Source organism: Bacillus sp. UNC438CL73TsuS30 (genome assembly GCF_000482325.1).
Classification (GTDB): Bacteria; Bacillota; Bacilli; order Bacillales; family Cytobacillaceae; genus Neobacillus.
The window spans coordinates 1-57,671 of the sequence record NZ_KI535300.1 but is presented as its reverse complement, the minus strand read 5'-3'; the positions used below and the strand labels follow the sequence as shown (position 1 = coordinate 57,671).

At 38.1% G+C, this 57,671-nt stretch carries 60 protein-coding genes and 1 riboswitch (1 of these 61 running past the window's edge); of the genes, 19 read left to right on the top strand and 41 right to left on the bottom strand.

What is annotated here, in order from left to right:
- From M028_RS0128070 to M028_RS33220, 10 genes are all read right to left on the bottom strand, one after another.
- Positions 1-1,098, bottom strand: partial view of a sugar transferase gene (locus M028_RS0128070; RefSeq protein ID WP_051591296.1) — the 5' portion only. The gene continues 300 nt to the left of window position 1, outside the view; 1,098 of the gene's 1,398 nt are visible here — the first part of the coding sequence; its start codon is at positions 1,096-1,098; its stop codon lies beyond the left edge, outside the window.
- Between the two features lie 158 nt (positions 1,099-1,256).
- Positions 1,257-2,984 carry a glucosamine inositolphosphorylceramide transferase family protein gene (locus M028_RS0128065; protein WP_026576793.1) on the bottom strand — a complete coding sequence of 576 codons (1,728 nt, stop codon included), beginning with the start codon at positions 2,982-2,984 and terminating at the stop codon, positions 1,257-1,259.
- Positions 2,985-3,064: 80 nt separating this feature from the next.
- Positions 3,065-4,117 (bottom strand): glycosyltransferase family 4 protein, encoded by a 1,053-nt coding sequence (locus tag M028_RS0128060; RefSeq protein WP_026576792.1) that lies wholly within the window; start codon positions 4,115-4,117, stop codon positions 3,065-3,067.
- Positions 4,095-4,913, bottom strand: coding sequence for an O-antigen ligase family protein (locus tag M028_RS33780; protein WP_269320968.1), 819 nt, complete (start codon positions 4,911-4,913; stop codon positions 4,095-4,097). Before M028_RS33780 ends, M028_RS0128060 begins: the two co-directional genes overlap by 23 nt.
- Before the next feature lie 467 nt (positions 4,914-5,380).
- Positions 5,381-6,838, bottom strand: coding sequence for an oligosaccharide flippase family protein (locus M028_RS0128050; RefSeq protein WP_026576791.1), 1,458 nt, complete (start codon positions 6,836-6,838; stop codon positions 5,381-5,383).
- 49 nt (positions 6,839-6,887) lie between these two features.
- Entirely contained in the window at positions 6,888-7,526 is a 639-nt protein-coding gene (locus tag M028_RS31260) for a CpsD/CapB family tyrosine-protein kinase (RefSeq protein ID WP_231510918.1), read from the bottom strand.
- Entirely contained in the window at positions 7,513-8,271 is a 759-nt protein-coding gene (locus M028_RS0128040) for a YveK family protein (protein ID WP_026576790.1), read from the bottom strand. Before M028_RS0128040 ends, M028_RS31260 begins: the two co-directional genes overlap by 14 nt.
- A 79-nt stretch (positions 8,272-8,350) precedes the next feature.
- A complete protein-coding gene (locus M028_RS31255) occupies positions 8,351-9,349 on the bottom strand; it encodes a glycosyl hydrolase family 28-related protein (protein WP_051591293.1) in 999 nt (332 codons plus the stop codon).
- A 168-nt stretch (positions 9,350-9,517) separates the two neighbouring features.
- A complete protein-coding gene (locus M028_RS31250) occupies positions 9,518-9,871 on the bottom strand; it encodes a helix-turn-helix domain-containing protein (RefSeq protein ID WP_035424983.1) in 354 nt (117 codons plus the stop codon).
- A 144-nt stretch (positions 9,872-10,015) separates the two neighbouring features.
- Positions 10,016-10,174 carry a hypothetical protein gene (locus M028_RS33220; protein ID WP_155925871.1) on the bottom strand — a complete coding sequence of 53 codons (159 nt, stop codon included), beginning with the start codon at positions 10,172-10,174 and terminating at the stop codon, positions 10,016-10,018.
- A 194-nt stretch (positions 10,175-10,368) separates the two neighbouring features.
- A riboswitch (SAM riboswitch) is annotated at positions 10,369-10,487 on the top strand.
- Positions 10,488-10,571: 84 nt separating this feature from the next.
- Between M028_RS33220 and M028_RS0128020 the strand changes: the two genes are divergently transcribed.
- From M028_RS0128020 to M028_RS0127980, 8 genes are all read left to right on the top strand, one after another.
- The gene (locus M028_RS0128020) at positions 10,572-11,693 is read left to right on the top strand and encodes a methionine biosynthesis PLP-dependent protein (protein WP_026576789.1); all 1,122 of its coding nucleotides are present in this window, start codon (positions 10,572-10,574) and stop codon (positions 11,691-11,693) included.
- The gene (gene metC, locus M028_RS0128015; RefSeq protein WP_026576788.1) at positions 11,683-12,870 is read left to right on the top strand and encodes a cystathionine beta-lyase; all 1,188 of its coding nucleotides are present in this window, start codon (positions 11,683-11,685) and stop codon (positions 12,868-12,870) included. Before M028_RS0128020 ends, metC begins: the two co-directional genes overlap by 11 nt.
- 2 nt (positions 12,871-12,872) lie before the next feature.
- Positions 12,873-14,738, top strand: coding sequence for a bifunctional homocysteine S-methyltransferase/methylenetetrahydrofolate reductase (locus M028_RS0128010; protein ID WP_026576787.1), 1,866 nt, complete (start codon positions 12,873-12,875; stop codon positions 14,736-14,738).
- A complete protein-coding gene (gene metH, locus M028_RS0128005; RefSeq protein ID WP_026576786.1) occupies positions 14,716-18,168 on the top strand; it encodes a methionine synthase in 3,453 nt (1,150 codons plus the stop codon). The genes M028_RS0128010 and metH overlap by 23 nt, the downstream gene beginning before the upstream one ends.
- A gap of 160 nt (positions 18,169-18,328) precedes the next feature.
- On the top strand, positions 18,329-18,748 hold the full coding sequence (locus M028_RS0128000; protein ID WP_026576785.1) for a MarR family winged helix-turn-helix transcriptional regulator: 420 nt from the start codon (positions 18,329-18,331) through the stop codon (positions 18,746-18,748).
- Positions 18,749-18,755: 7 nt separating this feature from the next.
- Entirely contained in the window at positions 18,756-19,955 is a 1,200-nt protein-coding gene (locus M028_RS0127995) for an MFS transporter (protein WP_026576784.1), read from the top strand.
- A 381-nt stretch (positions 19,956-20,336) separates the two neighbouring features.
- Entirely contained in the window at positions 20,337-20,900 is a 564-nt protein-coding gene (locus tag M028_RS0127985) for an FAD-dependent oxidoreductase (RefSeq protein ID WP_026576783.1), read from the top strand.
- A gap of 19 nt (positions 20,901-20,919) precedes the next feature.
- Positions 20,920-21,303 carry a VOC family protein gene (locus M028_RS0127980; protein ID WP_026576782.1) on the top strand — a complete coding sequence of 128 codons (384 nt, stop codon included), beginning with the start codon at positions 20,920-20,922 and terminating at the stop codon, positions 21,301-21,303.
- Between the two features lie 17 nt (positions 21,304-21,320).
- On the opposite strand, the gene M028_RS0127975 is transcribed toward M028_RS0127980, so the two are convergent.
- Positions 21,321-21,806 carry a MarR family winged helix-turn-helix transcriptional regulator gene (locus tag M028_RS0127975; RefSeq protein WP_442852808.1) on the bottom strand — a complete coding sequence of 162 codons (486 nt, stop codon included), beginning with the start codon at positions 21,804-21,806 and terminating at the stop codon, positions 21,321-21,323.
- A 141-nt stretch (positions 21,807-21,947) separates the two neighbouring features.
- Between M028_RS0127975 and M028_RS0127970 the strand changes: the two genes are divergently transcribed.
- Both M028_RS0127970 and M028_RS0127965 read left to right on the top strand, forming a co-directional pair.
- The gene (locus tag M028_RS0127970; protein ID WP_026576780.1) at positions 21,948-23,468 is read left to right on the top strand and encodes an MDR family MFS transporter; all 1,521 of its coding nucleotides are present in this window, start codon (positions 21,948-21,950) and stop codon (positions 23,466-23,468) included.
- A gap of 130 nt (positions 23,469-23,598) precedes the next feature.
- Complete coding sequence (locus M028_RS0127965; RefSeq protein ID WP_035424980.1) at positions 23,599-23,841, top strand: hypothetical protein; 243 nt, start codon at positions 23,599-23,601, stop codon at positions 23,839-23,841.
- Between the two features lie 57 nt (positions 23,842-23,898).
- On the opposite strand, the gene M028_RS0127960 is transcribed toward M028_RS0127965, so the two are convergent.
- Positions 23,899-24,729 carry a pirin family protein gene (locus M028_RS0127960; RefSeq protein ID WP_026576778.1) on the bottom strand — a complete coding sequence of 277 codons (831 nt, stop codon included), beginning with the start codon at positions 24,727-24,729 and terminating at the stop codon, positions 23,899-23,901.
- Between the two features lie 298 nt (positions 24,730-25,027).
- On the opposite strand from M028_RS0127960, the gene M028_RS0127955 reads away from it, so the two are divergent.
- Positions 25,028-26,008, top strand: coding sequence for a nuclease-related domain-containing protein (locus M028_RS0127955; protein WP_026576777.1), 981 nt, complete (start codon positions 25,028-25,030; stop codon positions 26,006-26,008).
- A gap of 272 nt (positions 26,009-26,280) precedes the next feature.
- Here M028_RS0127955 and M028_RS0127950 read toward each other — a convergent pair whose 3' ends face one another.
- The 5 genes from M028_RS0127950 to M028_RS31240 all read right to left on the bottom strand — a co-directional run bounded on the left by M028_RS0127950 (position 26,281) and on the right by M028_RS31240 (position 29,992).
- Positions 26,281-26,676: a hypothetical protein gene (locus M028_RS0127950; RefSeq protein WP_026576776.1), complete on the bottom strand. Its 396-nt coding sequence runs from the start codon at positions 26,674-26,676 to the stop codon at positions 26,281-26,283.
- 66 nt (positions 26,677-26,742) lie between these two features.
- Entirely contained in the window at positions 26,743-27,132 is a 390-nt protein-coding gene (locus tag M028_RS0127945) for a hypothetical protein (RefSeq protein ID WP_026576775.1), read from the bottom strand.
- 122 nt (positions 27,133-27,254) lie between these two features.
- Positions 27,255-28,739, bottom strand: coding sequence for an aldehyde dehydrogenase family protein (locus M028_RS0127940; RefSeq protein WP_026576774.1), 1,485 nt, complete (start codon positions 28,737-28,739; stop codon positions 27,255-27,257).
- Between the two features lie 178 nt (positions 28,740-28,917).
- Positions 28,918-29,085, bottom strand: coding sequence for a hypothetical protein (locus M028_RS33485; RefSeq protein ID WP_197031488.1), 168 nt, complete (start codon positions 29,083-29,085; stop codon positions 28,918-28,920).
- Positions 29,086-29,137: 52 nt separating this feature from the next.
- Complete coding sequence (locus tag M028_RS31240; RefSeq protein ID WP_051591292.1) at positions 29,138-29,992, bottom strand: class I SAM-dependent methyltransferase; 855 nt, start codon at positions 29,990-29,992, stop codon at positions 29,138-29,140.
- A gap of 276 nt (positions 29,993-30,268) precedes the next feature.
- Here M028_RS31240 and M028_RS0127925 point away from each other — a divergent pair, with 276 nt between their 5' ends.
- Both M028_RS0127925 and M028_RS0127920 read left to right on the top strand, forming a co-directional pair.
- A complete protein-coding gene (locus M028_RS0127925) occupies positions 30,269-31,084 on the top strand; it encodes an ABC transporter permease subunit (protein ID WP_197031487.1) in 816 nt (271 codons plus the stop codon).
- On the top strand, positions 31,081-32,121 hold the full coding sequence (locus M028_RS0127920; RefSeq protein WP_026576772.1) for a hypothetical protein: 1,041 nt from the start codon (positions 31,081-31,083) through the stop codon (positions 32,119-32,121). The genes M028_RS0127925 and M028_RS0127920 overlap by 4 nt, the downstream gene beginning before the upstream one ends.
- A gap of 46 nt (positions 32,122-32,167) precedes the next feature.
- Here M028_RS0127920 and M028_RS0127915 read toward each other — a convergent pair whose 3' ends face one another.
- From M028_RS0127915 to M028_RS33215, 4 genes are all read right to left on the bottom strand, one after another.
- Positions 32,168-33,106, bottom strand: a complete 939-nt coding sequence (locus tag M028_RS0127915; RefSeq protein WP_026576771.1) for a magnesium transporter CorA family protein — start codon at positions 33,104-33,106, stop codon at positions 32,168-32,170.
- Positions 33,107-33,118: 12 nt separating this feature from the next.
- Positions 33,119-33,250 (bottom strand): hypothetical protein, encoded by a 132-nt coding sequence (locus tag M028_RS33955; RefSeq protein WP_269320967.1) that lies wholly within the window; start codon positions 33,248-33,250, stop codon positions 33,119-33,121.
- Between the two features lie 80 nt (positions 33,251-33,330).
- A complete protein-coding gene (locus tag M028_RS0127905) occupies positions 33,331-34,227 on the bottom strand; it encodes a cation diffusion facilitator family transporter (protein ID WP_026576770.1) in 897 nt (298 codons plus the stop codon).
- A 110-nt stretch (positions 34,228-34,337) separates the two neighbouring features.
- Positions 34,338-34,475 (bottom strand): hypothetical protein, encoded by a 138-nt coding sequence (locus tag M028_RS33215; protein ID WP_155925867.1) that lies wholly within the window; start codon positions 34,473-34,475, stop codon positions 34,338-34,340.
- An 88-nt stretch (positions 34,476-34,563) separates the two neighbouring features.
- On the opposite strand from M028_RS33215, the gene M028_RS32490 reads away from it, so the two are divergent.
- A complete protein-coding gene (locus tag M028_RS32490; protein ID WP_081810920.1) occupies positions 34,564-34,737 on the top strand; it encodes a YozQ family protein in 174 nt (57 codons plus the stop codon).
- A gap of 62 nt (positions 34,738-34,799) precedes the next feature.
- Here the strand turns inward: M028_RS32490 and M028_RS0127890 are convergent, their stop codons facing one another.
- On the bottom strand, positions 34,800-35,573 hold the full coding sequence (locus M028_RS0127890) for a TraR/DksA C4-type zinc finger protein (RefSeq protein WP_026576769.1): 774 nt from the start codon (positions 35,571-35,573) through the stop codon (positions 34,800-34,802).
- Positions 35,574-35,760: 187 nt separating this feature from the next.
- On the opposite strand from M028_RS0127890, the gene M028_RS33210 reads away from it, so the two are divergent.
- Entirely contained in the window at positions 35,761-35,922 is a 162-nt protein-coding gene (locus tag M028_RS33210; RefSeq protein WP_155925865.1) for a hypothetical protein, read from the top strand.
- Between the two features lie 80 nt (positions 35,923-36,002).
- Here the strand turns inward: M028_RS33210 and M028_RS0127880 are convergent, their stop codons facing one another.
- From M028_RS0127880 to M028_RS0127830, 11 genes are all read right to left on the bottom strand, one after another.
- Positions 36,003-37,580: a benzoate-CoA ligase family protein gene (locus tag M028_RS0127880; protein ID WP_051591291.1), complete on the bottom strand. Its 1,578-nt coding sequence runs from the start codon at positions 37,578-37,580 to the stop codon at positions 36,003-36,005.
- Between the two features lie 121 nt (positions 37,581-37,701).
- Complete coding sequence (locus M028_RS0127875) at positions 37,702-38,499, bottom strand: enoyl-CoA hydratase/isomerase family protein (RefSeq protein ID WP_026576767.1); 798 nt, start codon at positions 38,497-38,499, stop codon at positions 37,702-37,704.
- 37 nt (positions 38,500-38,536) lie between these two features.
- A complete protein-coding gene (locus M028_RS33480; protein ID WP_197031486.1) occupies positions 38,537-38,713 on the bottom strand; it encodes a PaaD-like zinc ribbon domain-containing protein in 177 nt (58 codons plus the stop codon).
- Positions 38,706-39,344 (bottom strand): Phenylacetic acid catabolic protein, encoded by a 639-nt coding sequence (locus tag M028_RS0127865; RefSeq protein WP_026576766.1) that lies wholly within the window; start codon positions 39,342-39,344, stop codon positions 38,706-38,708. Before M028_RS0127865 ends, M028_RS33480 begins: the two co-directional genes overlap by 8 nt.
- A 1-nt stretch (position 39,345) precedes the next feature.
- Positions 39,346-39,573 (bottom strand): hypothetical protein, encoded by a 228-nt coding sequence (locus tag M028_RS0127860; protein ID WP_035424972.1) that lies wholly within the window; start codon positions 39,571-39,573, stop codon positions 39,346-39,348.
- Positions 39,573-39,896, bottom strand: coding sequence for a metal-sulfur cluster assembly factor (locus tag M028_RS0127855; RefSeq protein ID WP_026576764.1), 324 nt, complete (start codon positions 39,894-39,896; stop codon positions 39,573-39,575). Before M028_RS0127855 ends, M028_RS0127860 begins: the two co-directional genes overlap by 1 nt.
- Complete coding sequence (locus M028_RS0127850) at positions 39,896-40,834, bottom strand: Phenylacetic acid catabolic protein (protein WP_026576763.1); 939 nt, start codon at positions 40,832-40,834, stop codon at positions 39,896-39,898. The genes M028_RS0127855 and M028_RS0127850 overlap by 1 nt, the downstream gene beginning before the upstream one ends.
- A 281-nt stretch (positions 40,835-41,115) precedes the next feature.
- A complete protein-coding gene (locus M028_RS0127845) occupies positions 41,116-42,111 on the bottom strand; it encodes an MBL fold metallo-hydrolase (RefSeq protein WP_035424969.1) in 996 nt (331 codons plus the stop codon).
- A 26-nt stretch (positions 42,112-42,137) separates the two neighbouring features.
- Positions 42,138-43,016, bottom strand: a complete 879-nt coding sequence (locus tag M028_RS0127840; protein ID WP_026576761.1) for a PaaX family transcriptional regulator — start codon at positions 43,014-43,016, stop codon at positions 42,138-42,140.
- 87 nt (positions 43,017-43,103) lie between these two features.
- Complete coding sequence (locus M028_RS0127835; protein ID WP_026576760.1) at positions 43,104-43,553, bottom strand: acyl-CoA thioesterase; 450 nt, start codon at positions 43,551-43,553, stop codon at positions 43,104-43,106.
- A 69-nt stretch (positions 43,554-43,622) separates the two neighbouring features.
- Positions 43,623-44,417: an enoyl-CoA hydratase/isomerase family protein gene (locus M028_RS0127830; protein WP_026576759.1), complete on the bottom strand. Its 795-nt coding sequence runs from the start codon at positions 44,415-44,417 to the stop codon at positions 43,623-43,625.
- 293 nt (positions 44,418-44,710) lie between these two features.
- Here M028_RS0127830 and M028_RS31235 point away from each other — a divergent pair, with 293 nt between their 5' ends.
- A complete protein-coding gene (locus tag M028_RS31235) occupies positions 44,711-45,715 on the top strand; it encodes an MBL fold metallo-hydrolase (protein ID WP_231510912.1) in 1,005 nt (334 codons plus the stop codon).
- A 24-nt stretch (positions 45,716-45,739) separates the two neighbouring features.
- Here M028_RS31235 and M028_RS0127820 read toward each other — a convergent pair whose 3' ends face one another.
- The 5 genes from M028_RS0127820 to M028_RS32485 form a co-directional block, all read right to left on the bottom strand.
- Positions 45,740-47,521, bottom strand: coding sequence for an adenine deaminase C-terminal domain-containing protein (locus tag M028_RS0127820; protein ID WP_026576758.1), 1,782 nt, complete (start codon positions 47,519-47,521; stop codon positions 45,740-45,742).
- Between the two features lie 131 nt (positions 47,522-47,652).
- Entirely contained in the window at positions 47,653-48,276 is a 624-nt protein-coding gene (locus M028_RS0127815) for a LysE family translocator (RefSeq protein WP_026576757.1), read from the bottom strand.
- Positions 48,277-48,388: 112 nt separating this feature from the next.
- Complete coding sequence (locus M028_RS0127810; RefSeq protein ID WP_026576756.1) at positions 48,389-49,426, bottom strand: glycosyltransferase family 2 protein; 1,038 nt, start codon at positions 49,424-49,426, stop codon at positions 48,389-48,391.
- The gene (locus tag M028_RS0127805) at positions 49,423-51,120 is read right to left on the bottom strand and encodes a DUF6044 family protein (RefSeq protein ID WP_026576755.1); all 1,698 of its coding nucleotides are present in this window, start codon (positions 51,118-51,120) and stop codon (positions 49,423-49,425) included. The genes M028_RS0127810 and M028_RS0127805 overlap by 4 nt, the downstream gene beginning before the upstream one ends.
- 131 nt (positions 51,121-51,251) lie before the next feature.
- A complete protein-coding gene (locus M028_RS32485) occupies positions 51,252-51,416 on the bottom strand; it encodes an aspartyl-phosphate phosphatase Spo0E family protein (protein WP_155925861.1) in 165 nt (54 codons plus the stop codon).
- Between the two features lie 201 nt (positions 51,417-51,617).
- On the opposite strand from M028_RS32485, the gene M028_RS0127795 reads away from it, so the two are divergent.
- The gene (locus tag M028_RS0127795; RefSeq protein WP_026576754.1) at positions 51,618-52,604 is read left to right on the top strand and encodes a potassium channel family protein; all 987 of its coding nucleotides are present in this window, start codon (positions 51,618-51,620) and stop codon (positions 52,602-52,604) included.
- Positions 52,605-52,607: 3 nt separating this feature from the next.
- On the opposite strand, the gene M028_RS0127790 is transcribed toward M028_RS0127795, so the two are convergent.
- From M028_RS0127790 to M028_RS0127780, 3 genes are all read right to left on the bottom strand, one after another.
- On the bottom strand, positions 52,608-53,006 hold the full coding sequence (locus M028_RS0127790; RefSeq protein ID WP_026576753.1) for a YugN-like family protein: 399 nt from the start codon (positions 53,004-53,006) through the stop codon (positions 52,608-52,610).
- Positions 53,007-53,104: 98 nt separating this feature from the next.
- Positions 53,105-54,454 (bottom strand): glucose-6-phosphate isomerase, encoded by a 1,350-nt coding sequence (locus M028_RS0127785; protein ID WP_026576752.1) that lies wholly within the window; start codon positions 54,452-54,454, stop codon positions 53,105-53,107.
- Positions 54,455-54,599: 145 nt separating this feature from the next.
- Positions 54,600-55,763, bottom strand: a complete 1,164-nt coding sequence (locus M028_RS0127780; protein ID WP_026576751.1) for an iron-containing alcohol dehydrogenase — start codon at positions 55,761-55,763, stop codon at positions 54,600-54,602.
- A 153-nt stretch (positions 55,764-55,916) separates the two neighbouring features.
- Here M028_RS0127780 and M028_RS0127775 point away from each other — a divergent pair, with 153 nt between their 5' ends.
- Positions 55,917-56,147: a DUF378 domain-containing protein gene (locus tag M028_RS0127775; RefSeq protein WP_026576750.1), complete on the top strand. Its 231-nt coding sequence runs from the start codon at positions 55,917-55,919 to the stop codon at positions 56,145-56,147.
- Positions 56,148-56,302: 155 nt separating this feature from the next.
- A protein-coding gene (locus M028_RS32480; RefSeq protein WP_231510763.1) for an IS3 family transposase occupies positions 56,303-57,633 on the top strand; the annotation gives its coding sequence in 2 pieces (ribosomal slippage) (positions 56,303-56,675 and positions 56,675-57,633; 1,332 coding nt in all).
- Positions 57,634-57,671: the final 38 nt, after the last annotated feature.

Genomic DNA, 57,671 nt, shown 5'->3' with positions numbered 1-57,671 from the left:
ACGTTCGGGTCTTGGTCCAACTAGACTCATCTCACCCTTTAGCACATTTAATAATTGTGGGAGTTCATCTAAACGAACTGCCCTAATTATTCCCCCAATTAATGTAATTCTCGGATCTTTATCTGTAGCTAATACTGGTCCTGTTCTTTTTTCTGCATCTTGAATCATACTTCTAAACTTATAAATCCAATAAGGTTTCCCATTTAGCCCTATACGCTCCTGTTTATAAAGAGCTGGTCCTTTTGAGGTAAGTGGGATTAATATAAATAAAATCAATAAAATCGGGGCAGCGATAAATAATACAATTGACGATACAACCACGTCAAAAACCCGTTTAGAAATCTTTTGAGTTACCTTTAAGAGTGGAGGTTTTATAGAAACCACAAGCATATCATCTATTTGCTGTGTATTAGCGCCCAGAAAAGACAATTCAAATAATTGTGGGACAACCAATAGTTCTTTTCCGTATTTGATACATAAGCGCGCAATTTCCTCTGCATCCCCCCTGCTTAAAGTGGGACTAAGCAGGAAAAGATCACACTTTTTTACGCATTCATGGATATACCCCTTTTTTGCTAAAGGGATAAATCCAACTATCTCAAACCACCCTTTATGATGATTTAGTATTTTACCGGCTAAATACAGGCCAGTATGTGAATCTTCGCCGATTATATAGACTTTCTTCTTACCGAATAATTTTTTGTTTATACACCAAATCCCTACTCGGGAACAATTTAATAGAATCGTTTGAATTAGAAATGCCGTAAGAATAAAACTTTGCTGGAAAGATAAATAAGGTGTCCATTTCGAAACGATCAATTCGAAACCAAGAAAGACAATCATCGATAATACAATAGAATAAACTAAATGTTGAATACTTTTTCTTCGCCAGTCTGCATATAGGTCGAAAAGATACAAAACTGAAATTGAGGAAGCCGATAGTACAATTAACCTAGAATAATCGATTTCATATTCAGTGTTCGGGATTGAAAATTGATTTAATATCCAATTTGCCAAGAAAAAACCTGCAAACACTAATGAAATATCAGCGATGGCAAGAATGATTTTTGTGTATCTTCTTCTATAGTCTTCATGCATTTTAATTCTCCTTTCTTTTAACCTCTTAGAGCTTTGGCTAATTAGATATTCTGCAAAACCTCTACAAATGTTATTTTTGTACTTTATAAAGAACAGATAAACAAAAAAATTATTGGTATTTAACTTACCTCTTCTTTAGATGTATTACCAGTTATGATTCAGTGCTGTTTCACTTGTTTTATTTGTTCTTGAATTTGTGATCTCAAAAGTCTTTTTTGTATACCTATTTCACCAGTCTTGAACTGGTCGGACTTCACTTTTTCTAAATTAACTGGTCGATATTTATAAAGTTTCCTAAAAAAATGGAAAAGGCTATAATCAAAACGCTTCCCATCTAAAATGGTAATTCCTCCTGCACTTGAAATGGTATGGACACCATCTGGATACAAGCTATTATTTTGAGGTTCTAGATAACAAACTGGCTCTTCTTCAAATTGGAAAATTGTTAATGTCTTAATTTTATTCAAGACAATTCTTCCTCCATACGTCTTTGAACAATCTTGTGCAGGGCGGAAAAGCTTACCTTCATGAATAAATGGTGTGCCTGCCGGCCTTGATGACCTTATATCAATCTTAACAGGATTTAATACATGGGGTTGCCATTCTCCAAACAAGTCATCAGCATAAAAAATATGTAATTCATTATTATGGCTTTGTACAGTTGAAAACGATTTAGTACAGAATAACCACCAATACTCACCATATTTCACGATTGTTGAATCTACTGCATGGAAGTCTTCTAATAAAGTTTTCACCTTTTTCCATTCATTATTTGATTTATTCAACTTATAAATGGATGCTTCCTTTGCCTCGGATGTTTCAGGAATACAGTATATATGTTTATTATGCTCTAGTATAAATGGATATGACATATGGCACGGGAATTTCATCACAGCCTGATTGAATGAAGCTGTATCCATTGCTGTTTTCTGTTTAACGTTAACACCGCTTATAAACCCTTTTACCACCCGATAATCCAATTCTTCCATTAAAATATGAAGTCCTTCTTCATCTTGATAAGCAAAAGGGTCAGCATAATATAAATCCTTCTTTTGAACTAACCAATTTATATTCAGATTTGAATCATTTAAAAACTCATGTATCGGTTTTGGAACAATACCAATATTCCAATATTCATACGAAAACAATTTTGAAAATATCTTTTGACCCTTATTTTTAAGAAGCTTAACAAAAAATTTTCCCATATTCTTAAAAGTTAGGTCCACAAAGTTAGAAGGGGAGGTTGGAACTTCACACTCCTTCATATAAGCAGTGTTATCATTTAATATATCCCGACAGACCAGTGCCGGCCAATTGGAAATAACTGAAGTAATGTGTTCCCTATTTTCCCTATATGAATCTTTAATAGTAGAAAAGCAACCTTTTTTCAAAATAATATGCTTATTTTGGTTTGATAGTTTGTGCAAGGCTGCAAAGGTAACGGGTTCATTATTTTCTAAACACCATATATAGTGAGGCAGGTCTGAACCATGTTGAAACACCCATACACCAAATCGGGGTAATGTTAATATGTCACCACTTACATTAATTGAACTAATATTTAATATAAAATCTAAATCATATCCATAAATTTTTTCTAAGTCCTCTTTGGAAAGATGATCTTCTCCAGTCTTTATCCTTACCAAATCACATCCTATAATTTTGATGTTATTTACCAGGCTTGTTAAACTAGTTGTTTTTGCAGGATTGAAATACCTTAAAGTTTTTTTCTCATCTTCTTTTTGAAGCTGCTTGTTTTTCACTAGTATCATTAAGCTTGCTTCTACATCATCCATTTCAAGCATTTTTTTCAAACAATTTAATTGCCATCCATATACGTTAATACTGTCACAAATAACACCGAAACGAAGTCTCTTTTTTTCCATCACCTTAACACTCCTAGGCTATTAACTTATCAAATTCGTTCTCAGAAAAAGGGCAGCCTGTATGAAAAAATGTCAAACCATCAGCTGCAGTTCAAGTACTCTTTTAACGTATTACCTACCATTTGTTCAAGCGAAAATTCAGTTTGGACTTTTCTTCTGGCATTTTCGATAAATTGTTTCCTAATTTCTTCGTTTGACTCAATTACCAAGATATTATTACAGAATTCCTCTACTGAATGCTCATTTATGAGAAAACCGGTCTTATTTTCGATAATTGCTTCCCCAATCCCGCCTCTATTAATGGAAACGATTGGTGTTCCAACTGCCATTGCTTCTAGAATAACCATAGGGAAGACTTCACGGTAGGATGTAAGTAATAAGAGATCCATCTCTTTAATAAACTCCTCGGGTTTATGAACAGCTCCTACCATCTTTATCTTGTGAACTAAATTATGTGATTGAATCATATTCTTTATTTTTTCTTTCTCTGGTCCATCGCCTGCGATGTAAAACATGATATTGGGATTATGGCGAAGCTGGTCAGCAATTTTAATAAATAATTCGTGATTCTTTTCCTCTGATAACCTTGCTAAAATACCAACATTGAAAGACTCTCCCTTTTCTTTTCGGTGAAAAGCAAATTGATTTAAGTCAACTCCGTTATAGACGGTTGTTATTTTGTTCGGCTTTATTCCCGCTTTGACAAGGTTCTTCTTTTCAAACTCACTGACAGTAATGATTCTTTCAACATATTTATTTAATAAATGTATAAAAATAAACGGATTCTTTTCCTCTAAAACCGTAATATTATGTTTTGTATAGACAATCTTGAATTTCCTTTTTGTTAGTTTCTTTGCGACTATACAGTAAAGGACCATCCTCAAACTATTGGCATGGATAACGTCTATTTGTTTGTCGGTAATCAAATTTCTGAGCTTTTTTATATTTTGAAGATGCTTTGTTCTACTAATCTCACTAAAATGGTTTTTATGTTTAATTTTATCGTATAATTCGCCTGGACCAGCGGCATAGTGGAAGTAAATGTCTGGATGTTGTAATTGGTTTTCCAATTTACAAAAATACATTTCTGCCCCGCCCAAAATTAACTTATCAGTTATGACCAGGATATTCATGTGCTGCATCACGTCCTTTATAATTAACGTTTAAATTTATCTTTTGTTTATCAGTTTTATCATTCTTTAACATGGACTTTTCATTGCGCAAATAAGTAGTTAATATTGCCAGATACATAAAAAACATGTCGTTAATTGTTACTGAAAGGAACGCCATTTGGAGAATAAACCCTAAAAAAGTTAATAAAAGGTACGGTTTAAATTTATGTAAATTACCTCTAATTAATTGTACGAACACTAGAATAATAAATAGAAAGAAGCATGTTATTCCCAGCAAACCAGATTCCGACAATATTTCTAAAAAGGTGTTATGAACCTCTAAATCATCTCCATACTGAAAGAAATTATAATCAGTAAAATTAAAAGCACCAATTCCAATAACCATATGTGAAGTAAAGTAATCCCACGCTCTCCCCCATAATTCAATCCTTCCACTACCACCATCATTGGAAAGGTCCCCGACTCTGGATTGTAAAATTCCTAAAATATCAAATTTCATATAGACAATCGCAACATACATGGATACAAATAATGAAGCAATCATACCAAATAGTAATTTTAACTGTTTGATTGGGTTTGTGATTAGGATATAGATGAGTAAAATGAGTGCCATGACTAAAAGCCCGCCTCTAGAGAATGTTAAGATATTTGCAAGTATACATAGTACTAATCCAAGTTTGTTTTTCAAAGACTTTGCATTGCAAAGATAAAATGAAAAAAAGAGTGTATTATAAAAAACAAAGAAATTTGGATCTTGTAACAATCCAATTAATCGAGGGTAATCTCTATCTAGCATTACGCCAAATTTATAGACTCTATCACCCTCGAAAATAAATCCAAGACTTTTTAATCCAAGAAAATAAAGTATTAAACTTGTAATGTTGAAAAATATTCCAACATCTGAAATAGCCCTTTCAATTACCGAATCTCTGGCATTTCGAATAACCGATTTCATAATAAGATAAAAAAAGATATATATTATAATTCCACAAATGATTCTAATACTCGAGGCAGGATATAATGAAAAGGCTCCAGTGAAGCTATACACCAAATAAAAAAACAACATCGCAATTTCAAACAAATGAAGCCTTTGAAAGTAAAAAGAACCGATATGAATCATCAAAAACAAGCATAAAAAAACCATATACGGCTTAATTGCAAATCCTACATAAATGTAATAATTTGCGAGTGTTACTAATAGAAAGAGAAAGAAGATTGTAAAGTTGTATTTATGAGTTTTTGAGGTTATTTTGTTGACCACCTTTAAACCCCCTCAGATTTCTTCGACTTCAAATTTTGATTGAAACCAGATAATTTTAGATAACTATTAATCTTTTCCATACTTTCCTTATCGACAAAGATTAAAAAAGCTAATAAAATGAAATTCAATACAGCTGCTAAAAACGGAAAAGAGCCTAGAAAAAAGTCTATGCATCCTAAACAAATAGCAAAAAAGGAAGTATATGGTATTATCACTTTTTTTGCCATGATCCAGCGATTTGGAATACTTACCCAAAATCCCAGTAAGGCAATTATTTCAATTACTACCCCCGCAATAGCCGCACCAGAAACACCATATGTTTTACTCAACACCATGTAAACAAATACTCCGGAAATTGCAGAGATAAATTGGACAACAGTTCGGTATAACTGTAATCCTCTTGTCGTTAAACCATCAGCTAAGGCAATATTTATCGCCTGTAAAGTAAGCATTACGGATAAAATTTTCAGTGGAAAAGCTGCTTGAATCCATTTTTCACCAAACAACAAATGAATAACAAAGTCTGACATATAATAAAATGGAATTGTCATTGCCATTCCTACCAAAGATATGATTTTTATCAGGGCTATGTTATGTCTTAAATGATCGTCTAAAAGATTATTGTTGTAGGATCTAAACATCACTGGGTAATAAGCACCCGCGACAATAAATGGAATTTGCTGAAGTGCTTGCGGAATTCGGTAGGCTACCGCAAATAAACCAACCTCTTTAAGGCTGATTGTCTTTTCCAACACGATTGGCCCTAATTGAGGCAGAAGAACAAACAACAAACCACCTGCTGTAAATGAACCTAAATTTTTTAACAATCCTTTATGAAATGGACTCTTCAAAAGGATTTGTATATTTTTACGAACAAGAAAGACCCCAATAACACCAGCTGCCAGATAAGAAAGGCCATACAAGGTGCAAATTGTCAGTGGATTAAAACGAAAAAGCATCCCCGTTAAGAGGGTTAGAACTAAACAAACAGCAGAAATAATTCGAATTAATCCGTAATATTGCATTTTCTCAATTAGTTGAAAATACGTTGTACCAATGCTTTGTAAAGCAATTCCAGTTACCATTGGAATAATTAAAAAATAGGCTGTTTGTATTAGTTCGTGATTCCCCGAATTTGAAATATGAATAATTAAAAAACCACATAAAAAGGTAGCAATAAGCAGCCCCATTCTCATTTTTACGTAAGAGGAAATAAGTATGGAGGGATTAACCTCCTTTTTAGAACCTTCTCTTAAGACGATGTCACTTAGACCAGCATCTGTAAAATAGCCCATAATCATGGCAAATGCTAACACGACACTAAACATTCCATAATAATAAGACTGTAAATAAGAGGCTAAAACAATTAATGCCACAGCATTTAAAACACTTGATAATGCTGTACTATAAAATAAATGTAAGATATTCTTAGCAATTGAATTTTTCTTTGTTTTCTCCATACAAATAGCCACCTTATTATGACACTCGTTACAGGATTCAGCGCAGCTATTATCCTGTTTGATAAATTACACCAACAATTCGGTTGTTTGTTCTTTCTAATGAATCTTTCGTCTTAAACGTATCTTCTTTTTTGGTTTTATTAGCCTTTACGACTAAAATAACACCATCACATTGATTTGCTAGAATCTGAGAGTCCGAGGCCGTTAAAAAAGGAGGAGCCTCAAAAATAACAACCTCAAATTCTGCTTTACATTTTCTGACCATCTCTTCTATTTTACTTGTTACCCATATGTCCGATAGATTTAAAGGACTAGGACCAGCAGGTAAAACATCCAAGCCCGGTACCAATGTTTCTTTATAATAAAGTTGAATCTCTTCATTATTCAAAATTACATTCGTTAAACCACTCTCGTTTGTTAACTGAAACCAATTGTGTAATGAAGGTCTTCGGATATTTGCATCAACTAATAAAACCTTTTTCCCTTGTTCAGCATACGATATAGCTAATTTAGCTGAAATGATTGATTTTTCTCCATCATAATTGGGGGATGTCAGCATAAATAACGACGATTTTCGACTAGATACTTGATCAACCTTCGTTCGAATCATTCGAATTTGTTCCGTACTTACGAAATCTTCATTCAACTTAAGCCTTTGCATTATTTTTTTTGTTTCATCCCTTTTCATATACACCGATATGCCCCCCATTACTTTCATTTAAGATTTGAGCTTGCTGGCGCTTTATTTTTCTTTTGTTTCGAGATTTGTTTATTTTACTTTTCAAATTAACTTCTCCTAAAACTAGTATGCCAAGAATTTCTTCAATTTCTTTTTCATCCTTAATCGAATCATCCCAATACTCTCTTAGCATTGAAAGACCTATTCCAAGAAATAATCCAACCGCAACACCAATAGCGATATTTAATGTCACACTTCCTACTTTCTTTGCAGTAGGCTTTCCATTCGCATCACTTAACAATTTAATGTCTTGAACACCAAATACTTCCTTCATTTTATTTACAGATGTAGTCGTAACTAAATTGGCAAGTTCTTTTGCATTTTCTATATCATTATCCCTAACCACCACATTGACAATTTGTGAATTTCTATTATTTTGAACCACAATCTTCTTCTCTAATTCGCCTTCTTTTATATTCAACTTTTCCTGAACAGAATTTAGCACAACTGGACTTTTTATAAAGTCCATGGTCGAGGCAAGTAACATACTTATCTCTTGCGAATCAGTATAGGCACCTTTATCACGTACTAATTTTCCAATTAGAATATTTTCGGTTGCTTCATAGGTTGGTTTTATAAAATAAATGGATAATATAGTTGTTAGTAAAAACACACATAGGACTGTAATAATAATCGTGAGTATCCTTTTTCGAATGATATTTAAAAACATTCTCAAATTTATTTCCCCGTTCATGATAACCTCCTAAATTTCCATTATAACGAACAAAAAATGAGTATTTCACTTTTATTAAGAGCAATAATGCTGCAAGGTTCTATTTTAAATTCAATGTTTTTTCTTCAGGTGAAGAATAGTAATTATATTCCCCATTATCTTCAATATATTTTGAACCGATATTCGAATATAAACTATTCCTCATAGAATCCTTTGAAAAATTTATTATTGGTTTATCTTCACCTAACAAATGAACGTCCCAAATTATTCCTTCGAATTTATTATCAGAACCGCTTACTGTTATTGCTTTTTTAGTATTTTTAGATACTTGAATTTGAAGTCCACTAAAGTCATTACCAGAACTTTCATTTGGAACACTTACGGAACTATTCATATCAATACAGCTTATACAATCATCTAGTGTTAGATTAATAAATCGGTTGCCGTTAATAAAACTATACTTATTATCCTCTGGTTTTTTAGCCTTCAATTTAACACCTGTATGAAAGCCTGCTATTTTCATATCTGAAAAATTCACAAAACAAATGTATTGATCCGAGCCGCCGGCATATAGATGAAGGCCTGTGCCCTTGTGTGAACCGCTAGTGTTTAAGATTGTGACATTTTTGATTTGGGTTCTATCCCATGACCAAAATTTTTGATTGCCATCTAAGTAAATAACATCTGAATCAAAGTTTTCGTCCGCCACTTCAAATATTCCATTTGTAATGGATGCATTTTTTTTCACTATAATTGCTTGAAAGTTGCCGTCTATCAGTAGCCTTGTATTTTGACCAAATTCTAATTCAACACCCTCTGCTAAAACTAACCCGCTCTTTAAAATATAGTTCTTATTTCCTAGTAGCTTTACTTTTCCTATCTTTGATTTTTGGCTATAGTTAATTGCTCTCTGTATAGATTCAGAATCATCCTTTGAATCCTCACCATTTGCGCCAAATTCATCCACATTAACATATTCAGGTTGAACATTTCCTGCCTTGGTCATCCCTTGATTTTTAGCTACATGATTGTTATATAGAAGTAAACAGATCACTAAGAGAATTGCTGAAAAATATATAATTTTAGTCCTTCGAATCATAACTTTCTCCTACAAACATTAATAACTACCGAAGTAAATCAATTAAATTCTTTACTAAGAACATTAAATTTCAATTTCCCCATGGAAAATAATTTAGACCGTGAACTGCAGCGGAAGAGGCCATAACTACCTGTTATTAGAACTATCATGCTTCACCTCGTGTGAAAATTAATTTTTCCTACTGCCTTGTTTCTCATTTTCGATGGCCACACTTATTTCCTTTAAATCAGCATTATTAATCAATCCCGATTCAAGAGCAGCTTTAATAAATTCACTCCAATTTGTTACATGTACCTTTTTAGTATTCGTTGATTCAGAAATGTCTTTATTAGGATATAAAAGTGTATGAAGATCGACATCCAAAGCTGCAGCAATTTTTACCAATACTTCAATAGTAGGATTGGTCTGAATATTTCTTTCGATATGGCTTAAATAGGATTTTGAAATATCCGTTTTCTCTGCTAGTTGAGATAAGGTAAGTTTTTTTTCCTGCCTTAATTTTTGAATTTGTGAACCTAACATAATTACCCCCTATAATAAATTTCACTCTCCTTTTGTTCCATTATAATGAATAATTAGTTCTTAGTAAAGAACATATAATGTCGAATCTACTTATATTTAACTTCATTAATCGGTTTAGCTTTTCATGGAATTCATGTTCAATTCCTACTTATCATTCGAAGGATAGATGACCATTAAAACTTTACCCTTGATATCCTCAACGAATTCTTTCAAATCCACACTCTCTACTTCTTGTCCCATTTCATATGAGGCAACTAAAATTTCAAGTAATTTTTGTTGGGTCAATTTTTGTGAAATATTCATTTAGCTATCCTCTCGATATTTTCCTTTAATTTTACTTTCCAAACCATTCTTTATTAAGAACCACAATTATAGAATATTACCATAATTTATGATAGTCAATTATATTTAATTTGATTATTTTTGTTTATTTTAAAAACAAATTGACATCACCAATAATTTGTAGTAAATTTTATAAATAATCCAAATAATTTAATTTCTTATCAAGAGAGGTAGAGGGAATGGCCCTAAGACACCTCAGCAACCTTCAATGGCTTCGTTCATTGAAAAGGTGCTAAGTCCTGCAAATTACCATTAATAATTTGCGAGATAAGAAGAATGACATATGTGAGCGTCTGACAAAGGTCTTCTTCTTAAAGAAGACCTTTTTTATTTTATTTAAAAAATTGGAGTGGTCATCATGTACAAAATCGAAACGAAACTTGCTCAAATTGGAAACCGCAGTGAAACCGTAACAGGAACCGTGAATCCGCCGGTTTATTTCTCTACCGCCTTCCGTCACGAAGGAATCGGCCAGTCAACCGGATATGACTATATCCGTACCGGAAACCCAACACGCCAGTTGCTTGAAAAAACAATTGCTGATTTAGAAGGCGGCGATCAAGGCTATGCCTGTAGCTCTGGAATGGCTGCCATCTTGACAATTCTTTCCTTATTCCAATCCGGTGACGAATGGATAGTCAGCGAAGACCTGTATGGCGGGACCTACCGCATATTGGAACAAGGTTATAAGAAATGGGGCTTAACCGCTCAATATGTAAATACCTGTTGTCCGAGTGAGATTGAAAGTAAGATTACCCCTAAAACAAAGGCCATCTTCCTTGAAACTCCGACAAATCCTCTTATGCAGCAATCAGATATCGCCGCTGTTTCTGAAATTGCTAAGAAACACGGGATTTTGCTGATTGTTGATAATACATTTTATACTCCTCTCCTACAGCAGCCGATCCTGCTTGGGGCAGATATTGTGATTCACAGTGCGACCAAATATCTAGGCGGTCATAACGATGTGCTCGCAGGACTCGTTGTTGCAAAAGGACAAGAATTATGTGAAGCCCTTGCTTTCCATCACAATGGTGCTGGTGCCGTGTTGAGTCCATTTGATTCCTGGCTATTAATGAGGGGAATGAAAACATTATCACTCAGAATGAAGCAGCACGAGAAAAATGCGAAGCAACTTGTGGAATATCTCTCCAACCATGAAGATGTTAAGGATGTCCTTTACCCTGGGAAAGGTGGAATGCTTTCTTTCCGAGTCAAAGAAGAATCATGGGTGAATCCATTTTTACAAGGATTATCCCTAATTACCTTTGCAGAAAGTCTTGGCGGTACGGAAAGCTTCATTACTTATCCAGCAACACAAACACATGCAGATATCCCTGAGGAAGTTCGTTTTGCCGCAGGTGTCGATAATTGTTTACTTCGTTTCTCGGTAGGAACGGAAGATGCGGAAGATTTGATTAATGATTTAGAAAAGGCCTTTGCCAATATTCATGAAGGAGTGATCATCAATGGAAAATAAAGATATTTGTTTCGAAACGCTGCTTTTGCATAATCGTCATAAAATTGACCCGGCTAACGGTGCTGTAAGTGTACCTATTCAGCATGCTTCTACTTTTCATCAATATGATATCGACCAATTCGGGAAGTATGACTACAGCCGCAGTTTAAATCCAACTCGTGAAGCACTCGAAGATGTTATTGCTGAATTAGAAGGCGGCGTGAAAGGATTTGCTTTTTCCTCCGGTATGGCTGCGATTTCCACAGCTTTCCTTCTCCTTTCTGCCGGAGACCATATTGTCATCACAGAGGACGTATACGGTGGAACATTTCGGATGGTCACACAGGTCCTTACACGTTACAGAATTGAACATACCTTCGTTGATATGACGAACCTGGATGAGGTAAAGGCAGCAATCCAGCCGAATACCAAAGCTTTTTATGTGGAAACTCCTTCGAATCCGACTTTAAAGGTTACAGATATTAAAGCGGTTAGTGAATTAGCAAAGGAAATTGGAGCGTTAACATTTGTTGATAATACATTTTTAACACCAGCATTACAAAAACCATTGGAACTTGGTGCCGATGTTGTACTTCACAGTGCTACTAAGTTTTTATCCGGGCACAGTGACGTCGTTGCAGGTCTTGCCGTGGTAAATGATGCAGACCTCGCTCAAAGACTTGGATTCTTACAAAATTCCTTTGGCGCAGTCCTTGGCGTTCAGGATGCATGGCTGGTTTTAAGAGGGCTTAAAACGCTCCATGTTAGACTCCAGCAATCTCAAAACTCAGCTATTAAACTTGCGGAATATTTAAATTCGCATCCGCTCGTTAAATCAGTCTATTATCCGGGTCTTAAGGAACATCCTGAGCATGAACTTCAAGCGGCACAAGCGGAAGGGCCTGGAGCCGTATTATCATTTGAATTCAATGATGAAGCAGAATTAAGAACTTTCGTTTCTAACGTTAAATTACCTGTTTTTGCCGTCAGTCTTGGAGCGGTTGAATCGATTTTATCTTATCCGGCGAAAATGTCACATGCTGCAATGCCGCAGGACGAAAGAGAAAAGCGCGGGATCACAAACAGCCTGCTTCGTCTATCCGTAGGACTCGAAAACCCAGATGATTTAATCAAAGATTTTTCACAAGCATTTGCGCAAATTCGCCATGAACAATTAGTGCTGCAGCAAGGAGAATGACAATGAGCTTTTTAGACAAATTGAAAAATCAAATCTTGATCGCTGACGGTGCGATGGGAACACTGCTTTATTCCTTTGGAAAGGATTCTTGTTTTGAGGAGCTGAATCTCTCCCACCCCGAGCAAATTCAACGTATTCATAAGGCGTATATCGAGGCCGGGGCGGACGTCATTCAAACGAACACCTATGCAGCAAACTACTTAAAACTTGTCCGGTACGGACTAGAAGACTCGGTAAAAGAGATTAACAGTGCCGCAGTCCGTAACGCAAAGTTGGCGGCCGGGCAGGATGCTTATGTGCTGGGAACAATTGGCGGCAACCGTGGGATTAAGCCGGATTCGATAACCATCGAAGAATTAAAACGGAGTTTTCGTGAACAGCTTTATTGCCTTCTACTAGAAGGGGTAGATGGATTGCTGCTCGAAACGTTTTACGATTTGGAAGAACTAGAAACGGTCCTAACCATTGCAAGGAAGGAAACAAAACTTCCCATCATTGCTCAAGTTTCTCTCCAGGAGCCCGGGATTCTTCAGGACCGGACCCCTGTCAATGATGCGTTAAGAAGATTAGAAGGAATCGGGGCGGATGTAATTGGACTGAATTGCCGGCTTGGCCCGCACCATATGCTTCTCGCTTTGGAGCAGATTGAACTCCCGGAACATGCCTTTTTATCTGCTTATCCGAATGCAAGCCTCCCTGCTTATACGGACGGAAAGTTTCATTATGAAGGAGATGCCGATTATTTTCGGAAGTCAGCTCAGGCCTTCCGTAACGAAGGAGTACGCCTCCTTGGCGGATGCTGCGGAACAACACCGGAACATATCAAAGCTTTTGCTTCGGAATTAAAGAATGCTGTTCCAATTGTCGAAAAAGTTGTAAAATTAAAACCAAAGAAAATAACGATTGATGATCGAACCCCTGAGAGAGAATATCCTCCTCTTGAAAAGGTTGTAAAGGAACGGCCATCCGTTATCGTAGAATTAGATCCACCTAGGAAACTAGATTCTATTACTAAGTTCTTTGAAGGCGCAAAAGCATTAAAGAAAGCCGGAATCGACGCGATTACGCTTGCAGACAATTCCCTTGCCACAGTAAGAATTGCAAATGAAGCATTAGGTTACAGGGTGAAAACGGAATTAGGAATGCGGCCGCTGATTCATCTCGCATGCAGGGACCGCAATATTATCGGCTTACAATCTCATTTAATGGGGCTTCATACCCTCGGGATGAATGATGTTTTAGCGATAACAGGCGATCCAGCTCGAGTAGGAGATTTTCCAGGAGCTTCTTCCGTATATGATGTGTCTTCATTTGAACTGATACAAATGATTAAACAGTTGAACGAGGGACTGTCCTTTTCTGGCAAAGACCTCGGGCAAAAAACAGACTTCAGCATTGCGGCAGCCTTTAACCCAAATGTCAGAACCCTTGAAAAAGCGGTAAAACGTTTGGAGAAAAAAATCGAATATGGGGCCGATTACTTTATCACCCAGCCTGTTTTTTCAGAGGAAAAATTAATCGAAGTCTATGAAAATACGAAACATCTAAGTGCACCAATCTATATCGGACTAATGCCGCTTACAAGTAGTAAAAATGCCGAGTTCCTTCATAATGAAGTTCCTGGAATTAAAATTGCTGATTCGATACGTGACAGAATGGCAAGGTTGAATGATCAACCGCAGCAGGCGGTTCGAGAAGGAATTGAGATAACGAAATCATTAATTGATACAGCATTAGATTTATTCAATGGAATTTATTTAATCACTCCATTTTTACGGTATGAGATCACAGCTGAGCTGGCAGCCTACACGAACCAGCGCGCGAACGAAATTAGGGGGAACTTCTATGTCGAAAGCACCTTTCAGTGAACAATTACAAAAACGAATTCTTGTCATGGACGGCGCAATGGGAACCATGCTTCAACGTGCTGACCTAAGTGCCGAAGATTTTGGCGGAGAAGAATATGAAGGCTGTAATGAGAACCTGAATTTAACTGCACCCGCGGTGATTGAAAATATCCACCGCGAATACCTTAAGGCCGGGGCAGACATTATCGAAACGAATACTTTTGGAGCAACCAGTATTGTTTTAGATGAATATGATTTGGGCTACAAAGCCTATGAATTGAATAAGGTTGCCGCACAAATTGCCAAAAAGGCTGTTGATGAAGTATCTACTTCAGACTGGCCGCGCTATGTTGCTGGTTCAATGGGACCCACCACGAAAACATTAAGTGTGACGGGCGGAACTACTTTTGATGAACTTGCTGCCTCTTACGAAGAGCAGGCAGTAGGCTTAATTGACGGTGGAGTCGACCTTTTGCTCCTTGAAACAAGTCAGGATATGTTGAACGTGAAAGCTGGTTTCATCGGAATCTCCCGGGCTTTTGAAAAAACAGGCAAAACATTGCCTTTAATGCTTTCCGGAACCATTGAGCCGATGGGAACCACACTTGCCGGTCAAACGATTGAATCCTTTTATATTTCTGTCGAACATATGAAACCTGTCGCCGTTGGCTTAAACTGTGCAACCGGTCCAGAATTTATGCAGGACCATATCCGTTCTCTTTCGGGTCTAGCAACCACTGCTATCAGTTGTTATCCAAATGCTGGGCTGCCTGATGAAGAAGGACATTACCATGAAACACCTGATACCTTGGCAAAAAAACTTTCCGACTTTGCTGCACATGGTTGGCTGAACATTGTCGGCGGCTGCTGCGGAACCACTCCTGAGCATATTCAGGCAATTGCTGAAGCAATGAAAAATTATCAGCCGCGTGAACTGAAGTCCTCCTCTGTCCATATGGTCTCAGGAATTGATCCATTTATTTATGATGATCCAACACTAAGACCGATCATGGTTGGAGAACGGACGAATGTCATTGGATCCCGCAAATTCAAACGGTTAATTACCGAAGGCAAATTTGAGGAAGCATCGGAAGTTGCTCGTGCCCAAGTAAAAGGCGGCGCACATGTTATCGATATTTGTCTTGCAGACCCTGACCGTGATGAAATCGTCGACATGGAAAAGTTTATTAAAGAAGTGGTTAAAAAAGTAAAAGTTCCACTCGTAATCGATTCAACCGATGAAAAAGTCATTGAAAGAGCGCTTAAATATTCACAAGGAAAAGCCATCATCAATTCGATTAACCTTGAAGATGGCGAAGAGCGCTTTGAAGCAGTCGTTCCTTTGATTCACAAATATGGCGCTGCTGCTGTTGTGGGAACCATTGATGAAAAAGGCATGGGCGTAACGGCAGAACGCAAGCTCGAAATTGCGAAACGATCCCATGACATACTCGTTCATAAATATGGTTTAAAATCGGAGGACATCATTTTTGATCCACTTGTTTTCCCGGTTGGAACAGGTGATGAACAATATATTGGGTCCGCAAAAGCGACAGTGGACGGAATTCGGTTAATTAAAGAAAACCTTCCAGGTGTGCAAACCATTCTTGGAATCAGTAATGTTTCCTTTGGACTTCCTCCTGTTGGAAGAGAAGTTTTAAACTCCGTATTCCTTTATCATTGCACACAAGCAGGATTAGATTATGCCATTGTCAATACAGAGAAGCTTGAGCGGTTTGCTTCCATTCCTAAGGAAGAAGTCGAAGCGGCTGAAAAACTGTTATTTGATACAACAGATGAATCATTAGCTACCTTTACTGAAATGTACCGTGGAAAAAAGAAAGAAGCTAAATCAACTCTTCCTGACATGACCTTGGAAGAACGACTCGCCTACTATGTTGTCGAAGGAACAAAAGAAGGCTTGCTGCCGGACTTGGATTTAGCGCTAGCTAAATACCCTGCTCCCCTTGATATTATTAATGGTCCTTTAATGGAAGGCATGAGCGAGGTTGGCCGTCTTTTCAATGACAACCAATTGATTGTTGCTGAAGTGCTGCAAAGTGCTGAAGTCATGAAGGCTGCCGTTACCCATTTAGAGCCGCACATGGAAAAAGGCGATACCTCTGCCTCTAAAGGAAAAGTGATTTTAGCAACGGTTAAAGGCGATGTTCATGATATTGGGAAGAACCTAGTGGATATTATTCTCGGCAATAATGGCTATCAAGTCGTAGATTTGGGAATCAAGGTTACCCCAGCAGACCTGATTCAAGCGATTCGAAAAGAGCAACCAGATATCGTTGGTTTATCCGGCTTATTAGTTAAATCCGCCCAGCAAATGGTCTTAACCGCACAGGATTTAAAAGAAGCGGGTATTTCATTACCGATTTTGGTTGGTGGTGCCGCCCTTTCTAGGAAATTTACTGATACAAAGATTTCCAAAGAATACGATGGTCTTGTTCTTTACGCAAAAGATGCAATGACTGGTTTAGCACTTGCTAATCAAGTACAAACCCCTGAGGAACGCGAAAAGTTATTGGAAGAAAGACAGGAAAAATTGGCCGCTGCGGAGGTTGTTCATGATTTTAGCCATCTTCGAACAGCAAGTGCTGTTGCAGTAAAGGTGAGACCATCCATTTCAACGAATGTTCCTGTTTTTGTTCCAAAGGATACAAAACGCCATTTGTTACGTTCCTATTCGCTTTCACATATTGAACCATATATCAATATGCAAATGTTGATTGGACACCATCTTGGTCTTAAAGGCAAGCTTTCAAAATTACTTGCCGAAAAAGATGAGAAAGCATTGAAGATCAAAGAGATTGTCGATCAATTGCTTCAGGGTGCAAGTTCAGAAGGCTGGATTACTCCAGCTGCTGTCTATCAATTCTTCCCTGCTAACTCAGAGGGTAATAAAATTTATATTTATGATCCAGAAAATCCAGAGCAAGTGATTGAAACGTTTGATTTCCCTCGTCAGGATTCTGAGCCGCATCTATGTTTAGCTGATTTTGTGAAATCAGTGGAAAGCGGAGAAAAAGATTATGTAGGCTTCTTTACCGTTACTGCTGGGAGAGGCATTCGTGAAAAAGCAGACCAGTTTAAGGCTGAAGGACGCTTTTTAGAAAGCCATGCACTTCAGGCGCTTGCTTTAGAGTCAGCTGAGGGCTTTGCGGAGTTAATCCACAGGCAAATGCGCGATCGCTGGGGATTCCCTGATCCACTTGATTTTACAATGCAGGATCGTTTTGCTGCAAAATATCCCGGACAGCGTTTTTCATTTGGCTACCCTGCCTGTCCTGATTTAGAAGATCAAAAGAAATTGTTTAAATTAATTCAGCCGGAGGATATCGGCATTCAGCTTACCGATGGCTGCATGATGGAACCGGAGGCTTCTGTCTCGGCGATGGTATTTGCCCATCCGGAAGCAAGGTATTTTAATGTGTTGAAATAAAATTTTCTTTAAAATCCCGCGGAATTCAATGTGATTCCACGGGATTTTTGTTATTCATTCATAGTAGCCAATCTGTGAACATTCCTTGACATTTCCTCTAAACAGGCATATAGTTACCTAGGTAACTAATTTGCAATTTTGATCTGGAGTGACTTTCTAAATGTATAACCACGAACTTTTCCATACCCTTCACCAGCTATCCAGACATCTCACCAATAAATTGAATGAAGTCTTGAAGCCAATGGGTTTATATGGTTCACAGTGGGCCGTTATTTTTGCTTTAAAAACAAAAGGCTCCTTAACCCAGAAAGAACTATGTGATTATTTATTCGTTGAAGCCCCTCCAATGACCCGCACGATTCAAAGGCTCGTCAAGCAAGGATATGTTAGACAGGTTCCTGGTAAAGACAAACGCGAAAAACATATCCAATTAACGGATGCAGCTTTAAATGAATATCCCAACTGGGAACGGGCTGTAACGGAACAAAACAAATTGTTATTAACGCATCTTCCTGAAACATCTCAGAAAGAACTATGTACGATTCAAATGGACTGGTTACATAAACTTTTAAAGGAGTGATTTCCACATGTCGAAACCGAAATTGTGGACAAAGGATTTTATTAGTATATCCCTAAGCAACTTTTTTCTGTTTTTAACTTTTTATATTTTGCTAGTGACTCTTCCTATTTTTGCGTTAAAGGAATTCCACAGCAGTGCTTCACAGGCAGGTTTAATGACCACTGTATTTTTGCTCTCCGCTATCATTTCGCGTCCGCTTGCAGGCCAATGGCTAGAACGGGCAGGGAGTAGAAAGGTCTTGTTAGCTGCTTTAATCATTTTTGCAGGTGCCTCCCTCTTTTACTTTTTTCCAAAATCAATCACCGGCTTTCTCATCATTCGGTTATTGCATGGAGTTGGCTTCGGCATGGCAACAACTGCGGCTGGGACGATTGTGGCTGATCTGATACCTTCCTCGCGCAGGGGAGAAGGAATGGGCTACTTTGTGATGTCAATCAACATGGCGATGGTATTAGGACCGTTTCTAGGATTGCTTGCCATTCAGCAATGGGGCTCTAGTTGGTTGTTTACTTTAACACTAGTCGTTGCAATTGGTGCCCTTCTTACCGGTCTTAGTATTAAACTTCCGAAGAAAGAGCAGCAAGTGGAGCCGACAGTACAATCTTCCTTTTCTGTACGGAATTTATTCGAAGCATCCGCTGTACCGATCTCAATTGTTGGCGGCTTCTTAGCCATCGTCTATTCGGCGCTTCTTTCCTTTGTATCCGTTTATGCGAGCGAAATACACTTGGCAAATGTAGCAAGTCTATTCTTTGTGGTCTACGCTGCTTTCTTATTGCTTTCAAGACCTTTTACCGGAAAATGGTTGGATCAATATGGATCAAACGTCCTTTTCTATCCATGTATTATCCTTTTTGCGATCGGGCTTTTGGTATTAAGTAAAGCGGATGGAGCGTTTACGTTCCTCCTATCAGCCGCTTTAATCGGGCTAGGATGGGGAACATTATTTCCAACCTTCCAAACGATCGCGATTCAATATGCTGCTCCGAAAAAACGTGGATTGGCTACGGCTACCTTTCTATCAATCTACGATACCGGTATTGCCCTAGGATCATTTTTCATCGGACTAGTGGCCGCGAAAATGTCTTATAGCTCTCTATATTTCTTATGTGCTTTCTATGTTTTAATTGGTGCCGTACTCTATTACTTCTTTCATCATGCAAAGAAACGGGAGTCGTCACCTAATTTAAAAAGCCAGGAACAATAATCTATTCACCTCTATATAAGGGGTATTATATAATGGTATTATTCTTTATATATGAGGTGATAAGAGTGGCAAAATCAAAAGCCAAAAAGCTGCGCGAAAAAATGGAACGCGAAGGAAAGCTGAATCCTGATCTAAAACGGAGCCCCTTTGTGTTCGCAGATATGAGAACACGAACAACCAAAACAAAAAAAGATTCCTTATACAAAAACAAGTACAAGAACCATTATTCCACAGAAGGAAAAGATGGTTCTTTTTATTTTACTCGGAAGTGGACATACTTCTTATGGAAAGACTTCGATTATAGAGCAGTTTGTTTTACAATATTTTGGATTTAAGTTAATCTAAATAAGAATTATTATAATTTAAATTGGAGGTATGGGAATGTTTGATGTAGTGATCGTTGGCGCAGGTGCAGCTGGAGCAAGTGCTGCTTTATTTACCGCAAAAGCTGGAAAGAAAACGTTGGTTGTTGACAATGACAAAAGCATGACAAAACGCGCTTGGATTGAAAATCATTATGGTGTAGCAGAAATCACAGGTCCAGATTTAATTGAAATTGGTAAAAAACAAGCAAGTAAATTTGGCGCTGAACTAGTTCAGGCTACAGTAAACAATATCGTTAAAACAGATAATGGCTTCAAAGTGGAAACCGATGAAAATAGTTATGAAGCACAACATGTTATTATTGCTACTGGTGCGTTAGTTAATCTTGCTGAAACAGTTGGCTTAAAAACCAAGCCGGGTACAGAGCCAAGAATTAAAACGGTTCTAGATGTAACTGCTGAAGGAAAAACAAATCTAGATGGGATTTGGGCAGCTGGAACAGTTGCTGGTGTGAGTGTACATACGATCATAACTGCTGGTGACGGAGCAAAGGTTGCCATCAACGTAATCAGCGAATTAAACGGCGAACGTTACGTTGACCATGATGTCTTAAAATCATAATTTAAGGGAGAAACCGAAAATGCCGGGAAAGAAAATGGACCATGTGGGGATTATGGTAAAAGATATCGATGCTTCCATTAAATTTTATCAAGAAATCGTGGGAATGGTGCTGAAGGATAAATTCATTCATTCTGATGAATCGATGACCTTAGCCTTTCTCGGTTTCAATGGCTCCGATGAAACAGAACTAGAGTTAATTCAAGGTTATAATGACAATCTCCCTCAAGAAGGCAAAGTACATCATTTTGCTGTGTTGGTCGATGATATTGAAGCAGAATTCAATCGTATCAAAGGATTAGATGTGAAATTGATCGACGAAGAAATCACAACACTCCCAAACGGTTACCGTTATTTCTTTTTTCACGGACATGATGGCGAATGGGTTGAGTTTTTTCAAAGATAATTTTTTAGAGGGGCTCTTTAGAGCTCCTCTTTTTTTGCTTCCGAACGGCTTGCCGCCTGAATTTCTTTTTCATGGATGGCAATTGTTTTTTCTAAAAAACCACTGATTAATGCCAGCTGCTCTTCATTATAATGAGAACAGAGTTCAGTCATCGATTTGTTTAAGGGTAAGAAATGCTCTTTAATGGAGCATTGATTTTCTTTTACTGGTACAATAATGACCCGTCGGCGGTCGTCCGGATCCTTCTCCCTCCTGGCATATCCCGCCTGCTCGAGCCGATCAATAAGAGCTGTAACAGACCCCGTACTCAGACCGGTAACTTTACTTAATTCCCCTGCCGTAAGCGGGCCAGCTTCATTCAGAATGTCCGCTGTTTTAAAATCAGTATGAACCAAGCCAATTGAATGGGCAGCGGTTTGTTGAAAAAGAACCATCCTTGTGCCCAGTTTCCGCAAATTTTTTATAAGAGTATTTACAGTGTCAGGATGATCAAAGAAATCCATTGACATGTTTCATCCTTCCTTTTAAAATTACTTTATCTTGATTATCAAGATAATAGGTTTCCTTAGTTTATTTCATCTTATCAAACTTTTTTACCCTATGAAAGAAAATCTAGGAAGTCCATAAAAAGAAGGAGACATTGCATGATTAAAAAAGATAATAATCTTAAATTTGTTGTGGCTGGAATTTTATTAGCTATTTTAATGGCTGCCATGGATAATACAATTGTCGCAACGGCGATGGCTACCATTGTTTCAGATCTTGGAGGCTTCGACAAATTTATTTGGGTGACCTCTGCCTATATGGTAGCGGTTATGGCCGGTATGCCGATTTTCGGCAAACTATCTGATATGTACGGGCGCAAACGCTTCTTTATTTTTGGTTTAGTCATCTTTTTAGCCGGTTCTGCCCTTTGCGGAATTGCCCAAAGTATTATTCAGCTAAGCATTTACCGTGCCATCCAGGGGATTGGCGGTGGAGCACTAATGCCGATTGCTTTTACCATTGTTTTTGATATTTTCCCACCGGAAAACCGTGGAAAAATGACTGGATTACTTGGTGCCGTTTTTGGCGCTTCAAGTGTGTTGGGTCCATTATTAGGGGCTTATATTACTGACTATATTAGCTGGCATTGGGTTTTTTATGTCAATGTCCCAATTGGAATCGTTTCGCTTTTCTTAATTATTCGTTTCTATCATGAATCCCTTCAGCATTCTAAGCAAAAAATTGACTGGGCCGGTGCCATCACCCTTGTTATTTCGGTCGTTAGTTTAATGTTTGCTCTTGAGCTTGGCGGCAAGGAATATGACTGGGATTCGGCTCAAATTATTGGCTTGTTTGCTAGCTTCTTCGTCTTCTTTGTGGCCTTTTTTATTGCTGAATTTAAAGCAGCAGAGCCGATATTGCCACTTTGGCTCTTTAAAAGACGATTATTTGCCACCTCGCAAATTCTTGCGTTTTTATATGGCGGTACATTTATAATATTAACAGTGTTTATTCCGATTTTTGTTCAGGCTGTTTATGGCGGCTCAGCTAAAAATGCAGGGTTAATTTTGACTCCAATGATGTTAGGGTCGGTTGCAGGAAGTTCTGTCGGGGGGATTTTCTTAACGAAAACCTCTTATCGAAATTTAATGATTATTTCCATCATATCCTATTTTGCCGGGATGATTTTGCTTGGAAATCTGACAACGGATACCGCACGCTGGATGCTTACGCTTTATATGATTCTTGTCGGGTTTGGTGTTGGGTTCTCTTTTTCCCTTTTACCAACTGCATCGATTCACAACTTGGAGCCGCAATACCGCGGAACGGCCAATTCCACCAACTCCTTCCTTCGCTCATTCGGAATGACGCTTGGGGTAACGATTTTCGGCTCAATTCAAACGAATGAATTTACTGATAACTTGAAGGAAGCTTTTAAGGGGATGCAGGGAGCAGGCGGCCAAGGCGGAGCTCCTTCTATGTCTAACATGGACCCGCGTCAAATCTTCGAAGCTAGTGAACGCGCAAAAATCCCTAGTTTTATCTTGGATAAGATTGTTCACGCGATGTCTGATTCCATTACACATACGTTTTTACTTACATTGATTCCAATTGTAATCGCAGCTGTAACCATCTTTTTCATGGGGAAAGCAAGGGTTGTCGTGGCGAAAAAAGGATAAATGGCTTAGCACTGGTCTCTTCAAGAGCCAGTGCTTTTTTTAAAACTTCACGAATTCGTCATTCCATATCCATCTTTTCTGCAAATTCTTGATTTATGATGAAGGTAAGAAAAGAAAGGAGTTGTTTATAATGAAAAAAATTGCAATGAGTATTTTTAGTGCAGCACTAATTCTTGGCGCCGGTACAGCAGTTTTTGCAGCAGGAAACAGCAACTCTGGTAATGGTCTTAACTTCGAAGAAATGTTGCCTTTTATGGAAAAAATGCATCCTAATTTAACAAAAGAAAAGATGAAAGACATGTACAAAGCGTGTCATGTAAAGGGCGGGATGATGGAAAATACTAATTCTAAAAAAATGATGGACCGGTTTTAATAATTTTGTAAAAGGTTTGGTACTCTCCCAAACCTTTTTTCTCATCATTAATATTAGTTACTCTCCAAACTTTCCGTCCATATAATCGCGGTAGGCTTGGCGAATTTCTTCTTCTGTATTCATTACGAATGGCCCCCGGGCAACGATTGGTTCGTTTAAAGGTTTTCCTGCATAGAGCAATACTAGCAGTTTTTCTTTCGCTTGAATGGTCACTTCGCTCGCGTCCCCTTCTACACCTTTGCCTAATTGCATTGCCTGGCCATTTTGGGCTTCTACCTTATTTTTCCCGAAAAATCCGCTTCCCTCCAGTACATACATGAAACCACTATAGTCTCCAGGTAAGTCCTGGGAGATAATTGCCCCTGGTTCTAAATTAATTTCAACAAATGTTACTGGAACATAGTTTTTCGTGGAGGATTTTATTCCGCCCGATGATCCAGAAAAAATACGAATCAGCGCACCTTCTTCTTCGCGGACTGGCATATCTTGACCTCGAAGGTTTTGATAGTGCGGCTCGGTCATTTTGTGTTCACGAGGAAGGTTAACCCATAGCTGTAAGGAATGAACGGTGTCGCCTTCTGCTGGGTCTTCAATGTGAATGACGCCTCTTCCGGCCGTCATCCATTGAACATCGCCAGGTCCTAGCTCTCCTTTGCCCGCTTTATTGTCATTATGTTCAAGTTTTCCTTCGATGACATAGGTTACGGTCTCAATCCCGCGATGGGGATGAAAATCGAAGGTACCTTTTTTGAAAAAATCTTCGGCCAGGAAAAGAAACGGATCAAATTCATGCATGTTAGCCGAATCGAGCACCATTCCTGCCGCATGGATTGGGCTGTGCTGATGATGCTGTACGGTCCAGGTTCGTTGTATTTCTCTTTGTATCATTTGTTTGCCTCCGTTCGTGTACGGGTATTTATTTTGAATTCAAGATAATCATAACGTTGTATAGGTGGTTTTTCAATTAATATGCTGGTGGATTCTTCTGGGTATAATGGATTCGCTGATAAATTGGTTTAATCCGCTGATAAATGTATCAGATCCGCTGATAAATCTTCGTGATTCGCTGATAAAAGGTAAAGATTCGCTGATAAGGTATTTGTTCAAAAAGATTTTACAAATCATTTAGTTTTCTGGAGAACTTTTATGCTAATTTTAAGAAGAAAAAATAAAAGGAGTGATCATTTTGATCGTAAAAGAAAGAACAATCCCATTAAAAATTCTCATTTTATCCGCTATTTTGCGGCGTATTCCCTTGAGTCATGCTAGATACCAGCAAATTTCAGATGAATTAGGCAGAAGACAAGCTGGATACGAGGGAGAACAATCATTAGATTTTTACTATCGCGAACTCCCCAAACAGAAATATCTTATTTTCCACGATCTAAACCTTCCAGATGGTGACTACAACTCCCAAATTGATACTCTTCTCTTAACAGGTGAATTTATCCTAATTATTGATGTGAAAAATATGGCCGGAAAATTAATATTTGATACGGAAAATGAGCAATTTATCCAAATTAAAGGTGAGGAAGAAAAAGGATATTCCTATCCAATCGCACAGGCAGAAAGGCATCAAGAATACATAAAGAAACTAATGGCTGTAAATCATTTTCCCCCTGTTCCTGTTGTTTACTTAGTTGTTATAAGCAATAGCTATGCTTCGTATGTCATTACGGGAAAAAATTCTTACAAAGTAAAACCAAAGGTATGTAAAGGGGATGTGATGTTAAAGAGAATTCAGGATCTCGAAGGTATTTATACTACTCCCATTTTACCAGCGAAAGACCTCCGTAAGCTTTCTCGACTTCTATTGAAAATGAACACTCCGCCTACAGGTTATTTTCTTCAGAAATTTGGTATCAAGAGGTCAGATTTATTAACTGGCGTTCACTGCCCCTACTGTAAATATCTCACTATGATTCGAAAGAAACAGAAATGGTTTTGTCCTAAATGTCAGCAGTATTCTAAGGATGCGCATTTAGATGCGCTTAAGGACTATTTTTTATTGTTTGATATGAAAATAACAAATCGGGAGTTTCGGAAGTTTATGCGCATAGACTCAATTGATCTAGCTGGAAGATTGCTGCGCTCTACAAATTTGCTTTTTTCCGGAACAAAAAAGAATCGATTTTATTATCCTGCTAATATCCAATGGTGTATTTAGCCTACATTTTTAGATTCGCAAATAAAATAGGTTAAATCGCAAATAAAGAGGCATGATTCGCAAATAAAATAAGTTAATCCGCAAATAAAGGGTGAAAATTCGCAAATAAGTATTGATAGCCACTGTTTTAGAGGCTTTTTTATTTAAATAAATCTAATATTAGTCCAATTTTACGAGAAAGGACGCCCAGTTCAGGCGTCCTTTCCAATTTTTTATCTAGACAAAGCAACCTTTTCAAAGAAAACACTTAAAGAAATGCATCCTCATCCGAATTAAACCTCAATATCCTTACCTTCTTCAACAATATGGAACAATAAATGTGCTAAATGGTGTATCGGGCCGTACTCTTCTTCCTCTTCCTCAGTTTCTTCGTTAAATTCGAGGTCGTTTAGGTAAAGTGCCGTGAATTCATAAAAATCCTCTAGTCGGAAAGAGTAGCAGCCAATAGGTTCTTCATTGTCTTCCTCATATTGAAGCATTAAATAAGAGACAACGCCGTCGACATCTTCTGCATCAAAAAAGACAAAAAAGCCAATGTTTGTATCTAAGTCAAATAAATGCCTTGTTCCGCCTTCGGTTGCTTTTTCAAAATCCTCTTGGCTTAGTTTTTGTATTTGCATGCTATCTACATTGTCTTCCTGATGGAAACTAACGATAAATGATTGCATAATAACCTCCTGAAATTTAATCAACACATACAGTTATCATGCCCATTTTTACCATTAAATCCTCTATTATGGCACAAATAAATTTGCTTTTTCTTGTTCCTCCAAAAATTCCCCTGTTCCACCGGCTGCTTCCAAGGCCGCACCAATCGACTGAAGCCAATCACCTGTTATGGCTAATTTTTGAGCGTCTAGTTTAAGTTTATTGCCATTTCCTGTAATTTGCCCCGATACTCCAATCGCTTCAAAAAATGTGCCTAGTGCTTGAATGCCGGCACCCGTTAGTACTTCTTTTTCAGGAATCGAATCTGGATTATCGCTAATCTCCCTTAACTTCGCAATCCCTAAGAATTCGATTGTTGCCCCAATCACCTGAATCCAAACACCAAGTGCAATTTGTTTTTCAAAATTTAGCCTCTTTTGTTCCAACTCCGATAAATTTCCATTCTTATTACTCATGAAGACACTCCCTCAAAAGAAGTCTGCTTCCTATACTTTATTCAAATTTCTAAAAAACGGTGTCCAATAAAAATAAGCTAGCAAAACGCCTAAACGTTTTAGCTAGCTTATAGGTTATTCAATTATTTTAACGAAACCCAGACGCTCTTGACTTCCGTATAGTTGTTCAATGCATACGATCCCATTTCACGGCCAATTCCGGATTGTTTGTAGCCTCCGAATGGTGATGCTGCATCAAAAGCATTGTAGCAGTTTACCCATACAGTACCTGCACGGAGTTTGCCTGCAATATAATGTGCCTTCGCTACATCCTTCGTCCAAACCCCTGCAGCTAAGCCATACTCGCTATTATTTGCGCGATTAATCAATTCATCCAGGTCCTCATATGGCATAGCGGAAATAACTGGTCCAAAGATTTCTTCTTTAGCAATCGTCATTTCATCACGGACATCGGCGAAAATTGTTGGAGAAACAAAGTAGCCTTGTTCATATGGCTTATCTCCACCAACCAACAATTCCGCACCTTCCTTCAAACCTTTTTCAATATATCCAAGCACGCGTTTTTGTTGTTCATCAGATACAAGCGGTCCGATTTCCGTATCAGCATGTAAACCAGCACCCTGCTTAATTTTTTTGGCATGGCTGACCATATCGGCAACAACATTATCAAATTGTTTCTTTTGAATGAATACGCGGGACCCTGCACAGCAAACTTGGCCTTGGTTGAACATTACTCCATTTAAGGCACCAGGGATAGCTTTTGTTAAGTCCGCGTCAGGTAAAATAATATTTGGTGACTTGCCGCCAAGCTCAAGTGTTACGCGTTTAAGCGTTTTGGAAGCTTTCTCCATAATGGATTTACCAACTTCAGTTGAGCCTGTGAAAGCAATTTTATCAACTAACGGATGATCAACAAGCGGCTGGCCGGCTGTTTCACCGAAACCAGGGACAATATTGATTACTCCTTCTGGGAATCCTGCTTCTTGAACTAATTCAGCCAAATATAAAACAGACAGCGGAGTCTGTTCAGCCGGTTTTAATACAACCGTACATCCAGTCGCTAGAGCAGCACCCAGCTTCCACATCGCCATTAACAGCGGGAAGTTCCATGGAATAATCTGTCCGACGACTCCAACTGCTTCATGGCGGGTATAGTTAAGGAATGGTCCGTTTACCGGGATGGTTTGCCCAACAATTTTTGTTGACCAGCCGGCATAATAGCGCATATGTTCAACGGCAAGCGGAATGTCCGCATTAGACGTTTCCCGTATTGGCTTTCCGTTATCAAGTGTTTCTAATTGGGCAAGCTCTTCTTGATTTTGCTCCATTAAATCCGCTAACTTGTACATTAAGCGGCTGCGTGCAGCTGCACTCATTTTCGACCAAGGGCCTTCATCAAAGGCTTTCCTAGCAGCTTTTACTGCACGGTCAATATCCTCCGGACCGGCTTCGTAAACTGCAGCGAGTACTTCGCCCGTAGCAGGATTATACGTATCGAATGTTTTTTGAGAGAGACTTTCAACAAATTGACCATCAATATACAGTTTCTTTTTCCCTAATAGAAATTTTTCCACCTTTTCTTTTAGACCGACTGATACTTGACTCAAATGTAATTCCTCCCTATGTACAAGATTCTGAGAATAAAAGCAATTTGTATGCGCTTTCAACCCTCGAGTTTTATAGTATCATTGTTAAAATCTAGTAATCAACCAAAAACAATTGAAAAATTCAAAATCTTATCGACAAAAATCGGGTGGTGACAGGCACCACCCGATTTTTGTCGAATCAATCTTCTTCTTTTGGATCCTCTTGATAATGTTCATTTAATAGAGGATTTTCTGTGGTTGCAAAGTTGACGGTTAGTAGGCTCATTTCTGGGTCTAGTCCGTAGAGGCCTTTTGCCAGTTGTTCTATTTCTTCGCCACTTTGAAATTGGGGTTCTTTTTCTTTCATCTTATTCATCCTCCTCTTGTATTTTTATTTTTTCTATTATATACAAGAAGAGTTAATTTACTCGTGGAAAACCAAATCCTGATGCATAGTCATCTCCTGCAGCAGCTCCAGTTCCGCCTAAAATATCATTAGCCCTTGCAAACCATATCGTCCATCTTTCTTTTTCAACCACCGGAAAAGATTTCGTTACTCGTTCTCCAATACCATCAGCTAGAATCTGAACCTGTTCATCGTTTAATTCAAACAAAATCGAACGGCCTTTACGAGAAATAATCTCTTGCTTTAATTCATCCAGTGAATGATAGGCTTTGCGATTTTCCCAAAAGGGCAGAACCTCTACATGCTGAAAGCCTGCCTCTGATAAATAAGCATTAATTGTGTCGGCTGAATGCCTTCTTGCAATATCCTTTTTCAGCAATTCCGGATAAAATTCAAAAAAGTAACCACGAATATGCTCATCACTTCCTGCTAATGAACAGTCCTCAATTGTCCGGTCCTGAATAATGAATACACCGTTTTCATTTAAAATTCGCTTAGCCTCCGCGAAGCATTCTGGTAATTGATGATCCTTTAAATGATGGATTAACGCCCGCTCCAACAGCACGTCTACTGTCCCACCTGGAAGATTTGTTTCGCTGGCTGTTCCAACCTGGAAGCTAATTTGCGGATATTCCCGGCAATTCTCCTTCGCTCCAGCAATCATATTTTCAGAGATATCGACTCCAATGATCTTTGCCGCTCCCAATTTTGCTAATGCAACTGAATAGATTCCACCGCCTGCACCAATATCCACTGCAATCTTCCCAGAAACATCTGCCCTTGATTGAACTAACTCCATCCACTGTGGGTCGACAAACCGTTTGGTATAGGTTTCTTTTTCAATTGAATTAAAAAATTCCTTGTTCATTCCCCTCACCTCATTTTTAACATTACTGGATACAAACAAATTATTCCAATCGTCATTTCTTATGCTTCATAATAAGGGAAGATTATAAAGCTGACTATATTGCAGATTACTCATTCGAACATCTACACTAAAAAAACAAATGACAATTTAAGTTTGAATATTTTATAATAGACTTTGCCTATTAGTATATTTTGGAAGGGATGGATAAATCTGATTAAAAAAATATTGTTTCTCCCTATACAAGTAACCGCCATTTTGGCTGGCTTTGTTTTTTTAATGAATATCCCTATATTTCTTCAAATCAATGCTGAAGAAAAAAGAATCGATATGGATCTTAGCTTATATTGGGAGTACTCAAAAAGTAACTTAAGCTGGTTTCTACATATCAAAGACGAAGTTCCATTTATTTTTGAATATTTAAATGCTTCTACCATTGATAAATATTATTATACAATGAGCATTTTATCCCTGGCCCTTTTGTCTGTCATCCTTATCGGGATGGTTGTTTCCGCTGCCATCATGATGCTTCCGGCAAATGTCCGTAAAAGATTAAAAGGGTTGATTGATTTTACAACCACAGCTCCCGAACTATTAATTATCTTTCTGTTACAATATTTAGTCATCTACATCTATAAAACTTACGGGATTAAATTGTTTCAGTTATATGGCGGGATGAGTACACAACCATATTTTTTACCTGTTTTCGTGGTGTCTTTTCTTCCTGCCCTCTTTTTGATTCAGTATTTATTAAAGGTATTTGCGGATGAAGAGGTAAAGGATTATGTTCTTTTAGCAAGGGCAAAAGGGCTTTCGCGGGGAACCATTTATTTTAAACATATCATGCGTAACGTGATTCCTTTATTACTAATTCATTTAAAAGTAATTATTTGGTATATCCTTACAAATATTATTGTCGTTGAATACTTATTTAATATTGATGGCTATATTGTAATTGTGAAATCCTTCTATGCTAAGCGGATTGTCCCATATATAATCAGTCTTCTACTTTTTGCCGTTCCTGTTATTCTCTCACAATTACTTGCTTGGATTGTAACCATTAGAATGAACAGAAAGGAACAGAACAGTCTATGAAGATATTCAAATACAAAAAAACAATTTTTGGCTTACTGATCTTGAGTCTAATCCTAATTCTAAGTTTCCTTTATCCCCTATACGGTCCACCTGACTTCAACACGACAATCATTCTATATGATAACAAAGGTAAGATGATTGATATTCGACCTTTTTCTCCTTCATCGCATTTCCTTCTCGGTTCTGATCGAAATGGAGCAGATATCCTGCTGATGATGATTTATGGTGCCAAATATACAATCCTTATCACCTTTGGGATCACCATCCTAAGATTTTTGATAGGAGGAGTGTTAGGAATTATATTTTCCTTCTGGCTTAATCTGCTGTTGCCAATTGTAAAAAACTTATTTGTTGTTTTTCGGATCATTCCCCCCATTATTATCACCTTATTACTGATTACAGCTACTTCAACTACTTATATAAAAGGGGCTGTTCCTTTCATCATTGTTTATCAGATGATCATACTAGTCCTTATCGGAATTCCTTCTGTATTAATCAATACATCCGATATCATCTCTGAATTAAAGGGAAAATCCTTTATACAAAGTTCCTACTTAATGGGAGCGGGTCATTTCCATATTATTAAAAGGCATTTGAAACCCTATATGGCCTCCTACGGTTTGATCATCTTTGTTCAACAATTACTGAATACATTGGTATTAATCATGTTTCTTGGTACCTTCAATATTTATATGGGTGGGATTTCGGCGGAAGGAATTGCCGGAACGGAGCAGATCGGAATGGGAATTGGTGCTCATAGTGTTCCAGCCCAGGATGCTTCACTAACGAGGGAATGGTCAGGATTAATCGGTCAAAACTATCGAGAATTTTACAGAGTCCCCTGGATTATCTTGGCCCCCTTATTTGCCTACTTCTTTTTAATTCTACTAATTAATATGATGAAAAAAGAGCTTGAAGCGGGAATGGATGCCCATTACACAAAAAAAGGGAGGAAAAATAAAAACCAAGACAAGCGTACTGAACCAATCCTTTCCCCCGACTTTACTTTTCAAAATTACAAGGAGATAGAAAAATGACAGGCAACGAATGTGCCTGTCATTTTTATTATAAAAAACTAATACTCTAGAAATATTTCTTTTTCCAAAAAATAAAGGCCGTACAACTCGTTAAAAGGGCCGAGATAACTAATGGAATGGCATACGAGTGGGTTGCATGCTGGAACGGAATATCGACGTTCATCCCATAAAAACTTGCCACCATCGTCGGGAATGAGAGGATAATCGTAATCGATGTTAAAAATTTCATGACAATGTTTAGGTTATTCGAAATGATGGAAGCAAAGGCATTCATCATCCCACTCAAGATGGAACGATAGGTTTCCGCCATTTCAATCGCCTGTGTTTTTTCAATGATGACATCTTCAAGTAAATCTTTGTCTTCTTCATACATTTTTAAATAATTAAAACGCAAAATCTTATCAAGGACAACCTTATTCGATTTTAGAGAGGTTGTAAAATAAACCAAACTTTTCTCTAAGGCAAGAAAGGCATATAATTCTTTATTTTTTAATGATTGATGCACTTCACGTTCAATTTCATTTGTTTTCTTATTGATTTGTTTTAAATAGCGTAGGTAAAAAGATGAAATGACAAATAAAATTTGCAGGGCAAAACGGGTCTTTTTAAACGTAAAGAACTCTTTTACTCTATTTTTTCTAAACTCTTCTAAAATCGGTGTATCCTTTAAGGATACAGTGATTACACAATCATCCGTTAGAATAATCCCAATTGGAATCGTTTCATAAACAGCTAAACCGGTATCATCGTGAACAATATAGGGAAAGTCAACGATAATATATACTTGACCATTATCGCGCTCAATCCTTGGACGTTCTTCATCATCCAGGGCATCTTTAATGATATCGACATCGACTTGTGCATCATTTGCAATCCGGCTAATTTCTTCAGCTGTTGGGGCGTACATATTAATCCAGCAGCCCTTTGATACAACATCTACTTTTTCTAAAACCTTTGTTTCTGTACTTTTGAAAATCTCCAACATGTCAAAACCTCCTCATTGCTCGTTTTTGAGGAAGCCAACAACCTTTTCAAGAGCTGATATTCTTGTAGAAACCAATTCAATCAATTCAAAGATCACATTGACTTCCCCTCGCCTACTTGGGTCCGGGTCTATGGAATAACTCAAAAATATCAACTCCTTTAACTTTTTATTCCTTCCTTATCATAAACCCTAAAGGCAAAAAGTACAAAGCAGTTTTTTTGTTTTTATTTTTCCTTAGGGAAGTATGGATTTAAATGAATCAGCACTTCCTTAATATTATCAAAATGATCCATCAATTTTTGTTTAATCGAATGTGAAAGATCGTGACCCTCTTTTATGGTTTTAAAATGATCAATGGAAATCCGTAAATCCACCAATATATAATGTCCATGTTCTCTCGCCCGAATTCGGTCTATTCGCCTTACTTCAGGAAATTCGGAAATAATGGAGATATATTCTTGAAGAATTTCGCTATTAATATTTCTCTCGAGTAAGATGTCAAATGCTTCCGTTATCATTTCTTTCGCGATTTTAAAAATTAAATAGGCAACAAAAATACTGGCCACCTTATCACCGTAAAGTAAAACATGAATATCAAATTTTACGCCGATAATGGAAATAAGAACCCCGATAGCTGCTGCGATGGAAGCAACAATATCAGCCTTATGATCAAAAGCAATTGCTTCGATTGCCTTACTCCTATGCTTCTCTGCTACTTTTAAGGAAGAACGGTAAAGAATTATTTTTGCAAAAAAAGAAAAAACGGCTACCCACATTGCTAAATAACTTGGTGTTTCAACCTCATGGAAGAATCCGCTGATTCCTTCATAAACCACATATAGGGCTACGACAAACAACAGAATTCCAATAATCTCGGAAACAATAACTTCTGCTTTGCCATGTCCATACGGATGTTCTTTATCGGCCGGCTTATTGGCTATTTTTATCACCAATAAAACAATGACGGAAGCAAATACATCAGCAGCAGAGTGAATCCCATCGGCAAACACGGCATCACTATGCCCGAGCCAGCCGATGAAGATTTTCCCAAATGTCAGGACAATATTACTGACTACACTTATCCAGGCTATTTTTTTAGCAAGAACTTCTCTCATTTCCATCGTCTACCACCTCAAAAAATTCTCCTGAAATCATACCAAACTTTTCCTGGATGGGTCTAGAGAAAAAGTCTTGCCCCCTTGAACCATAGTTGGACAAATTCAACAATTTATTATTCGACCTGTCCTTTATTTTCCTGTTTCACCATTTCAACTTCTTCGACTACAGAAATTCTGGTGATTTCATCCTGTAGAAAATGAAAAGCCTGATCTAATTCTTCTCTTGAAGGAAATGAGCCTTTTTTATTCATGAATTTCAACTCCTAAAATAGTTAGAGTAAATATCAGTCAATAAGAGAAAATACGTCTGTAAGATTCTTCAATAAAGGAGTGGTTTCTATGGTTAAAAAAAATCAAAACGGCAGTACAGAAATCGCAGGACGTAATTTTAATGCAAATGATTATCAAAAAAATGATGCTTTGTCATCAGGTCTGGCAACCACCCACGAACAGGTAAGTGATACCTATATGGAGGGCGTCATTGAAACAAACGATTTAAATGAGCAAGAATAAGAACTCAGAGAAAACAGCTCTCATTGATGAAAGCTGTTTTCTTTATATTGTCTGGCATCGAATCAGATATTTCTTTCGTTTTTGTTATTGTTATCTACATATGCATCATGTTCAAATGCAGGAAGATCGCCGAAGCTTGTCATAATGCCTTCTTCATCAAGTGCATCTTCATAGCGTTCATGCTGCGCATTCGGGTAAACGGTAATATTTTTGCCATACATATCGTTCCCGGTAAAATTTTCATAGTCCTCAACATATCCTATGTTTTCATCAGCTTCAATATAAATATCGTTGTAATCATCTTGTGGATTGACCAAATCAGATGGTGTTTCAGATGTTCCCCATTCGGCAACAGCCTGCCAGGAGTCTTCCGCGTCAAAGGCAACATCTTCGTCCTGATTATCCATATCAAATTTACCCCATGGCGGCATTAACACCCCTTCTTCAATCGGGCGCTCATGAGAAACGAATTGGTCAGGACTATGCTCCTTGCAATAGGTGGTGTTTGGTAATGCTTCTAAACGTTCGGTTGGTATATCCTTGCCGCAAACCTCACATTTGCCGTAAGTTCCATTCTCCATTGCCTCTAGAGCGTGGTTAATATTGCTTAATTGCAATTCATAATGCTCCTTTAAAGCAATATCCTTTTCGCGCTCATAAAGGGCCGATCCCTGATCAGCCGGATGGTTATCATAACTTGATAATTCCCCCATTGATTCATGCCAAAACCCTTGTTCCAAGCCAAAATGGTCATTTTGCTTCAAATTATTTTCCACTTCGCTTTTTTCCTTTAACAATTGCAATCGTAATTCAGCTAACTGCTCAGTCGACAGCATTGCTCAAACCCCTTTCAAAAAGAAGCTTCCGCTTTTCTTATTTAGTTTCAATGTTTTTACGATTGTTTATGTAATGAAAATTTAATTCCATCAAAATCCTAATGACATTTCCATGGAATAACTGAATAAGATTCCCTAGTCCGAGTATCTTAAAAATATAAATGCAGCCAAGAAAAGAGGGAATCTAATGGTAAATGAAAACTGGAACGAATTTAATAAAATCCAGCAAAAACATCGGGCAAGTTATTTAGGAAGTGAAAAAAGACAGCAACCAGGTCTTAATGACCCGGAATATAATAGCGCGGAAGATACCGATAAATCGGTTGGGGCAACGGGCAGAGATATTTAATACACTTTTTATCATTCGTCAGTCCAAATTCTTATTAAAAATAGCCAGAACCAAAGGTCTGGCTATTTCTATCTATACTATTACATTTGTTTCAACCTAAACCGCTGTACTTTTCCGGTCGCGGTTTTCGGTAATTCAGAGATAAATTCAATTTCCCGTGGGTATTTATAAGGAGCGAGATTTTGTTTAACAAAAAGCTTAAGCTCTGTTTTTAAGTCTTCCGTTGGTCCAATCTCATCTCGTAAGACAATATAAGCTTTTGGATAAACAAGATTACTCTCATTTTTCGCCCCGACAACGGCCACTTCAAGCACATACTCGTGACGAATTAAGGTCGATTCTATTTCAATCGGTGAAACCCAAATTCCCCCTACCTTAAGCATGTCATCCGAGCGGCCGCAGTACCAAAAATATCCTTCCTCATCCTGATAATATTTATCTCCTGTGTACATCCACTCACCATGGAACTTCCGTTGATTTTCTAATAGGTTGCAAAAATACCCAATACTAACACTATCTCCTTGAATCACCAGATCGCCAATTTCATTAACACCCACTGGTTTAGACTCTTCATTTACGATTTTAGCCTTATAACCTGGAACCACTTTTCCGGTACTTCCTGCTTTAATATCGTGTGCCTGGTTAGAAAGGAAAATATGCAATGCCTCTGTTGAACCAATTCCATCTAAAATATCAAGGTTAAACAGCTCTTTCCACTTTTTCATAAAGGTGGACGGAAGTGCCTCTCCTGCTGATACACATATTCGAACAGAGGATAGATCTGGAATTACCCCTGTTTTTTCGACATACTGAATAAGGGAACCATATAATGTCGGTACACAAAAAAAGATGGTTGGCTTATTTTTTTCAATGGTTTTAAAAATATTTTCCGGTGTTGGCCGCTCTTTCATTAAAACGGTCGAAGCTCCAGTTCCAAGTGGAAAGTACATTCCATTTCCAAGTCCATAAGCAAAATAAAGTTTAGAAGCAGAGAACGTCCGATCATTTTCATTTACTTTCAGAATGTTTTCGGCATAGTTTTTAACAGCCACTTCCATGCTCCTATGAATGTGAACAACTCCTTTTGGATTGCCAGTACTGCCAGAACTATACAGCCAAAAAGCTGGATCTTCAGAGGTAGTAACAGCATCTTCCAACTCAGAAGAGGCTTGACTGATGAATTCATCATAATCAATGGTATCCGCATAGAGGGTCCCGGTTTCTGAAATAACAATAATATATTTTAAGAAAATGAATCGATCCCTATTTTCCTTAATGGTCTCCCAAACGTCCTCTTGGATGACCAGGACCCTTGAACGACTGTGGTTTAAAAAATACTCATAATCCTTTGGTTTCATTGCTGTATTGACAGGTATTGGAATGGCTCCAATTTTTGTTGCACCAAAAAAAGAGTAGATAAATTCTGGGGAATCATAGATGACATGTAAAATTCGATTTTCCTGTTCAACGCCAATACTCTTGAGAGCGTTTCCAAATTGATTTACTTTAAAAAGGAGCTCCTGGTATGTAATTTCATCGCTGTCAGAAAAAATTGCCACTTTATTACCGAGTCCATTACGAACCTTCTCTTCGATAAAAAAAGTTGTACAATTGTAATAATCTTTTATGCCATTTAATTGTTTCGCTAATTCTAGCATTCTTTAACCCCCAGAAGTATATTGAAGACTAAAATCTCATTTATCTACTACAGAAAATGAACGGGCACATCCACACGAAAGGAGGGTCTAACCTTCTTTTAAAAAGTTAGACCCAGTCTTCTTACTGACCAGACCACTCTGGCTGGCGTTTTTCGATGAAGGCAGATAATCCTTCTTTTGCATCCTGGGAACGGAATAATAAATTTTGTAATTCTCCTTCATAACGAATCGCTACATTTAACGGCATTTCTTTACCATTCATGATGGAAAGCTTAATGTTGGAAGTCGCATATGTTGCACTTTCTGCAACTTTTCTTGCATATTCCAATGTTTTATCACGGGTTTCTTCTTGAGGGAACACACGGTCAACTAATCGGATTTGAAGAGCCTCTTGCGGTGTTAAAGTTTCGCCGGTAATATTCAAATCAAGCGCTTTGGAATGTCCAACTAGACGGGCTAAGCGTTGTGTTCCTCCCGTTCCTGCTAATACTCCTAGGGATACTTCCGGAAGACCAATTTTTCCTGCAGTGTCGCCCATAAAACGCAAATCACAAGCTAACGCCATTTCCAAACCGCCGCCAACCGTGTGTCCTTCTAAACAAGCGATCCAAATTTGCGGTGAGCGGGCAATCTTATCTAATGTTTCATTACAGAATAAACAAAATTGCGTTTTAAATCTTGGCTCTGCTGATTTTAAGAAATTGATATTTGCACCAGCAGAGAAGAATTTCGGCATATCGCTTATTAACACGACTACTTTGATGTCAGTATCGAAACGAATATCATCAATCGCTGCGTTCAATTCTTTGTAATACTCCAAATCGTAAGCATTTGTTTTGTTCACATGGATGTGGACTTCAGCAACACCATTTTCTTTTTTTACCGTTAATGTTTTAGTATTTAATTTGACTTGAGTCATGATAATTCCTCCTAAGTAATTTAATATATTATATATTTTATGAAATATTTTTATCTTCCAAAGATGCGGCCTGCCAGCGAATATATTCAAAGACTGAATGACAGTGGTTGCAATAATACTGTCGAACCAATTGTGCTGTACCAAATGAAGATATTTTTTCAACATCTTCAGAAGAACAGAATGAACATTGAATTAGTTTTTGTTGATCAGACATGCTGTACATCTCCAAGGCTGGTTAGCTTTTCGATGGATTCTTTGAAGAGGGCTGTAAGATTACTATTTTCCGTGAATATTTTTTCAGAGATTAATAGTTCGTCATTTTCCACAGTCCTTAACCACTGCCCGACTTCAACTGTTACTATTTCTACTTCCTTCCTGAAGGTTTTGGGAACAGCCCCTGTGTCATTTAGCAATTGTTTACACCAGCTTTTTGAATAAAGAAGATGTTCCTCTTGTTCTTTGAGCATTTTACTAAATGGGGTATTTACCTTGGAATGATTGGTATGGATCATCGCTTTCATAACAAGATCAACTGCAACATTCACCGCATATAAACAAGCGATCAAACCAATCCAATTAGTCGTATTGACTACAGATGGAAATGCTTTGCCTGTTTGTCCTGTCACTTCAATCTTGGTTCCATTTAACCCCTGTAATTCATTTGCCCATTTATACATCAGTCTGGCATGACCAAGTTCTGCTTGCGCCATCGCAATGGAGGAAAGCGTTGCTTCCAGGTTTGGACCGCTGATTCCTATTTCAACAAGACGATCGCCTAAAATAAATTTGTTATCTGCAATCGTTTCCGCTACCTCAACAAGAGAAACTAGATTTTGATTTTTCATATTAATTTACACCCTCTTTTTCAAATAGTGGTTCCGGAAGGCGTACAGCAATAAATGCTTCTTTTCTTACGACTTGCATTTCAACCCAGTCTTCTTCATCGTAAATATACTGTGCATACACCTTTGCCAATTCATCACTTTCCGCTTGAAATGACCCGACTTGAATCAAATCATCCCCTCGTTTGATACGGGTAAAAAGGAGGTATTCTAGTTTTTGATTATTGACCATTATGAACTTACCCCCCATGTTTTAAGTTTTGCTCTTCCTTTTTCAGATAAATTATTAACGGTCCACGGAGGACTCCAAACTACTTCGATTTCCACCTCGGCGATATCTTCTTCTTTGAGCAGCCTTTCCTTGATATCGTTTTCAATCCACTGCATACAGCCACAACCTGTTGAAGTATAGGTCATCCTTACTGCGAGCTTTCGTTCATCGACCTTCGTAATTCCGTAAATCAATCCCATATCGACAACACTGATTGGAAATTCAGGATCCATGACCTCAGTTAAAGCATCCCAATATTTCTCCGTCTCCATTGTTTGCAGCATTAACATACCTCCTCGGCACGCAGTTCTTCCATTTCATCGAAGCCCTTTTGAATTCGTCTTACGAACTCTTGATTTTGCGGTCCACGCTTTTTAAACCGTTCGATTACACCTTCCCAGGTGTCCGGCTGATCGATCAGCCATTTTTTATTTTCTGCATCGAATTTACAAGGAAATGGAACATCCATGACAAACTTGCCTTGTTCCTCATCATAGTGAGCTGGGACCTTTACCCCGATGGATTCACAGAATGGAACCGCCGTTGACAGCCATTTTTGTCTCAGCTGGTCATTTGTCCTACCTTTTAACTTGTAATCTAATTGGGCTGAACGACTTTTTAGATTATCAGCAACACCGAAGAACTCTAAGCCCATTAAGAACATCCAATCAACAGCTTCCTGTACTTGCTTAGCTGTTTCCGGATTTTTCATTCCCGCCTTCATAATGATTTCTCCATTTCGGAGGTGAAACAATTCCTCTTTATCCACTTTTACTAATGCACGTTTCCAAGGTCCATAAGAGGTATTCTCGAATGCATCTCCAAGCAGTGTGTAGCCGGCCCTGTCAAATAGCCCATTAAATACACCAAGCTCAATCCAGTTGTCTAATTTAAAATCAAAAGCGTAAGGATTTTTCCAGCGATTTGCAGGACGCTTATAAAGAAGGTCCTCCACATCTTCCCCTAAATCCTCTAATAGCCTGTAGGCGATATGGGCATGGCCAATTTCATCTTGGATCACAGCTAAAGCAGTAATCTTATAGTTAAGATTGGGAGCTTGATTGTATACCGTTAATAAAGGCGGAACACTTAAGAGCTCAGTATCACCAACAATCGTTAATGTTTGTTTTAAGGCACGAAGGTACTCCTCGTTCATGTCCTCTTTACATTCCAGAACAAAACCATTTCGAATCTTATCTAACAAAACCTCAGCTTGATTCATATTTAGCTCCTTTCTTCATTATGTTTTTTTGCACACCGTTTATATAATATAATATAGAATATTAATAATTATCTGTCAATTACTTTATTACGTTTTTATGCTGATAATATTAAAAACGTAATTTAATTATGTTGAAGCCCTGTTTTCCCAAGTCCCCCTCCCAATAGCTCACTTTTTAAATCTTGGTGGGCTTCATTTATCCTAATAACCAGTCCTAGGTTTATACGTTTTTTATACGACCAATTAAAAAGGGACAACACATATCAAATGTGTTGTCCTTTTTATTCGTTCGACTTTTCATATTTTATCGGAAATCCCATTATTTTTTCTGCTCGGTTTTCAATAGATAAATAGTCTAAGTGAGCGATTGTTTCGGCAATAGCAAAACGCCATTGGTGCGGGGTTAGCTCCTTATGGGCAAAAAGATCCCCGGCAACTTCAAAAGCTGTCCGGTTTTGTACCAGCTCCAAAATAGATGTTAACCGTTCTTCATGGTGCTGCAGTAGTTCCTTTATCCTCTCATTTACGTTCTCTATCGGACTTCTATGGGCTGTATAGGCTATCCTAGCCTGTAAATCTTCTACTCTATGAAGAGAATTTATATAATCATGAAGTGGTGTCTGGCTCGCTCCTGGCCACACACTAATATTGGGGGTAATTTTTTCAAGAATATGATCCCCTGAGATTAACACTCGCTCCTCTTCTTGGAAAAAGCAAATGTGTCCTGTACTATGACCCGGTGTATGTATGACCTTCCATTCTTTATTAGCAAACACCACCTGGTCAGAAATCGTGTGAATGGCAGGGATTGGCTGCACATGATGTACTAATACATCCATTTGTTTTTCAATCTCGCAAGCTAACGCCTGAGGCGCTCCATGTTCAATTACCATTTCCTTGATGTTTCTTGATTGGCTGCTATTTTCTCCCCAAACATGCTCCATCATTTTGGCATCAATCCTGTGCATATAGATAGGTGCCCCTGTTAATTGGTGCATCCAGCCTGCAAGCCCGGCATGATCAGGATGAAAATGGGTTAAATAAATCATTTTAATCTCGCCCGGCTCCATATGAAGTTCTCGAAAGGCTTCTTTCCAGGCTGTTTTTCCACGTTTATTGTTGTAGCCAACATCAATTAAAACATATCCATCCTGTTGTTTAAACAGATAGCAATACACATACTTCATCGGAAAAGGGATGGGAATCCCAATGCGATATCCATTAAAAACAATTTTTTCAATGGTTACAGCTTCACCGTTTTGAAAGGTGTTTATCATGTCTTCCTCCCTACGTGCTTTCCTGTCTACACATAAACTTCTTTAAACGGATTAATGGCCTTGTCCCGTTGAGGCTTAATATCACGATCAGGAGCAGCTTCATAAATAGATTCAAAATGGCGGACAGCAGGAATCGATATTAGTTGATGAATATTCCAAAATAACTCTCTAGCCTTTGCTCCAACCCAATCCTCAGGCATTAAATCCCGCGGAAACCCCGGGTCCTGAAAAAGGAACTTTCGATATTCATGAACAATCGTGGTTCGCTTAATAAAACATTCTTCATCTGATAACTCATTATTCAACGCCTTTTCACGCAGTTGTTCAAATTTAGGTGAATATTTTTCAATGAAATGAATGTAATTATCGGAAACCTGTTGAAAATCCCAGCCCTTTTCCATAATCCATTCTTTGGGATGAGAAACAACGTCAGAGGAGCTAAAAAGGATCGCATTTTCTTCTATTTTATAGTTTTTAATCATTTCTATTACTTGATTTTCAAGGGGGTTCGGGCTAACCCAAGTACTATTTGAAAGCATTCCAAATCCAGTCCACGTTAGCTCCTTGCGAATTTCATTGCGAAGCTCACGTTTTTCCTCAGGAAAGGAGTAACTTAAAATTCTCCATTTCCCGTCCCAATGTGATCTAGGGGCTGAATATACTCTTGTTACCCCGTCTTCGACCCTTCTTCTCCCCAGCTCTGTTACAGAGTAATAGCTTTTATTTCCTTTCTTTCTCACTTGCAATAAATCCTTTTGTACCATTCTTAAAATGGCACCGCGGACAGAGGATTCTGAGATACCAAATCCATTCATTAATTGAATTAAACTCCCGACCCAGATTTCTTCTCCATAATATTGAATGTATTCTCCATAAAGAGTAAACATTAGTGATCTCGGTTTCATTGCTGCCACCATCCAGTACTTAGTAGTATTCGCATTTTTTGTAAATCATCTTAATGAGACATTAATATTATAGAGGATTGTCTTAGCTTATGCATTAAACCTAGGTCTATTTTTATCTGCCTTTGTTTCGATATTTTCATTAAGAATGGCTTTAACATCTTCCGGAATAATAACAGCCTTGATTCCCTCCGATGATTTTTCTACCCAGCCTCGTAATTCATACCCCTGTGCACAGCGAACACCATCTCTATATATTACATGCCTCAATTTAATCGTTTTCCGATTGATTTCTTCTACTTTTGTATGAATTGTGATGAGGTCATCGTAAAGTAATGATTTTTCAAATGTGCATTGAACATCAAGTAATGGAACAATGATTCCTCGTTCTTCCTCCAATTTGGCAGGAGCTAGATTACAACTTCTAAAAAATTGATGTCCTGCAATATCAAACCATTTAAAAAAGTTAGGATAATAAACAATACCCGCTTTATCCGTGTCCCCCCAATTAATTAAAACCTCCAGTTCATTTGAACGCATCCAAATCCCCCACTTCGATTTCTTTGATTAAAATGGCGATATCGATTGCCGATATCGCCATTTTGTATTTTACTGCCCAGTCCAATTTGCTTCACGTTTATCGATGAATGCGCTTAGTCCTTCTTTTGCATCTTGAGAGCGGAATAATAGGTTTTGTAGTTCACCCTCGTAACGGATTGCCACATTTAGAGGCATTTCTTTACCATTCATAATCGAAAGCTTAATATTGGAAACTGCATAGGATGCGCTTTTGGCAACTTTTTGTGCATATTCTAATGTTTTTGCTCTCGTTTCTTCTTGTGGGAAAACTCGATCAACTAATTTAATTTCAAGAGCTTCTTGAGGTGTTAATGTTTCACCAGTAATGTTTAAATCAAGCGCTTTAGAATGTCCAACTTGACGGGCTAAGCGTTGTGTACCGCCTGTACCTGCCAATACTCCAAGAGATACTTCCGGAAGACCGATTCTACCAGCTTGGTCACCCATGAAGCGTAAGTCGCAAGCTAACGCCATTTCTAAACCGCCGCCAACGGTGTGCCCTTCCAAACATGCAATCCAAATTTGTGGAGAGCGGGCAATCTTATCAAGTGTTTCATTACAGAATAGGCAGAATTGAGTTTTAAAGCGCGGCTCTGCTGCTTTTAGGAAATTAATATTTGCACCGGCTGAGAAGAATTTTGGCATATCACTCATTAATACAGCTACTTTAATATCGCTGTCAAAACGAATGTCATCAATGGCTGCGTTTAATTCTTTATAATATTCCAAGTCATATGCATTCGTTTTGTTAACATGAATGTGAACCTCTGCAACTCCATCTAGTTTTTTTACTGTTAATGTTTTTGTTTCGGTTACTGTTGTCAATTTAAAATCCTCCTCAAAGTTTTATTATGATTTTATTTCTGTCGTGCTATATACATAATATACACAACTTTCATATTATTTTTAAAATGACGAATATGCCCATTTAGGCAAAATAATCTGCAATTTTCTTTCGTTTCCATGGACATTCTTCTGTTTCCTTAACTTTATACTTTTTTTATACGAACGTAATAAAAACATAAAAAGGAACGATGCGTATTCTTTGTTGATACATCGATTCATTGGTATAATTTACATTAATTTCGCAATTTTGAAAATAAAAAGGGGTGTAACCTTTGAGTGAATTAAATAAATCCTGTATTGAGGTCTTCCCGATCATGATTCCTGAACCATCATCATTAAAAAGCGTAAACTTCTATGTAGTAAAACAAGATCAATCCCTTTCGTTGATTGATGCCGGATGGAATAATGAAGCATGTTGGAATGGTTTAATGGATGGCCTAAAAAGAAATGGATTTACGATAAAGGATATTACAGAAATCCTCCTTACGCATCATCATATCGACCATGTAGGTTTAGTGGATAGAATTACATCAGTAAACCCAATTCCAGTATATTGTCACCAAGATTCCATTGCACGGTTAAAACGGGACAAAAACTTCCTGGAAATGAGGGTAGATTTTTATTCAAAACTTTACAGGGAAATGGGCTGTGGGGAGAAGGGGGAACACCATACAGCCTACTTGAAAAAAGCTATAGAGCAAAATAAAAAAAATATGATTCAAGCTAATCTTATTCCCATTGAGGATAAGCAAAAAGGCAATTTTCAAATCGTTGAGGTTCCGGGACATTCTCCGGACCAAATCGCCTTTTATCATGAAAAACAAAACTGGTTGTTTGCCGGTGATTTGTTGATTGAGCATATTTCAAGTAATGCATTAGTAGAGCCAGACTCATATGGGATTCGACTTCCAACTCTTTCACAGCAGATTGCTTCCTTAAAAAAATGCCTATCCCTTCATGCAGAACTTGTTTTTTCAGGCCATGGCATCCTAATTGAAAAACCCGATTCATTGATTGTAAAACGGCTTGATCGCATTGAGAAAAAAGCAGAACGCGTGATTCAATTCATTCAGTCAGGATACTCTACTGGAAGTGCAATTGCTGAAGCCTATTACAAAAATACTTATTACGAGCAGTTCTCTCTGGTCATGTCCGAAATCATCGGTCACCTAGACTATCTTGAATTACAGGGGAAAATTGAGAAGGAACTTGTAAATGGGGTATGGCACTACTCGGTTAATAGTTCAAGAGCAAAAACAGAAGCAGCCAAGTTTTGATGGCTGCTTCTGTTTTTTTAATTATTAATTTTGATAAGTCAGCGTCTTAAAAGGTGCTGAAGGCAGTAAAATTTCATCTGTCTTGACCTCATATAAACCATATGGAACTAACCGAAGCCCCGGCAGAAAATCACAGGTTAAAAATAACAAGGTATAAAGAATGTCATGGAATGGGAAACCGCGCTCCTGTACAGCGGCCAAAAGTTGGTCATGGTAATTCACTGCTGCAGAAAAGGTTGGATTCGTTGTCATCATTCCCGTCAGCGGCAGCGGGATTTCCAACACCACTTCATCACCGTCGACAATCACAACTCCTCCTCCCATTTCATGGACTCTTACTGCCGCTCTTTTCATCGATTCCGGATTTCTTCCGACCGCGAGAAGCTCAGTGGTCGTATTGTAGGTAGAGGCCATACCATCCAGATTTACGGCAAATCTTTCTAATATCGCCTTTGAGACCCATTCACCCCTTCGATCAATTAAAGCAGCATATACTAGCCCTTCATGGTCCGAAAGATCCACATATCCGTTTACGGACGGGAGTTCCGTATCCTTTCTTTGGGTAATAACATTACTTTTAAAATACGAAACTGGCACAGGAACCTTTTCAGATGGATGCGGATAGCGGTACAGATTCAAATTTTCCAAGGCCGATTTTGAAAAAGCAAATGGTTCCCTTACAATATATTGATTCCAGTCGATTTCGGGAAGAGATACATTTAATTCTCCATTCTCAGCTACAATTTCCCCTGATGCAATGACCATATCAGGTTGAAAATCTACTAAATTCGGAAGCAGCAAAATATCCGCTTTTCTGCCGGGAGCAATACCTCCAATGTAGTCATCAAGCCTTAGGTAAGTTGCTGCATTGATGGTGACCATCTGAATGGCATTCATCACAGGGACACCAAGTCGGGCAGCCTGTCTGACAAGTCCATCAACAAAGCCTTCTTTTTCAATAAATCCTGGATGCGGACCGTCCGTTGTCATTACGATTCTGCTCGTGTTCACCTTCCCGTCAACAATAAGTTTGACAAGCTCCCCTAAATCCGGGCGCAATGAGCTATTGCGGAGCACCGTCCACATGCCCAGTCTTAGGCGGTCAAAAGCTTCCTTAGCTGTAATTGCTTCATGACACGCTGTTACACCGGATGCCACAACCGCGTTTAATTTTTCATAAGAGCAGCCCGCTGTATGCCCATCAGAAACCTTACCTAGTTTCTTTATAAAATCCATTGTTTCAAGTAAAAATGGATCCCCTTGATATAAAAGCGGCCAACGCGTTACCTCCGCTGATCCTACAACATTATCAAGTTCCAATAGTTCCTGTATATCCTTATGATTGTACCACTCACGTTCACCCGGATAATCGGCTTGTGAAACAAGCCGGACCAGCCAGAGGAAATTTCCAGGCAATACTTTTAAATCGTTTGCCATCGCTTTAAATCCCTTTGCCCCCATATGTAGATAAAAAAACAAATTATCATTAACAGTGGTGGTGGTTCCTAACGACAGTACTTTCTCCGTAACACTTATGGGATTATAAACCACCCATGGGTGGGCATGTGCTTCGATAAACCCAGGGGATACATACTTTCCTTCTGCATTAATGACCTTTGTTTCGGGTCCAATCGAGGTTTCACTAGATCCCACATAGGCAATGCAATCCTTATATACGGCAATATTAAGTTTCAAGAATTCCCCTGAATACACATTAATAACCGTTCCGCCTTTTATAAATAAATCTGCGGGCCGTTCACCTTTGGCAACTTCGATTAATTCACTTCTTTGAGCTGTAAAATGCACAAACTTCCCCCCATTTTTAAAAAGTTTAATCCGTACAGTATTACGCTTCGTAAAATACCGTCTATTAAACATAATATTAATTGGAGGCTGTTTTATTTGTCAATACATCCGAATCGAAATTATCCCAATAATTAAAATAATATTTGAAAAGCTTGGATTCCAAAGTATAAGCCGAAGCCTATCAAAGAAAGTCCGGAAAGAAGAGAAATCATTACTAATAATCGAGAGGTTAAAAAATTACGAAAGCTGCTCGATACCCCCGCCATGGTAATATCCCACAATAAAAGTCCAATAAATATCGCAGTACTATAAATAATTAATTCTCCGCTAGTCGAGGTGGCTGCGGTTTTTGCTAGTACGGACCCATAAATCCCTAACCAAAATAGAATCGTTAATGGGTTGGAAATTGACATGAAAAAACCCGAGAAAAACGATTTGATCAATGGTTCCTTTTTTCGTGTATACTCCAAGCTTAGTGTACCGGCCTTTAAAATACTCTCTATTCCAGTATAAATAAGTACAAAACAGCCAAATAGCCATAAAAAGGTTTGGACGATTGGTGTTTCTAGAAACTGAACCACTCCTATGTAAACGATGAGCATATAAACCCCGTCAGCCACAACGGCCCCTACCCCGATTAACCAGGCATGCATGAAGCCGTTCCGAATGCCCCTGTCTATTTGGGCTGCATTAATAGGACCAATCGGTGCGGCTAGTGATAATCCCAGTAAAATGTAGCTTAAAAATATGTTCAATTTTCTCTCCCCCTGCCTAAAAATAAAGCCTGTCTTCTCATTTTTATTCAGGAAAGATGGGTTGTACTACAAAAAAACGAGTTTTTCCCTTTTCAGAAAAACCCGTTTTAGCTTAGTTCCTTTCAGTGGCCTTTTTTAGCTCTCTTTTAAAATAGTCATCTTCGAGGGTTCGATTTAGTAAGTGGTGCCTGGAAACCGGTAAATTAAAGGAATCAATATCAATGATATATTTTGGACGCTGCTTTGATTCTTTATAGATTTTCCCAACATACTCTCCAATCAATCCAATAGCGATGAGTTGTAAGCCGCCAATCAGCCAAATGGACGTAATAAGCGAGGTCCACCCCGTTTGCGTATTTCCTAAAAACTTAAGAGTTAAAAAATACCCCCCAAATAAAAGACTCATAAAAAAGGATACAAAGCCGATAAACAAGACAAATCGAATCGGAGACACGGAGAAAGAAGTAATGCCGTCAAGGGCAAAGGCAATCATCTTTTTTAATGGATACTTCGTTTCGCCGGCAAGCCGTTCTTTCCGGTCGTAATAAACAACATCGGAACGGAAACCAAGGAGCGGAACAATTCCCCTTAAAAATAAATTTACCTCTTTAAAGCGTTCCAGTTCCTCTACTGCCCTTTTGCTCATTAGTCGAAAATCAGCATGATTATAAATTAAATCGACACCCATTTTTTTCATCACTTTATAAAAACCTTGTGCCGTACTTCTTTTAAAGATTGTATCCGTTTCCCTTCCTTTTCGGACCCCGTAAACAATCTCGCAGCCTTCATGATATTTTTTGATAAATTCCCGGATTACTTGAATATCATCCTGGAGATCCGCATCAATCGTAATTAGACAGTCGGACGTTTCCTTTGCCGTAAAAAGACCCGCTAATAGTGCATTTTGGTGTCCGGCGTTTCGAGATAGCTTAAGGCCGCGGATCGCTTCATTTTTCAAACCTTCTTTATAAATAATTTCCCAGGTGCGGTCCTTACTGCCATCATCGACAAAAAGGATTTTGCTGAAAGAGGAAACAAGCTTTTCCTCTTTCAAGCTTTCTAAAAGCTGCTTTAATTCGAAAATTGTATCGGGCAGGATTTCTTCCTCGTTATAGCAAGGAACCACAATCGTAAGGTTTGCTTCAATCATCTAGTCATTACCTCCGATGTCTCGATTGTTTTATACAAATAAATTTTCCATGCTGAAGTTTTTGACTTAAACACCTTTTCAAGGCTTAGTTGATTTTCCTCTGCATTATCAATCGGTAAGGCTGAAAAAATATATTGGCCGCCCAATTGATTAAAAACGGCTGTATTAAGCTGTAAATCCTTTAAATGCCTTTTTGAGTCTTTTTTGATCATGTACCTTTTTCCAAGCTGTGCCGTGAATAGATAACAGCGCCCACCCCATTTGTCAAAATAGGTACGAACTGTTTTATTTTTTGCTAATTCCTTTTCAATTATTTTCCGAAATTGATGCTTATAGGTTAACGGATAAAAATTATTGTACGTATCAAGCGTGTAAAAGCCATTGTATTGAGATACAGCCGGGTGAATCCCAATACTGGCAACCCTGTAATTCTTCTGTGGAAGACCGATGTATTCTTTTACCTCCTTGAACAAGTCCTCTGCATAAAATTCTTTTACTGTCGGTTTCTGATGGTAAATAATTTCATCGTTAAATAACCCTAAAACCAGCAGTTGCAGTACAACAAACCATTTAGCCGTTTTAGCCCAGCTTTTTCCTTGAAGCGAAATAACTTTTAAGGCAAGAGCGAAACTGGCGTAAATGACGAGCGGCCGAAGGAAATGGTAGCGAGCAAAGTTAAACGTATCCATAAAATGAAACCGCTTTGTGATTGGCAGCCACCCCTTGTAAAACCAAAAGGCATACCAAAGGGACAAGGCAAAATTTAAAATGAATAAGAATACGTAGAGCTTTTCTTGTTTCCATATTTTTTTCTTATAAATAAAATACAAAGCAATAAATGTCGCAGGGAGGATAAAAAGAGTATGTACAGTCATGACATGGGTATGCCCCAGCACATAGTTTTTAAATGTCAGTCGAATCGCCCGCCATAAAGGTAATTGAGCATGGAAGTATTCATCCCTGCTATTTCCTTCAGAAACGAATAAAAAGGAATACACTAAACGGTATTCTACAATCATGAAAATGAAGATCATGTATACGATGGAAAATAAAAAACGTAGATTCCACCCTTTCCTTCTTATCACATCAACCAGCCAAAAAATTCCCATTGCACTTAAAAAAAAGAAAAATCCTAGAACAATGCTTGAATATAACGGTAGCAACGTAAGTGTTACGTAATCTTTGGCTGTTCCTTGTGCCTTACGGATATTTAGAAAAGCCCAAAGGGCAAGAGGCATGCCCAACGTACTTAACATTCCCGACGGCCAAAAAGGGGTTAGGGCGAAGGCTAATGCAGCACTTACTTGATAAAAACTCCAGTTATCCCCCGGCAGAAAATGTTTCTTTAGAAGCAAATACATTCCAAAAAAAGCAACAACCCTTGTAATGGCTTGGCTGATTCCGTAGGCAATCATCGTTGGAAATAGAGCATATAGCCAGACAATCAGGCTAAACTCTGTTCCGAATGTATTTCTTGGTACTCCATTAATAATTTGAGGAATCATCCCATTTACCGGGCCGAACATTTCTCCGCTTTTTGCCAGCACCTTATACCACGCCAAATTTGAATCTAAATTATCGTGAACACGGATATGGGCATTTTCCTGTAGAATAAAAAGCGGGGATAAATAAATTGCCAGAACTAATAAAGCAAAAAAAATCAACTTTTGCTCCTTTTTCGTTTCACTAAACACCTGCTACACCTCAAAATTTTTAATTATAGTTAAATTTTGCATCCTAGAAGAAAATTATCCCTTTCATATGATTGGAAAACTTTTCATCCTCCTAATAAGAAGAAAAACCTTCCTAAGACCAGGAAGGTTTTTTAATTCATATTTATCTTTTTACTATAATCATTTAGCAAAAGGTCGAGTTTTTGACTGCATTGAACCACATGGGGATTAGAATATCCAAACTGATGCGCTAATAGAATCATTTCTAATCTTGTTTTTTCAATATTGGATAATAGTGCGTTTGCGGTAATATTCATATCCTCAGACCCCATTTCATGTTGATTCTGATTGCATACTATTATTCATAATTTATTCGATTTTTCAAACGTTTACAATAGAATAATCCATGAAAAAGGTAATTTTTTTGTGACAAATTAGCAAAAGAAAATATAGATACCTGATTAGATTAGCCTTCTTTACGTCAATAATGGAATAGAATCGAGGATCGGGGTGAGAACATGCCAAACCGTGTTTATATTAGTTTTTTAAGATTACCTCTCTTAATTCGAATCCTATTAATTGCCTTACTAGTGTTTCTACTATTTGGAATTTCTATACATTTTGTCGAGCCTAAAACCTTCCCTTCTATATTTGATGGTATTTGGTGGGCGATTATTACCGGCACAACAGTAGGGTATGGGGATTATGTTCCACATTCCCTTTTGGGCAGGTTTGTCGCCTTAGTTCTCATTTTGCTTGGCGCCGGTATTGTTTCCTCTTATTTCGGAACCTTAGCAGCAGCTGCTGTGACAAAACAGGATGCCTTATCCGAAGGAAAAATTGCATTTAAAGGAGAAGGCCATATTATCATCATTGGCTGGAATGAAAGGTCAAGAGAGTTGATTGATAAGATCACCCGTACCACTTCTCCGCAAACGGTTGTTTTAATTGACGAAACTCTTGAAGCAAACCCGGTGCATTCAAAATTTGTCCACTTTATTCAAGGCAAGGGTCATGTTGACGAAACGATTACAAAAAGTAATATATCGGTGGCAGAAAAGGTTTTGATAACGGCCGATCGGGGAAATGATGAACTTCAAGCCGATATGAACAGTATTTTAACCTTATTAACCATTAAAGGCTTGTGTTCAAAGGTAAAATGTATTGTGGAAATCTTAACTGCGGAACAAGTGGTAAATGCCCTTAGAGCAGGAGCAGACGAAGTCATTCAATCCAATAAATTAACAAGTGTGTTTATGGTAAACAGTCTTCATTCCAATGGGGATGGTCTTTTATCTGATTTCGTCCATCAATTACAGGAAAGCAGATTGTCCGCCAACACTGTAAATGAAAATGAAATGGGAAAAACCTTCATAGAGGTCTGTCATCATCATTTAATAAAAGGAAATTTAGTAATGGGGATCAAAAGAGGGGAAGAAACCATTTTAAATCCTTCCCACTCCCTCAGAATAGAAAAACATGATTTACTGTTAATCTTTAAATAATCCCTACTCTGATAATAAAACTGATTCTAATTCTTGTACAAGTGCTTTGCCATTGTCAATAAACTGAGTAGGAAAACTGGCATCTTTATCAACAGGTTCCTGAAATTGATTAAAGGTCCCTGCCGAATCGACACGTTCATCGATGTCCGATTGGTATTCATGGGATAAGAGAAAGGGTCTCCCTAATTCAACTGTACAATTATTTGCATCAAGCTGTCCGTCAACCGCTTGGAATGGAAGTCTTAGAAATTCATACCCGTCTTCACCATCGATTTTGTAATCAAATGCCCCATGATCATAATCCCAGTTTCCGCCAATGGTATATCCGATTGGTTTTAATTTTTGTTCCAGCTTATATAAATCAAACTTGTGCCCTTCTACCTTTGATGGTAAATCAATCATTTTAAAACCTCCTTATCTTCAATGAAGATAGTTTCTCCAACAGGAAGAAATTCAAAACAAAAAGAGAGTGCCGGTTTATTTTCAGCACTCTCTTTTTGTTATTTTAACCGCTTTTCAAGCTCGGCTTTTTTCTCCTCAAATCCTGGTTTCCCTAATAAGGCAAACATGTTTACCTTGTATGCCTCAACACCCGGCTGGTCAAATGGATTCACTCCAAGTAAATAACCGCTCATTGCACAGGCCTTTTCAAAGAAATAAACAAGATAGCCAAATGTGTATTCATCGAGAGATGGGATGGTCACAATTAAGTTTGGTACTCCGCCATCTGTGTGGGCGAGCATCGTTCCTTCAAAGGCTTTATTATTCACAAAATCAACCGTTTGTCCGGCAAGATAATTCAAGCCATCTAAATCATTATCTGCCTTTTCAATGGTCAATTCATGGCGTGGCTGTTCAACCTTGATAACCGTTTCAAATAAATCGCGGCGCCCTTCCTGAACATATTGTCCTAGTGAATGTAAATCAGTTGAAAAATTAGCGGACGAAGGAAAAATTCCTTTTTGGTCCTTGCCTTCACTTTCGCCAAATAACTGCTTCCACCATTCTGAAAAATATTGAAGTCCCGGCTCATAGTTGATGAGCATTTCAATCGTTTTGCCTTTATTATACAGAGCATTCCTTACAGCAGCATATTGATAGGCTGCATTATCTTCAAGTTCAGAATGGCTAAAGTCTTCTTGGGCTTGTGCTGCCCCCTCCATCATTTTTTCAATGTTTGCCCCGCTTACCGCAATTGGCAGAAGACCGACCGCTGTTAAAACAGAATATCGACCTCCGACATCATCCGAAATCACAAACGTTTCATAGCCTTCTTCATTGGATAATGTTTTCAACGCACCTCTTGCCTTATCAGTGGTTGCAAAAATTCTTTTACGAGCTTCTTCCCTGCCGTATTTTTCCTCCAACAGCTTGCGGAAGATCCGGAATGCAATTGCCGGTTCTGTCGTTGTCCCAGATTTAGAGATAACATTGATTGAAAAGTCTTTGCCATCCAGCAAGTCCATGACATCTTTCATATAACTAGAACTGATGTTGTTGCCGACAAAAATAATTTGAGGTGTAGTCCGTTTTTCCTTAGGAAGGGCATTGTAGAAGCTATGGTTTAACATTTCAATCGCTGCACGAGCCCCAAGGTATGAACCGCCAATTCCAATTACAAGTAAAACATCTGAATCGGATTTAATTTTTCCTGCAGCTTTCTGGATCCTGGAAAACTCTTCTTTGTCATATTCAGTTGGAAGGTCAATCCACCCTAAAAAGTCGCTTCCTGCCCCTGTTTTTTCATGAAGAGAATGGTGTGCAACTTTCACAGCATCACGTAAATATGTAAGTTCATGTTCCCCAAAAAAGGTTAATGCTTTTGAATAGTCAAAGCGAACGTGTGTCATATGTAGGATCCTCCAGTAAATTTATTTTCAATAACCACTTTAACGAATGCCGGGGTGATAATCAAGAACGGGCACACAATGAAAGCGCGTCCATTTTCGACAGATTTTTTAAAACCCAGGCATTCGTTGCCTGGGCCTTTGGAGCTTATAATGAACTACGATAAATGGCTAAAGTATCTTCCCTGTTTAACTTTTTAAAATTACCAAAATCACCATATACCATTGCCTTGTCAGCCATCAGGTCAATTTTGCTATCATCAATTTGGTAATCTGCCAGACGTGATGGGGCTCCGAGACTGTTCCAGAAGTCACGCAGTTTTTGAATTCCTTCCAGACCAGCCTCCTCCGCACTCTTTCCTTCCGGGTTTACTCCAAATACCCGGACAGCAAGCTGTTCGAAACGTTCAGGTTTAACGTTAAGATTATGCTTCATCCAGTTAGGAAAGAGGATGGCAAGACCGCCGCCATGCGGAATATCATAAACGGCTGAAACGGCATGCTCCAGATTGTGGGTAGCCCAATCCCCGCGGTAGCCCATATTAAGGATGCCGTTTAATGCCATTGTTCCACAGTAAAGAACCGTTCCTCTGTATTCATAATTTTCAAGGTCGGCCAATAATTTAGGCGCTGTTTCCATTATTGTAATTAATAATGACTCGCACATGCGGTCTTGAAAATCCGTACTTTCTTCAAGATGAAAATAATGCTCCATAGTATGTGACATTATATCAACAATCCCATAAACGGTTTGATTTTTTGGGACCGTAAAAGTATGAACTGGATCTAAAATTGAAAATTTCGGGAATGTGGCTGGACTTCCCCACCCATACTTCTCCTTTGTTTCCCAGTTCGTGATCACAGAACCTGAGTTCATTTCGGAACCAGTTGCAGCAAGTGTTAAGACCGTCCCGAATTGCAGTGCATCAGTGGCAATTGCCTTTTTAGTTACTAAATCCCAGGCATCCCCGTCATACTTAGCCCCGGCAGCAATCAGCTTTGTGCAATCAATTACACTCCCTCCGCCAACGGCTAATAGGAGTTCGATTCCTTCTTGTTTACAAATTTCTACACCTTTTCTAGCCGTTGATAAACGGGGATTCGGTTCCACACCTGGAAGCTCAAAAACCTCACAATTTAGTTCTTTTAATATATCTAATACTTGATTATAAAGGCCGCTTCGTTTAATACTTCCGCCTCCATACACCAGTAAAACCTTATGTCCGTAGTTCGGAACCTCGTTTTTTAATTGTTCGATTTGCCCTTTTCCAAAAATCAATTTCGTTGGATTCCAAAAAGTAAAATTCTCCATAAATCTCAACTCCTTTTCCTTCTTCATTATTTATTATTATGATGTTAATTGCAAAAAACTAGTTTTATGTTTCAAAAAGAAAAAACGAATATAATTTTGGGAATTGCTTCAATCTAAAGATAGGAATTAATAAATTAAGGAGGAATCTACATAATGGGTTCTCTGCAGCGGATCGCCTTAGTACTTACCATAATCGGTGCGATAAACTGGGGATTAATTGGGTTTTTCCAATTTGACCTTGTGGCAGCCATATTTGGCGGCCAAAATACCGCCCTCGCACGGATTATCTATGGATTAGTTGGAGTAGCCGGACTTTTAAATCTTGGCCTTTTATTCAAAGCAAATGAACAATTTGAAAAGTCACCTGAAACAGAAACAAGGTAAAAAAATCGGAGATTCCAGGTGCTAAAGCTGAACAAAAAAGAAAAATCCTTGCCATTTTAAAATGTACCCTATAGAATAGACACTTTGAAAAAAGGTCTCTCTATAGGGTACTTTTTTGTATAATTAATAAAAATAATCTATATTGGGGAAGTTTTATGTCTAAGAAAGTTTTTACAGAGAAAGAGATTGCAATATTATCTAGGAATCCATATGTAAAATCGGTTAGTTCAAAGGGTATTACCTATTCTGATGAATTTAAGCAACTTTTTATTTCGGAACATCATAAAGGAAAGTTTCCAAGAGAGATTTTTGAGGAAGCGGGATTTGATGTTAATATTTTAGGGGTAAAAAGAATTAAATCGTCTTCTGAGCGTTGGAGAAAAGCCTATGAAAAAGAAGGTGTCTTAGGTCTTAAAGACAGTCGTGGTGAAAACTTAGGCAGACCTCGAATTAATGAACTGTCGCTTGAAGAACAAAACGCTAGGTTAGAGGCACAAATTAACCTTTTGAAGGCTGAGAATGAACTTTTAAAAAAGATTCGTATGGCAGAAAGGGGGCTGATAAAGTAAAAGTCCCAGCTAGCCAGAAATTCATTCTGATTGACTCAGTTATTGAAAAATTCCATCTAAAACATATGGTGAAATACCTTTGTAAGATATCTGGTGTTTCACGTAGTGGTTATTATAACTATTTCTCACAGAAGTCTAGAGACCAAAGAAAACGCAAAGGTGAAAAGGATGCAGCGGCAAAGGAATTGATTTTAAAAGCATTTCACTTTAAAGGTCGTTTGAAAGGGGCACGTCAAATCAAAATGACATTGGCGGGTCAATTTCAGTGTGTCTACAATTTGAAACGAATCCGAAGAATTATGAAAAAACACGGTATCATCTGCCCTATTAGAAAAGCAAATCCATACAAAAGAATGATGAAAGCAACACAAGAACATCGTGTAGTGCCAAACCTGTTAAACCGTCAATTTAAGCAGGAGATTCCTGGCAAAATACTACTTACCGATATCACTTATCTAAATTATCAGAATGGACAAAGAGCTTACTTATCAGTTATTAAGGACGGATCAACGGGGCAAATCCTGGCTAAACATATATCAGACCGTATCACTATGGAACTAGCCACTAACACTTTACACAAGCTAAAAAAAAATCGAAACTTTAAGAAAGCAAAAGATGCCTTGATCCATTCAGACCAAGGGACTCACTATACCCACCCTGATTTCCAAAAGCTCGTCAAGAAACTAGGGATACGTCAGTCCATGTCCAGACGAGGGAACTGTTGGGACAACGCACCAATAGAATCATTCTTTGGTCACCTTAAAGACGAGGCCAAAATAAAGTCATGTAAAACTTTAGATGAACTAAAACGAGAAATAAACAAGTATATTACTTACTATAATCATAACAGGTATCAATGGAACCTAAAAAAGATGACCCCTGTTCAATACAGAGATCATCTTCTTCAAGTTGCCTGACCTTTTTTTAAAATGTCCTTTACAAAGGGTACACATTA

Bases quoted from the DNA above. Each gene is read 5' to 3' on its own strand.
- M028_RS0128065 (WP_026576793.1), bottom strand. From the start codon at position 2,984: ATGGAAAAAAAGAGACTTCGTTTCGGTGTTATTTGTGACAGTATTAAC.
- M028_RS0128060 (WP_026576792.1), bottom strand. From the start codon at position 4,117: ATGAATATCCTGGTCATAACTGATAAGTTAATTTTGGGCGGGGCAGAA.
- M028_RS33780 (WP_269320968.1), bottom strand. From the start codon at position 4,913: ATGCTAGATAGAGATTACCCTCGATTAATTGGATTGTTACAAGATCCA.
- M028_RS0128050 (WP_026576791.1), bottom strand. From the start codon at position 6,838: ATGGAGAAAACAAAGAAAAATTCAATTGCTAAGAATATCTTACATTTA.
- M028_RS31260 (WP_231510918.1), bottom strand. From the start codon at position 7,526: ATGAAAAGGGATGAAACAAAAAAAATAATGCAAAGGCTTAAGTTGAAT.
- M028_RS0128040 (WP_026576790.1), bottom strand. From the start codon at position 8,271: ATGAACGGGGAAATAAATTTGAGAATGTTTTTAAATATCATTCGAAAA.
- M028_RS31255 (WP_051591293.1), bottom strand. From the start codon at position 9,349: ATGATTCGAAGGACTAAAATTATATATTTTTCAGCAATTCTCTTAGTG.
- M028_RS31250 (WP_035424983.1), bottom strand. From the start codon at position 9,871: ATGTTAGGTTCACAAATTCAAAAATTAAGGCAGGAAAAAAAACTTACC.
- M028_RS33220 (WP_155925871.1), bottom strand. From the start codon at position 10,174: ATGAATATTTCACAAAAATTGACCCAACAAAAATTACTTGAAATTTTA.
- M028_RS0128020 (WP_026576789.1), top strand. From the start codon at position 10,572: ATGTACAAAATCGAAACGAAACTTGCTCAAATTGGAAACCGCAGTGAA.
- metC (WP_026576788.1), top strand. From the start codon at position 11,683: ATGGAAAATAAAGATATTTGTTTCGAAACGCTGCTTTTGCATAATCGT.
- M028_RS0128010 (WP_026576787.1), top strand. From the start codon at position 12,873: ATGAGCTTTTTAGACAAATTGAAAAATCAAATCTTGATCGCTGACGGT.
- metH (WP_026576786.1), top strand. From the start codon at position 14,716: ATGTCGAAAGCACCTTTCAGTGAACAATTACAAAAACGAATTCTTGTC.
- M028_RS0128000 (WP_026576785.1), top strand. From the start codon at position 18,329: ATGTATAACCACGAACTTTTCCATACCCTTCACCAGCTATCCAGACAT.
- M028_RS0127995 (WP_026576784.1), top strand. From the start codon at position 18,756: ATGTCGAAACCGAAATTGTGGACAAAGGATTTTATTAGTATATCCCTA.
- M028_RS0127985 (WP_026576783.1), top strand. From the start codon at position 20,337: ATGTTTGATGTAGTGATCGTTGGCGCAGGTGCAGCTGGAGCAAGTGCT.
- M028_RS0127980 (WP_026576782.1), top strand. From the start codon at position 20,920: ATGCCGGGAAAGAAAATGGACCATGTGGGGATTATGGTAAAAGATATC.
- M028_RS0127975 (WP_442852808.1), bottom strand. From the start codon at position 21,806: ATGGATTTCTTTGATCATCCTGACACTGTAAATACTCTTATAAAAAAT.
- M028_RS0127970 (WP_026576780.1), top strand. From the start codon at position 21,948: ATGATTAAAAAAGATAATAATCTTAAATTTGTTGTGGCTGGAATTTTA.
- M028_RS0127965 (WP_035424980.1), top strand. From the start codon at position 23,599: ATGAAAAAAATTGCAATGAGTATTTTTAGTGCAGCACTAATTCTTGGC.
- M028_RS0127960 (WP_026576778.1), bottom strand. From the start codon at position 24,729: ATGATACAAAGAGAAATACAACGAACCTGGACCGTACAGCATCATCAG.
- M028_RS0127950 (WP_026576776.1), bottom strand. From the start codon at position 26,676: ATGCAATCATTTATCGTTAGTTTCCATCAGGAAGACAATGTAGATAGC.
- M028_RS0127945 (WP_026576775.1), bottom strand. From the start codon at position 27,132: ATGAGTAATAAGAATGGAAATTTATCGGAGTTGGAACAAAAGAGGCTA.
- M028_RS33485 (WP_197031488.1), bottom strand. From the start codon at position 29,085: ATGAAAGAAAAAGAACCCCAATTTCAAAGTGGCGAAGAAATAGAACAA.
- M028_RS31240 (WP_051591292.1), bottom strand. From the start codon at position 29,992: ATGAACAAGGAATTTTTTAATTCAATTGAAAAAGAAACCTATACCAAA.
- M028_RS0127925 (WP_197031487.1), top strand. From the start codon at position 30,269: ATGAATATCCCTATATTTCTTCAAATCAATGCTGAAGAAAAAAGAATC.
- M028_RS0127920 (WP_026576772.1), top strand. From the start codon at position 31,081: ATGAAGATATTCAAATACAAAAAAACAATTTTTGGCTTACTGATCTTG.
- M028_RS0127915 (WP_026576771.1), bottom strand. From the start codon at position 33,106: ATGTTGGAGATTTTCAAAAGTACAGAAACAAAGGTTTTAGAAAAAGTA.
- M028_RS0127905 (WP_026576770.1), bottom strand. From the start codon at position 34,227: ATGGAAATGAGAGAAGTTCTTGCTAAAAAAATAGCCTGGATAAGTGTA.
- M028_RS33215 (WP_155925867.1), bottom strand. From the start codon at position 34,475: ATGAATAAAAAAGGCTCATTTCCTTCAAGAGAAGAATTAGATCAGGCT.
- M028_RS32490 (WP_081810920.1), top strand. From the start codon at position 34,564: ATGGTTAAAAAAAATCAAAACGGCAGTACAGAAATCGCAGGACGTAAT.
- M028_RS0127890 (WP_026576769.1), bottom strand. From the start codon at position 35,573: ATGCTGTCGACTGAGCAGTTAGCTGAATTACGATTGCAATTGTTAAAG.
- M028_RS33210 (WP_155925865.1), top strand. From the start codon at position 35,761: ATGGTAAATGAAAACTGGAACGAATTTAATAAAATCCAGCAAAAACAT.
- M028_RS0127880 (WP_051591291.1), bottom strand. From the start codon at position 37,580: ATGCTAGAATTAGCGAAACAATTAAATGGCATAAAAGATTATTACAAT.
- M028_RS0127875 (WP_026576767.1), bottom strand. From the start codon at position 38,499: ATGACTCAAGTCAAATTAAATACTAAAACATTAACGGTAAAAAAAGAA.
- M028_RS33480 (WP_197031486.1), bottom strand. From the start codon at position 38,713: ATGTCTGATCAACAAAAACTAATTCAATGTTCATTCTGTTCTTCTGAA.
- M028_RS0127865 (WP_026576766.1), bottom strand. From the start codon at position 39,344: ATGAAAAATCAAAATCTAGTTTCTCTTGTTGAGGTAGCGGAAACGATT.
- M028_RS0127860 (WP_035424972.1), bottom strand. From the start codon at position 39,573: ATGGTCAATAATCAAAAACTAGAATACCTCCTTTTTACCCGTATCAAA.
- M028_RS0127855 (WP_026576764.1), bottom strand. From the start codon at position 39,896: ATGCTGCAAACAATGGAGACGGAGAAATATTGGGATGCTTTAACTGAG.
- M028_RS0127850 (WP_026576763.1), bottom strand. From the start codon at position 40,834: ATGAATCAAGCTGAGGTTTTGTTAGATAAGATTCGAAATGGTTTTGTT.
- M028_RS0127845 (WP_035424969.1), bottom strand. From the start codon at position 42,111: ATGATAAACACCTTTCAAAACGGTGAAGCTGTAACCATTGAAAAAATT.
- M028_RS0127840 (WP_026576761.1), bottom strand. From the start codon at position 43,016: ATGAAACCGAGATCACTAATGTTTACTCTTTATGGAGAATACATTCAA.
- M028_RS0127835 (WP_026576760.1), bottom strand. From the start codon at position 43,553: ATGCGTTCAAATGAACTGGAGGTTTTAATTAATTGGGGGGACACGGAT.
- M028_RS0127810 (WP_026576756.1), bottom strand. From the start codon at position 49,426: ATGATTGAAGCAAACCTTACGATTGTGGTTCCTTGCTATAACGAGGAA.
- M028_RS32485 (WP_155925861.1), bottom strand. From the start codon at position 51,416: ATGAATATTACCGCAAACGCACTATTATCCAATATTGAAAAAACAAGA.
- M028_RS0127795 (WP_026576754.1), top strand. From the start codon at position 51,618: ATGCCAAACCGTGTTTATATTAGTTTTTTAAGATTACCTCTCTTAATT.
- M028_RS0127790 (WP_026576753.1), bottom strand. From the start codon at position 53,006: ATGATTGATTTACCATCAAAGGTAGAAGGGCACAAGTTTGATTTATAT.
- M028_RS0127785 (WP_026576752.1), bottom strand. From the start codon at position 54,454: ATGACACACGTTCGCTTTGACTATTCAAAAGCATTAACCTTTTTTGGG.
- M028_RS0127780 (WP_026576751.1), bottom strand. From the start codon at position 55,763: ATGGAGAATTTTACTTTTTGGAATCCAACGAAATTGATTTTTGGAAAA.
- M028_RS0127775 (WP_026576750.1), top strand. From the start codon at position 55,917: ATGGGTTCTCTGCAGCGGATCGCCTTAGTACTTACCATAATCGGTGCG.